The 55,557-nt window shown below is 50.7% G+C and carries 63 protein-coding genes (1 of these 63 only partly in view); 38 read left to right on the top strand and 25 right to left on the bottom strand.

Annotated features, from left to right (window positions below; genetic code table 11):
- The 4 genes from ghrA to ACJHWT_RS19000 all read left to right on the top strand — a co-directional run.
- Window positions 1–224, top strand: partial view of a glyoxylate/hydroxypyruvate reductase GhrA gene (gene ghrA / locus ACJHWT_RS19015; protein WP_000351281.1) — the final stretch only. Its footprint begins 715 nt before the window's first position; 224 of the gene's 939 nt are visible here — the last part of the coding sequence; the start codon falls outside the window, past its left edge; the stop codon is at window positions 222–224.
- A gap of 54 nt (window positions 225–278) precedes the next feature.
- A complete protein-coding gene (ycdX, locus tag ACJHWT_RS19010; RefSeq protein ID WP_000283664.1) occupies window positions 279–1,016 on the top strand; it encodes a zinc-binding phosphatase in 738 nt (245 codons plus the stop codon).
- A gap of 23 nt (window positions 1,017–1,039) precedes the next feature.
- Window positions 1,040–1,594, top strand: a complete 555-nt coding sequence (gene ycdY, locus ACJHWT_RS19005) for a molecular chaperone YcdY (protein ID WP_001001921.1) — start codon at window positions 1,040–1,042, stop codon at window positions 1,592–1,594.
- Window positions 1,595–1,695: 101 nt separating this feature from the next.
- Window positions 1,696–2,187 (top strand): DUF1097 domain-containing protein, encoded by a 492-nt coding sequence (locus ACJHWT_RS19000; protein ID WP_032252724.1) that lies wholly within the window; start codon window positions 1,696–1,698, stop codon window positions 2,185–2,187.
- A 63-nt stretch (window positions 2,188–2,250) separates the two neighbouring features.
- On the opposite strand, the gene csgG is transcribed toward ACJHWT_RS19000, so the two are convergent.
- Genes csgG through csgD form a run of 4 tightly spaced genes read right to left on the bottom strand, consistent with a single transcriptional unit; the run spans window position 2,251 to window position 4,596 of the window.
- Window positions 2,251–3,084, bottom strand: a complete 834-nt coding sequence (gene csgG, locus ACJHWT_RS18995) for a curli production assembly/transport protein CsgG (protein WP_001189321.1) — start codon at window positions 3,082–3,084, stop codon at window positions 2,251–2,253.
- A 26-nt stretch (window positions 3,085–3,110) separates the two neighbouring features.
- Entirely contained in the window at window positions 3,111–3,527 is a 417-nt protein-coding gene (gene csgF, locus ACJHWT_RS18990) for a curli production assembly/transport protein CsgF (RefSeq protein ID WP_001264088.1), read from the bottom strand.
- A 24-nt stretch (window positions 3,528–3,551) separates the two neighbouring features.
- The gene (csgE, locus tag ACJHWT_RS18985; RefSeq protein ID WP_000833288.1) at window positions 3,552–3,941 is read right to left on the bottom strand and encodes a curli production assembly/transport protein CsgE; all 390 of its coding nucleotides are present in this window, start codon (window positions 3,939–3,941) and stop codon (window positions 3,552–3,554) included.
- Between the two features lie 4 nt (window positions 3,942–3,945).
- A complete protein-coding gene (gene csgD / locus ACJHWT_RS18980) occupies window positions 3,946–4,596 on the bottom strand; it encodes a biofilm master transcriptional regulator CsgD (protein WP_000481500.1) in 651 nt (216 codons plus the stop codon).
- Between the two features lie 753 nt (window positions 4,597–5,349).
- On the opposite strand from csgD, the gene csgB reads away from it, so the two are divergent.
- The 6 genes from csgB (at window position 5,350) to clsC (ending at window position 9,178) form a co-directional block, all read left to right on the top strand.
- On the top strand, window positions 5,350–5,805 hold the full coding sequence (csgB, locus tag ACJHWT_RS18975) for a curli minor subunit CsgB (protein ID WP_000791650.1): 456 nt from the start codon (window positions 5,350–5,352) through the stop codon (window positions 5,803–5,805).
- 40 nt (window positions 5,806–5,845) lie between these two features.
- On the top strand, window positions 5,846–6,304 hold the full coding sequence (gene csgA / locus ACJHWT_RS18970; RefSeq protein WP_000771430.1) for a curli major subunit CsgA: 459 nt from the start codon (window positions 5,846–5,848) through the stop codon (window positions 6,302–6,304).
- 58 nt (window positions 6,305–6,362) lie between these two features.
- Window positions 6,363–6,695, top strand: a complete 333-nt coding sequence (csgC, locus tag ACJHWT_RS18965; RefSeq protein WP_000992818.1) for a curli assembly chaperone CsgC — start codon at window positions 6,363–6,365, stop codon at window positions 6,693–6,695.
- Window positions 6,696–6,815: 120 nt separating this feature from the next.
- Complete coding sequence (gene ymdA, locus ACJHWT_RS18960) at window positions 6,816–7,127, top strand: protein YmdA (RefSeq protein WP_000489573.1); 312 nt, start codon at window positions 6,816–6,818, stop codon at window positions 7,125–7,127.
- Window positions 7,128–7,221: 94 nt separating this feature from the next.
- Window positions 7,222–7,755 (top strand): O-acetyl-ADP-ribose deacetylase, encoded by a 534-nt coding sequence (gene ymdB / locus ACJHWT_RS18955; protein WP_000857405.1) that lies wholly within the window; start codon window positions 7,222–7,224, stop codon window positions 7,753–7,755.
- Window positions 7,697–9,178 carry a cardiolipin synthase ClsC gene (clsC, locus tag ACJHWT_RS18950; RefSeq protein WP_001548398.1) on the top strand — a complete coding sequence of 494 codons (1,482 nt, stop codon included), beginning with the start codon at window positions 7,697–7,699 and terminating at the stop codon, window positions 9,176–9,178. The genes ymdB and clsC overlap by 59 nt, the downstream gene beginning before the upstream one ends.
- A gap of 7 nt (window positions 9,179–9,185) precedes the next feature.
- Here the strand turns inward: clsC and mdoC are convergent, their stop codons facing one another.
- The gene (gene mdoC / locus ACJHWT_RS18945; protein WP_001070350.1) at window positions 9,186–10,343 is read right to left on the bottom strand and encodes a glucans biosynthesis protein MdoC; all 1,158 of its coding nucleotides are present in this window, start codon (window positions 10,341–10,343) and stop codon (window positions 9,186–9,188) included.
- Window positions 10,344–10,736: 393 nt separating this feature from the next.
- Here mdoC and mdoG point away from each other — a divergent pair, with 393 nt between their 5' ends.
- The 3 genes from mdoG (at window position 10,737) to ACJHWT_RS18930 (ending at window position 15,207) form a co-directional block, all read left to right on the top strand.
- Entirely contained in the window at window positions 10,737–12,272 is a 1,536-nt protein-coding gene (mdoG, locus tag ACJHWT_RS18940; protein WP_001300662.1) for a glucans biosynthesis protein MdoG, read from the top strand.
- Entirely contained in the window at window positions 12,265–14,808 is a 2,544-nt protein-coding gene (gene mdoH, locus ACJHWT_RS18935) for a glucans biosynthesis glucosyltransferase MdoH (protein ID WP_001317763.1), read from the top strand. Before mdoG ends, mdoH begins: the two co-directional genes overlap by 8 nt.
- Window positions 14,809–14,979: 171 nt before the next feature.
- Window positions 14,980–15,207 carry a YceK/YidQ family lipoprotein gene (locus tag ACJHWT_RS18930; protein ID WP_001237185.1) on the top strand — a complete coding sequence of 76 codons (228 nt, stop codon included), beginning with the start codon at window positions 14,980–14,982 and terminating at the stop codon, window positions 15,205–15,207.
- On the opposite strand, the gene ACJHWT_RS18925 is transcribed toward ACJHWT_RS18930, so the two are convergent.
- The 3 genes from ACJHWT_RS18925 to lpxL all read right to left on the bottom strand — a co-directional run bounded on the left by ACJHWT_RS18925 (window position 15,208) and on the right by lpxL (window position 17,983).
- The gene (locus ACJHWT_RS18925; protein ID WP_000180056.1) at window positions 15,208–15,582 is read right to left on the bottom strand and encodes a MysB family protein; all 375 of its coding nucleotides are present in this window, start codon (window positions 15,580–15,582) and stop codon (window positions 15,208–15,210) included. It lies immediately after the preceding gene.
- Between the two features lie 82 nt (window positions 15,583–15,664).
- Window positions 15,665–16,891 (bottom strand): multidrug efflux MFS transporter MdtG, encoded by a 1,227-nt coding sequence (mdtG, locus tag ACJHWT_RS18920; protein WP_000074172.1) that lies wholly within the window; start codon window positions 16,889–16,891, stop codon window positions 15,665–15,667.
- Window positions 16,892–17,062: 171 nt separating this feature from the next.
- Entirely contained in the window at window positions 17,063–17,983 is a 921-nt protein-coding gene (gene lpxL, locus ACJHWT_RS18915) for a kdo(2)-lipid IV(A) lauroyltransferase (protein ID WP_000183364.1), read from the bottom strand.
- A gap of 224 nt (window positions 17,984–18,207) precedes the next feature.
- Between lpxL and ACJHWT_RS18910 the strand changes: the two genes are divergently transcribed.
- Window positions 18,208–19,260, top strand: a complete 1,053-nt coding sequence (locus tag ACJHWT_RS18910) for a rhodanese-related sulfurtransferase (protein WP_001317764.1) — start codon at window positions 18,208–18,210, stop codon at window positions 19,258–19,260.
- Between the two features lie 41 nt (window positions 19,261–19,301).
- Here ACJHWT_RS18910 and ACJHWT_RS18905 read toward each other — a convergent pair whose 3' ends face one another.
- The 10 genes from ACJHWT_RS18905 to mdtH all read right to left on the bottom strand — a co-directional run bounded on the left by ACJHWT_RS18905 (window position 19,302) and on the right by mdtH (window position 26,730).
- The gene (locus ACJHWT_RS18905) at window positions 19,302–19,877 is read right to left on the bottom strand and encodes a YceI family protein (RefSeq protein ID WP_000749261.1); all 576 of its coding nucleotides are present in this window, start codon (window positions 19,875–19,877) and stop codon (window positions 19,302–19,304) included.
- 3 nt (window positions 19,878–19,880) lie between these two features.
- Window positions 19,881–20,447, bottom strand: coding sequence for a cytochrome b (locus ACJHWT_RS18900; RefSeq protein ID WP_000011123.1), 567 nt, complete (start codon window positions 20,445–20,447; stop codon window positions 19,881–19,883).
- 260 nt (window positions 20,448–20,707) lie between these two features.
- Complete coding sequence (locus ACJHWT_RS18895; protein ID WP_001253420.1) at window positions 20,708–20,821, bottom strand: YceO family protein; 114 nt, start codon at window positions 20,819–20,821, stop codon at window positions 20,708–20,710.
- Between the two features lie 47 nt (window positions 20,822–20,868).
- On the bottom strand, window positions 20,869–21,987 hold the full coding sequence (gene solA / locus ACJHWT_RS18890; protein ID WP_000872836.1) for an N-methyl-L-tryptophan oxidase: 1,119 nt from the start codon (window positions 21,985–21,987) through the stop codon (window positions 20,869–20,871).
- Between the two features lie 114 nt (window positions 21,988–22,101).
- Window positions 22,102–22,356, bottom strand: coding sequence for a biofilm formation regulator BssS (bssS, locus tag ACJHWT_RS18885; RefSeq protein WP_000414437.1), 255 nt, complete (start codon window positions 22,354–22,356; stop codon window positions 22,102–22,104).
- 289 nt (window positions 22,357–22,645) lie between these two features.
- Window positions 22,646–22,891 (bottom strand): DNA damage-inducible protein I, encoded by a 246-nt coding sequence (dinI, locus tag ACJHWT_RS18880; protein WP_001217754.1) that lies wholly within the window; start codon window positions 22,889–22,891, stop codon window positions 22,646–22,648.
- A 73-nt stretch (window positions 22,892–22,964) separates the two neighbouring features.
- The gene (gene pyrC, locus ACJHWT_RS18875; RefSeq protein WP_000126544.1) at window positions 22,965–24,011 is read right to left on the bottom strand and encodes a dihydroorotase; all 1,047 of its coding nucleotides are present in this window, start codon (window positions 24,009–24,011) and stop codon (window positions 22,965–22,967) included.
- Window positions 24,012–24,116: 105 nt separating this feature from the next.
- Window positions 24,117–24,677 carry a lipoprotein gene (locus tag ACJHWT_RS18870; RefSeq protein WP_001295443.1) on the bottom strand — a complete coding sequence of 187 codons (561 nt, stop codon included), beginning with the start codon at window positions 24,675–24,677 and terminating at the stop codon, window positions 24,117–24,119.
- Window positions 24,678–24,810: 133 nt separating this feature from the next.
- A complete protein-coding gene (grxB, locus tag ACJHWT_RS18865) occupies window positions 24,811–25,458 on the bottom strand; it encodes a glutaredoxin 2 (protein WP_000780912.1) in 648 nt (215 codons plus the stop codon).
- Window positions 25,459–25,521: 63 nt separating this feature from the next.
- Window positions 25,522–26,730: a multidrug efflux MFS transporter MdtH gene (mdtH, locus tag ACJHWT_RS18860; protein WP_000092208.1), complete on the bottom strand. Its 1,209-nt coding sequence runs from the start codon at window positions 26,728–26,730 to the stop codon at window positions 25,522–25,524.
- A gap of 235 nt (window positions 26,731–26,965) precedes the next feature.
- On the opposite strand from mdtH, the gene rimJ reads away from it, so the two are divergent.
- The 4 genes from rimJ (at window position 26,966) to murJ (ending at window position 30,778) form a co-directional block, all read left to right on the top strand.
- Complete coding sequence (rimJ, locus tag ACJHWT_RS18855) at window positions 26,966–27,550, top strand: ribosomal protein S5-alanine N-acetyltransferase (RefSeq protein WP_000468186.1); 585 nt, start codon at window positions 26,966–26,968, stop codon at window positions 27,548–27,550.
- Between the two features lie 10 nt (window positions 27,551–27,560).
- Window positions 27,561–28,208, top strand: a complete 648-nt coding sequence (locus ACJHWT_RS18850; RefSeq protein WP_000877109.1) for a YceH family protein — start codon at window positions 27,561–27,563, stop codon at window positions 28,206–28,208.
- A gap of 1 nt (window position 28,209) precedes the next feature.
- A complete protein-coding gene (locus ACJHWT_RS18845) occupies window positions 28,210–29,133 on the top strand; it encodes a Gfo/Idh/MocA family protein (RefSeq protein ID WP_000736126.1) in 924 nt (307 codons plus the stop codon).
- Window positions 29,134–29,242: 109 nt separating this feature from the next.
- Window positions 29,243–30,778 carry a murein biosynthesis integral membrane protein MurJ gene (murJ, locus tag ACJHWT_RS18840; protein ID WP_001050672.1) on the top strand — a complete coding sequence of 512 codons (1,536 nt, stop codon included), beginning with the start codon at window positions 29,243–29,245 and terminating at the stop codon, window positions 30,776–30,778.
- Between the two features lie 39 nt (window positions 30,779–30,817).
- Here murJ and flgN read toward each other — a convergent pair whose 3' ends face one another.
- The 3 genes from flgN to flgA all read right to left on the bottom strand — a co-directional run bounded on the left by flgN (window position 30,818) and on the right by flgA (window position 32,267).
- The gene (gene flgN / locus ACJHWT_RS18835) at window positions 30,818–31,234 is read right to left on the bottom strand and encodes a flagella biosynthesis chaperone FlgN (protein WP_000197346.1); all 417 of its coding nucleotides are present in this window, start codon (window positions 31,232–31,234) and stop codon (window positions 30,818–30,820) included.
- Window positions 31,235–31,238: 4 nt separating this feature from the next.
- Entirely contained in the window at window positions 31,239–31,532 is a 294-nt protein-coding gene (gene flgM / locus ACJHWT_RS18830; protein WP_000020884.1) for a flagellar biosynthesis anti-sigma factor FlgM, read from the bottom strand.
- A 75-nt stretch (window positions 31,533–31,607) separates the two neighbouring features.
- A complete protein-coding gene (flgA, locus tag ACJHWT_RS18825; protein WP_000879689.1) occupies window positions 31,608–32,267 on the bottom strand; it encodes a flagellar basal body P-ring formation chaperone FlgA in 660 nt (219 codons plus the stop codon).
- A gap of 155 nt (window positions 32,268–32,422) precedes the next feature.
- Here flgA and flgB point away from each other — a divergent pair, with 155 nt between their 5' ends.
- From flgB to flgL, 11 genes are all read left to right on the top strand, one after another.
- The gene (gene flgB, locus ACJHWT_RS18820) at window positions 32,423–32,839 is read left to right on the top strand and encodes a flagellar basal body rod protein FlgB (protein WP_000884702.1); all 417 of its coding nucleotides are present in this window, start codon (window positions 32,423–32,425) and stop codon (window positions 32,837–32,839) included.
- A gap of 3 nt (window positions 32,840–32,842) precedes the next feature.
- A complete protein-coding gene (gene flgC / locus ACJHWT_RS18815; protein ID WP_001196460.1) occupies window positions 32,843–33,247 on the top strand; it encodes a flagellar basal body rod protein FlgC in 405 nt (134 codons plus the stop codon).
- Between the two features lie 11 nt (window positions 33,248–33,258).
- Window positions 33,259–33,954 carry a flagellar hook assembly protein FlgD gene (flgD, locus tag ACJHWT_RS18810; protein ID WP_000020493.1) on the top strand — a complete coding sequence of 232 codons (696 nt, stop codon included), beginning with the start codon at window positions 33,259–33,261 and terminating at the stop codon, window positions 33,952–33,954.
- 24 nt (window positions 33,955–33,978) lie between these two features.
- Entirely contained in the window at window positions 33,979–35,184 is a 1,206-nt protein-coding gene (flgE, locus tag ACJHWT_RS18805) for a flagellar hook protein FlgE (protein ID WP_000885861.1), read from the top strand.
- Between the two features lie 19 nt (window positions 35,185–35,203).
- The gene (gene flgF, locus ACJHWT_RS18800; protein WP_000349318.1) at window positions 35,204–35,959 is read left to right on the top strand and encodes a flagellar basal-body rod protein FlgF; all 756 of its coding nucleotides are present in this window, start codon (window positions 35,204–35,206) and stop codon (window positions 35,957–35,959) included.
- 170 nt (window positions 35,960–36,129) lie between these two features.
- Window positions 36,130–36,912 carry a flagellar basal-body rod protein FlgG gene (gene flgG, locus ACJHWT_RS18795; RefSeq protein ID WP_000625837.1) on the top strand — a complete coding sequence of 261 codons (783 nt, stop codon included), beginning with the start codon at window positions 36,130–36,132 and terminating at the stop codon, window positions 36,910–36,912.
- A gap of 52 nt (window positions 36,913–36,964) precedes the next feature.
- Window positions 36,965–37,663 carry a flagellar basal body L-ring protein FlgH gene (gene flgH, locus ACJHWT_RS18790; RefSeq protein ID WP_001295442.1) on the top strand — a complete coding sequence of 233 codons (699 nt, stop codon included), beginning with the start codon at window positions 36,965–36,967 and terminating at the stop codon, window positions 37,661–37,663.
- Window positions 37,664–37,674: 11 nt separating this feature from the next.
- The gene (gene flgI, locus ACJHWT_RS18785; protein ID WP_000589326.1) at window positions 37,675–38,772 is read left to right on the top strand and encodes a flagellar basal body P-ring protein FlgI; all 1,098 of its coding nucleotides are present in this window, start codon (window positions 37,675–37,677) and stop codon (window positions 38,770–38,772) included.
- Window positions 38,772–39,713, top strand: a complete 942-nt coding sequence (gene flgJ, locus ACJHWT_RS18780) for a flagellar assembly peptidoglycan hydrolase FlgJ (protein WP_001317765.1) — start codon at window positions 38,772–38,774, stop codon at window positions 39,711–39,713. The genes flgI and flgJ overlap by 1 nt, the downstream gene beginning before the upstream one ends.
- Before the next feature lie 65 nt (window positions 39,714–39,778).
- Window positions 39,779–41,422, top strand: coding sequence for a flagellar hook-associated protein FlgK (gene flgK, locus ACJHWT_RS18775; protein WP_000096482.1), 1,644 nt, complete (start codon window positions 39,779–39,781; stop codon window positions 41,420–41,422).
- An 11-nt stretch (window positions 41,423–41,433) separates the two neighbouring features.
- The gene (flgL, locus tag ACJHWT_RS18770) at window positions 41,434–42,387 is read left to right on the top strand and encodes a flagellar hook-associated protein FlgL (RefSeq protein ID WP_001212762.1); all 954 of its coding nucleotides are present in this window, start codon (window positions 41,434–41,436) and stop codon (window positions 42,385–42,387) included.
- Between the two features lie 94 nt (window positions 42,388–42,481).
- On the opposite strand, the gene ACJHWT_RS18765 is transcribed toward flgL, so the two are convergent.
- From ACJHWT_RS18765 to rne, 3 genes are all read right to left on the bottom strand, one after another.
- Window positions 42,482–42,976, bottom strand: a complete 495-nt coding sequence (locus ACJHWT_RS18765; RefSeq protein WP_000613624.1) for a GNAT family N-acetyltransferase — start codon at window positions 42,974–42,976, stop codon at window positions 42,482–42,484.
- On the bottom strand, window positions 42,973–43,266 hold the full coding sequence (locus tag ACJHWT_RS18760; RefSeq protein ID WP_001110446.1) for a DUF1778 domain-containing protein: 294 nt from the start codon (window positions 43,264–43,266) through the stop codon (window positions 42,973–42,975). The genes ACJHWT_RS18765 and ACJHWT_RS18760 overlap by 4 nt, the downstream gene beginning before the upstream one ends.
- 133 nt (window positions 43,267–43,399) lie before the next feature.
- Complete coding sequence (gene rne, locus ACJHWT_RS18755) at window positions 43,400–46,585, bottom strand: ribonuclease E (RefSeq protein ID WP_000827395.1); 3,186 nt, start codon at window positions 46,583–46,585, stop codon at window positions 43,400–43,402.
- A 572-nt stretch (window positions 46,586–47,157) separates the two neighbouring features.
- On the opposite strand from rne, the gene rluC reads away from it, so the two are divergent.
- Entirely contained in the window at window positions 47,158–48,117 is a 960-nt protein-coding gene (gene rluC, locus ACJHWT_RS18750; RefSeq protein ID WP_000846329.1) for a 23S rRNA pseudouridine(955/2504/2580) synthase RluC, read from the top strand.
- A 111-nt stretch (window positions 48,118–48,228) separates the two neighbouring features.
- Here the strand turns inward: rluC and yceF are convergent, their stop codons facing one another.
- The gene (gene yceF / locus ACJHWT_RS18745; RefSeq protein ID WP_001125202.1) at window positions 48,229–48,813 is read right to left on the bottom strand and encodes a 7-methyl-GTP pyrophosphatase; all 585 of its coding nucleotides are present in this window, start codon (window positions 48,811–48,813) and stop codon (window positions 48,229–48,231) included.
- A 198-nt stretch (window positions 48,814–49,011) separates the two neighbouring features.
- Here yceF and yceD point away from each other — a divergent pair, with 198 nt between their 5' ends.
- From yceD to fabF, 8 genes are all read left to right on the top strand, one after another.
- Window positions 49,012–49,533 carry a 23S rRNA accumulation protein YceD gene (gene yceD / locus ACJHWT_RS18740; RefSeq protein ID WP_001174481.1) on the top strand — a complete coding sequence of 174 codons (522 nt, stop codon included), beginning with the start codon at window positions 49,012–49,014 and terminating at the stop codon, window positions 49,531–49,533.
- Between the two features lie 51 nt (window positions 49,534–49,584).
- Window positions 49,585–49,758 carry a 50S ribosomal protein L32 gene (gene rpmF / locus ACJHWT_RS18735; protein WP_000290727.1) on the top strand — a complete coding sequence of 58 codons (174 nt, stop codon included), beginning with the start codon at window positions 49,585–49,587 and terminating at the stop codon, window positions 49,756–49,758.
- An 80-nt stretch (window positions 49,759–49,838) separates the two neighbouring features.
- Entirely contained in the window at window positions 49,839–50,909 is a 1,071-nt protein-coding gene (gene plsX, locus ACJHWT_RS18730; RefSeq protein WP_000197578.1) for a phosphate acyltransferase PlsX, read from the top strand.
- Between the two features lie 67 nt (window positions 50,910–50,976).
- Window positions 50,977–51,930 carry a beta-ketoacyl-ACP synthase III gene (fabH, locus tag ACJHWT_RS18725; protein WP_000288132.1) on the top strand — a complete coding sequence of 318 codons (954 nt, stop codon included), beginning with the start codon at window positions 50,977–50,979 and terminating at the stop codon, window positions 51,928–51,930.
- A 15-nt stretch (window positions 51,931–51,945) separates the two neighbouring features.
- Window positions 51,946–52,875: an ACP S-malonyltransferase gene (gene fabD, locus ACJHWT_RS18720; RefSeq protein ID WP_000191372.1), complete on the top strand. Its 930-nt coding sequence runs from the start codon at window positions 51,946–51,948 to the stop codon at window positions 52,873–52,875.
- A gap of 12 nt (window positions 52,876–52,887) precedes the next feature.
- Window positions 52,888–53,622, top strand: coding sequence for a 3-oxoacyl-ACP reductase FabG (fabG, locus tag ACJHWT_RS18715; RefSeq protein WP_001008539.1), 735 nt, complete (start codon window positions 52,888–52,890; stop codon window positions 53,620–53,622).
- Between the two features lie 210 nt (window positions 53,623–53,832).
- Window positions 53,833–54,069, top strand: a complete 237-nt coding sequence (acpP, locus tag ACJHWT_RS18710; RefSeq protein WP_000103754.1) for an acyl carrier protein — start codon at window positions 53,833–53,835, stop codon at window positions 54,067–54,069.
- 87 nt (window positions 54,070–54,156) lie between these two features.
- Complete coding sequence (gene fabF / locus ACJHWT_RS18705) at window positions 54,157–55,398, top strand: beta-ketoacyl-ACP synthase II (RefSeq protein ID WP_000044679.1); 1,242 nt, start codon at window positions 54,157–54,159, stop codon at window positions 55,396–55,398.
- Window positions 55,399–55,557: the final 159 nt, after the last annotated feature.

The raw sequence follows: 55,557 nt of genomic DNA, 5'->3' as shown, positions 1-55,557 counted from the left end.
CGCTGGATAGCGGCAAAGTTAAAGGCGCAATGCTGGATGTTTTTAATCGTGAACCCTTACCGCCTGAAAGCCCGCTCTGGCAACATCCACGCGTGACGATAACACCACATGTCGCCGCGATTACCCGTCCCGCTGAAGCTGTGGAGTACATTTCTCGCACTATTGCCCAGCTCGAAAAAGGGGAGAGGGTCTGCGGGCAAGTCGACCGCGCACGCGGCTACTAATAAAGCATCAGGTTTCCTGCTATCCTTGGCGGGAATTGAATACAGGAGAGAGTTATGTATCCCGTCGACCTTCATATGCATACCGTTGCCAGCACGCATGCATATAGCACATTGAGTGATTACATTGCCCAGGCCAAACAAAAGGGCATTAAACTTTTTGCGATCACCGATCATGGCCCGGATATGGAAGATGCGCCGCATCACTGGCACTTCATTAACATGCGTATCTGGCCGCGAGTGGTTGATGGGGTAGGGATCCTGCGCGGCATCGAAGCTAACATTAAAAATGTTGATGGTGAAATTGACTGCAGCGGAAAAATGTTTGATTCGCTGGATCTGATTATTGCCGGTTTTCATGAGCCGGTGTTTGCGCCGCATGACAAAGCGACCAATACGCAAGCGATGATCGCCACTATCGCCAGCGGCAATGTGCATATAATAAGCCATCCCGGAAATCCGAAATATGAAATAGATGTTAAAGCCGTTGCTGAAGCAGCCGCGAAACATCAGGTGGCGCTGGAAATCAATAATTCCTCATTTTTACACTCACGTAAGGGCAGTGAAGACAACTGTCGGGCGGTAGCCGCAGCGGTACGTGACGCTGGAGGTTGGGTGGCATTAGGCTCGGATTCTCACACTGCGTTTACCATGGGGGAATTTGAAGAGTGTCTTAAAATCCTCGACGCGGTAGATTTTCCGCCAGAGCGCATTTTGAATGTTTCTCCGCGCCGCTTACTTAACTTCCTTGAATCTCGCGGTATGGCACCGATTGCGGAATTTGCAGACCTTTAATTACTAGTAATGGAAATATATTAATGAATGAGTTTTCTATCCTCTGTCGTGTGCTGGGTTCGCTCTATTACCGCCAACCGCAAGATCCTTTACTGGTGCCGTTGTTTACCCTGATTCGTGAGGGGAAACTGGCTGCGAACTGGCCACTGGAGCAGGATGAGTTACTGACGCGTTTACAGAAAAGCTGTGATATGACGCAAGTCTCTGCCGATTACAATGCGTTGTTTATCGGCGATGAATGTGCTGTGCCGCCATATCGTAGCGCATGGGTTGAGGGCGCGACGGAAGCGGAAGTGCGCGCTTTTCTTTCCGAACGGGGGATGCCATTAGCGGATACGCCAGCCGATCACATCGGCACATTGCTGCTCGCGGCTTCCTGGCTGGAAGATCAGTCAACGGAAGATGAGAGCGAAGCACTGGAAACACTGTTCAGTGAGTATCTGTTACCCTGGTGTGGTGCGTTCCTTGGCAAAGTGGAGGCCCATGCAACCACGCCTTTCTGGCGCACCATGGCACCGCTAACCCGCGATGCCATTAGTGCAATGTGGGACGAGCTGGAAGAAGATTCTGAAGAGTAAATGTGATCTACATCACTCATAACTGCAACAGATAATTTGTTGTTGCATAAAATGTGTGCTCGATCTCATTCATGGCCGCGTTTTCTGCTATCATGCGCGGCATGAACAAACTTCTCTCTATTGCAATCACAACAGGCATTCTCTCCGGTATCTGGGGATGGGTGGCTGTTTCCCTGGGCTTACTAAGCTGGGCGGGCTTCCTGGGCTGTACGGCCTACTTTGCCTGCCCGCAAGGTGGGCTGAAAGGGCTGGCGATCTCCGCTGCAACCCTGCTTAGTGGCGTGGTGTGGGCGATGGTCATTATTTACGGTAGTGCACTGGCACCACATCTGGAAATTCTCGGTTATGTCATAACCGGTATTGTCGCGTTTCTGATGTGTATTCAGGCCAAACAGCTGCTGCTTTCATTTGTTCCGGGAACGTTTATAGGCGCATGCGCGACGTTTGCCGGGCAGGGTGACTGGAAACTGGTGTTACCTTCGCTGGCGCTCGGGTTGATATTTGGTTACGCAATGAAAAACAGCGGCTTGTGGCTGGCGGCGCGTAGTACGAAGACCGCTCACCGTGAGCAGCAAATCAAAAATAAAGCGTGAGGGGCACTCACGCTTTCGCTTAAACAGTAAAATGCCGGATGATAATTCCGGCATTTTTATCTATCAGGATTCCGGTGGAACCGACATATGGCGGTATTTCACCAGAATGTCATTCTGCCGTTCTGCTTTATTTTGCAAATCCCAAAGACCGCGGTCGATACCATCATTAATCAGGAAAATGACGCCTGTTTCGATAGCCGACATCAGGCACAGCATAACGGGTTCGTTCGAGGTGTAACCTACTTCCCCTTCCAGCAAGCGCTGGTAGTCAATAAAGCGGAAGACCCCCGCCTGAACTTCATAGGAAAGTATCGTCTTACTGGTGTTCACCGAGGAGAGGATCTCGCCGGTACTCACATTGACGACGCGCAGGTTCACGGCAATCTGATCAAGCTGGTATTGCGTGTCTGCACCGATCCCAAAATATCTTGCCCCAACCCCGCCCGATTTAACGTTGCTTTCATAACCGATAATTGAACCTTCAACCATGATATTTGCCGCCGTTAAAGATTGCAGCGGGATTCGGTTATTAATGGCAACCGTGCCGTTTTCTTGTGCCGCACGAATAATCTTGCGCTCGTTAAGCAGGTTTTGTAAGCCTTGGCGCTCCAGCGGTATAAACCAGCGAGAATCTTTCAATGCCGTGACCAGCATTGCCGTGGCGCTTTGCGGAACAGCAGTGGAGAAGTTACTTGCCGGGTAGGGTTTAAATTGCCCGGTTTCGTCCTGAATGTTGTATACCGAAACAAAGATCTTACCCGTCGGCGCTGGCAGATGGGTCAAATCTTTGTAGCTCTGAGCACGAGGCATTAATGTCGGTCTGGCGGCTTCTTTAGGCGGGGCGGTTAAGCATCCGCTCAGTAACATGACGGCAACCAAAAGAAATAAGCGCTGCATGATTATTTTCCTTATGAAGCTGGGGCTTAAAAATCGGTTGAGTTATTTTGTAAACCCGAAACCTGGATGGTCGAGGTTTGTCCGGTTTTACGATCTGTCACGTTCAACTGCAATTGACCATCGCGGTTAGCAATATCAACAATATAATCGTTGGTCACCATGCGGCCCGGTTTACCGGTATTAATATTCGACAGTAGCCCACCCAAAATTTGTGACTGGATGGCCTGAGTAAAGTTATCTAACGCCGAGGGCGTTTCAATACCAAAGTCATCGTTATAGCTCGGATCTTTATAAGAGTTTTGGGCCTGAGCGCTATTTAACAAAAAAGCGCCATTATTTGGGTTACCACCAAAGTTTGGATTACGGAACTGGAAAGTCATGGTTCCAGCCCAACTTAATGGCGAAATAAGCATGAGTAGAACTACTGCATGTTTGACACGCATTGCAGCCTCCGAACAATTTATTATTTAAAATTCATCATGCGCCAAATCGCCCGTACTTAATAACGCTTGGTTTATCTGGCGACGATTTAGTGCTTCTTCAGTTTGAATCAGTGCAAAGACGACAGTTTTCTCGAAGTCTCTTTTCAACGGAAATAAAAAAGTCTGGAAAATAACGTCCTGATTCACCGTTATTGTGATCCAGCTTCCCCATCGTGCACTGGGCCTTTCATTAATCGTTAAGTTACCCGTATAGTCACTTTCCCATTTATCACTAAAGGCTCGGTAAAAATCATGGCCAATAGATGAAACAGTATGGTCAGTTAACAATCCCGGGACTTCTACCTCAACGGCGTGAAGATTCCCTGCGGCGAACAGAAATTCTGCCGCCACAATCCAGCGTAAATAACGTTTCATGGCTTTATCGCCTGAGGTTATCGTTTGCCCAGGAAACCGCTTGTGTCCGGTTTTTTACGGCTATCTTCTTGAAAAGATTATAAAGATGCGTTTTAACCGTATTTTCGCTGATGAACAACGAACGAGCGATCTCGTTATTAGACGCGCCGATACGCAGCTTATTCAGGATCTCTTTTTCCCGATGAGTAAGGAGGGCTGATTCCGTGCTGTTATAACGATAGTTACCTGAATGCGTAATCAGGTAACTGGCAAGCTTTTGCGTAAAGTAGCATTCGCCGCGCAGGACGCCTTGCAACCCATTGACAACACGTTCTTGATCCTCCATGGCATAAAAAACGCCGTTGATATGAGGCCAGTTTTCAATGTCGCGGTACGGGTAATCTTCAGGCGTATTTAGCAACAATATTTTGATATTGTTGTTTTTCCTGCTCAAAGTATCCTGCCAATAATGGATAAGCTTTTTATCCGCTTCCATCATATCCAGAAGAATAATAGAGCCTGAAGAGATATCGTCCAGAGAACGTTGAATATTATGTAATTTTCCTGTAATTGCCAGCGATTGCTTAAGGTGCTGCAAGAGAGCTGTCGCCTGCAAAGAAGGTTTAGTGATCAACAATAATGTATGACCATGAATACTATGGACTTCATTAAACATGATGAAACCCCGCTTTTTTTATTGATCGCACACCTGACAGCTGCCTCTAAAATAGAAGCACCAGAAGTACTGACAGATGTTGCACTGCTGTGTGTAGTAATAAATCAGCCCTAAATGGGTAAAATATAAAACTAATGGATTACATCTGATTTCAATCTAGCCATTACAAATCTTAAATCAAGTGTTAAACATGTAACTAAATGTAACTCGTTATATTAAAATGTTAATCTTAAGGTTTTATTAAGTTTAGAAATGATAGAAAAGTTGTACATTTGGTTTTTATTGCACAATTTTAAAAAATCATACAAATGGTGCTAACTTACTAATAATGCATATAAAAAATATTTCGGTGTAGTCCTTTCGTCATGTAAAACGTTCTTGTTTTTTCTCCACACCTCCGTGGACAATTTTTTACTGCAAAAAGACGAGGTTTGTCACGGCTTGTGCGCAAGACATATCGCAGCAATCAGCGACGGGCAAGAAGAATGATTGTCTGGTGATTTTTGATAGCGGAAAACGGAGATTTAAAAGAAAACAAAATATTTTTTGCGTAGATAACAGCGTATTTACGTGAGTTTTAATACTTTGGTATGAACAAAAAAAGAAAAATACAACGCGCGGGTGAGTTATTAAAAATATTTCCGCAGACATACTTTCCATCGTAACGCAGCGTTAACAAAATACAGGTTGCGTTAACAACCAAGTTGAAATGATTTAATTTCTTAAATGTACGACCAGGTCCAGGGTGACAACATGAAAAACAAATTGTTATTTATGATGTTAACAATACTGGGTGCGCCTGGGATTGCAGCCGCAGCAGGTTATGATTTAGCTAATTCAGAATATAACTTCGCGGTAAATGAATTGAGTAAGTCTTCATTTAATCAGGCAGCCATAATTGGTCAAGCTGGGACTAATAATAGTGCTCAGTTACGGCAGGGAGGCTCAAAACTTTTGGCGGTTGTTGCGCAAGAAGGTAGTAGCAACCGGGCAAAGATTGACCAGACAGGAGATTATAACCTTGCATATATTGATCAGGCGGGCAGTGCCAACGATGCCAGTATTTCGCAAGGTGCTTATGGTAATACTGCGATGATTATCCAGAAAGGTTCGGGTAATAAAGCAAATATTACACAGTATGGTACTCAAAAAACGGCAATTGTAGTGCAGAGACAGTCGCAAATGGCTATTCGCGTGACACAACGTTAATTTCCATTCGACTTTTAAATCAATCCGATGGGGGTTTTACATGAAACTTTTAAAAGTAGCAGCAATTGCAGCAATCGTATTCTCCGGTAGCGCTCTGGCAGGTGTTGTTCCTCAGTACGGCGGCGGTGGCGGCAACCACGGTGGTGGCGGTAATAATAGCGGCCCAAATTCAGAGCTGAACATTTACCAGTACGGTGGCGGTAACTCTGCACTTGCTCTGCAAGCTGATGCCCGTAACTCTGACTTGACTATTACCCAACATGGCGGTGGTAATGGTGCAGATGTTGGTCAGGGCTCAGATGACAGCTCAATCGATCTGACCCAACGTGGCTTCGGTAACAGCGCCACTCTTGATCAGTGGAACGGCAAAAATTCTGAAATGACTGTTAAACAGTTCGGTGGTGGCAACGGTGCTGCAGTTGATCAGACTGCATCTAACTCCTCCGTCAACGTGACTCAGGTTGGCTTTGGTAACAACGCGACCGCTCATCAGTACTAATACATCATCTGTATTAAAGAAACAGGGCGCAAGCCCTGTTTTTTTTCGGGAGAAGAATATGAATGCGTTATTACTCCTTGCGGCACTTTCCAGTCAGATAACCTTTAATACGACCCAGCAAGGGGATATGTACACCATTATTCCTGAAGTCACTCTTACTCAATCTTGTCTGTGCAGAGTACAAATTTTGTCCCTGCGCGAAGGCAGTTCAGGGCAAAGTCAGACGAAGCAAGAAAAGACCCTTTCATTGCCTGCTAATCAACCCATTGCTTTGACGAAGTTGAGTTTAAATATTTCCCCGGACGATCGGGTGAAAATAGTTGTTACTGTTTCTGATGGACAGTCACTTCATTTATCACAACAATGGCCGCCCTCTTCAGAAAAGTCTTAATCTATTGAAATATCGAGCATAAGATGAATCTGGAGAGAATGGTCTGCTGCGAATCAGCCAACCTGAAAGTATGGATAACACAACCCTCAAGGATGACTAATCATTGAGGAAATAGAATAAATGTTCAGACCTTTTTTAAACTCTCTTATGCTCGGCAGTTTGTTTTTTCCTTTTATTGCCATTGCAGAAAGCACCGCCCAAGGGGGCGTGATCCATTTTTATGGCCAAATTGTGGAACCGGCATGTGACGTCAGCACCCAGTCATCACCCGTAGAAATGAACTGCCCACAGAATGGTTCTGTTCCGGGCAAAACCTACTCCAGCAAAGCGTTAATGAGCGGCAATGTCAAAAACGCGCAAATAGCCTCAGTAAAAGTGCAGTATCTTGATAAACAGAAAAAGCTGGCTGTAATGAACATCGAATATAACTAAGTTTCTGAACAACTCACGTTGCTGAGCAGAAAAATGCGATTTAACCAAAAAGCCTGCTGTACACTTAAGAAACAAGAAGGTGTAAGGAGGCGTTATGAAAACGCGTATTCATGTTGTGCAGGGTGATATTACCAAACTGGCCGTTGATGTGATTGTGAATGCGGCTAATCCGTCATTAATGGGAGGCGGCGGCGTCGATGGGGCCATTCATCGCGCAGCGGGTCCGGCCCTGTTGGATGCCTGTTTAAAAGTCAGGCAGCAGCAGGGCGATTGCCCTACGGGGCATGCCGTTATTACGCTTGCAGGCGATCTTCCTGCTAAAGCCGTAGTGCACACCGTCGGGCCAGTCTGGCGTGGTGGTGAACAAAACGAAGACCAGCTTTTGCAGGATGCCTATCTCAATAGCCTACGACTGGTGGCGGCAAACAGCTATACGTCAGTGGCTTTTCCTGCAATCAGTACTGGGGTTTATGGTTACCCTCGTGCGGCAGCGGCTGAAATCGCAGTAAAAACCGTTTCAGAATTTATTACCCGTCACGCTTTACCCGAACAGGTATACTTTGTCTGTTATGATGAAGAAAACGCCCACCTCTACGAAAGACTCCTTACTCAACAAGGAGATGAATGATTTGCCCCGGCTGGCGAGCGCGGTGCTGCCACTGTGTTCGCAACATCCCGGTCAGTGTGGCCTTTTTCCTCTGGAGAAAAGTCTGGATGCGTTTGCCGCCCGGTACCGTCTGGCCGAAATGGCAGAGCATACGCTGGATGTTCAGTATTACATCTGGCAGGACGATATGTCGGGTCGGTTACTCTTTTCCGCCCTGTTAGCCGCAGCAAAGCGTGGCGTTCGCGTCCGTTTGTTGCTGGATGACAACAATACGCCCGGACTTGACGACATTTTACGCTTGCTTGACAGTCATCCCCGCATTGAAGTCCGGCTTTTTAATCCTTTCTCGTTTCGCTTGCTGCGTCCGCTTGGTTATATCACCGACTTTTCCCGTCTCAATCGCCGTATGCACAATAAAAGTTTCACTGTCGATGGCGTGGTTACCCTGGTAGGGGGGCGAAATATTGGTGATGCCTATTTTGGTGCAGGGGAAGAGCCACTTTTTTCGGATTTAGATGTCATGGCAATAGGACCAGTTGTAGAGGACGTTGCCGATGATTTCGCCCGCTACTGGTATTGCAAATCGGTTTCACCCCTACAGCAGGTGCTGGATGTCCCGGAAGGTGAAATGGCGGATCGCATCGAGTTACCAGCATCCTGGCACAACGATGCCATGACGCATCGTTATTTACGCAAAATGGAATCCAGCCCGTTTATAAATCATCTGGTTGATGGAACGTTGCCGCTTATCTGGGCGAAAACACGTTTATTAAGTGATGATCCGGCGAAAGGGGAAGGCAAGGCAAAACGGCATTCACTGTTACCGCAGCGCCTGTTCGATATCATGGGCTCACCCAGTGAACGCATCGATATTATCTCTTCCTATTTTGTACCGACACGCGCAGGTGTGGCGCAACTCTTACGGATGGTGAGAAAAGGGGTAAAGATTGCGATCCTAACCAATTCTCTTGCCGCTAACGATGTTGCTGTCGTCCATGCCGGATACGCGCGCTGGCGCAAAAAATTGCTCCGCTATGGCGTGGAATTATATGAACTCAAGCCGACGCGTGAACAAAGTAGTACGTTACACGATCGCGGTATAACCGGTAATTCCGGTGCCAGCTTGCATGCTAAAACCTTTAGCATCGATGGTAAAACGGTGTTTATCGGCTCTTTCAATTTCGATCCACGTTCGACATTGCTCAATACTGAAATGGGCTTCGTGATAGAGAGCGAAACGTTGGCACAGTTAATTGATAAACGCTTTATTCAGAGCCAGTATGATGCGGCCTGGCAGCTCCGTCTGGACAGGTGGGGACGGATCAACTGGGTTGATCGTCATGCAAAGAAAGAGATTATTCTCAAAAAAGAACCCGCCACCAGTTTCTGGAAGCGGGTTATGGTCAGACTGGCGTCGATATTGCCCGTGGAATGGTTATTATAAGCGTGGCTTAACGGGCTGGTGCTTTATCGTTCTCACGCTTAACAACCGGTTTACCAGAGAACAAAAACTTCAATAATGGGATGCGTAAATGAATTTCATACAGAATTATCGCAATCCCTACTACGAATATCAGGCCACAGAGAAAACCAAGCCAGTTGGAGGTGATGTGTGGTGTAATGTATGCGCCGAAAAACAGCGTTAACGGGTGGTGAACCAGATAGATAAACAGCGATGCGTTAACAAAATAAGTCACCCGCGCTGACTGGAAGTTAAGCAAACGGTGGCCAAAGGAGAAGACCACATTCACCATCCACAGACCGAGGACCATGGTGATCACCGACTCGGTTTCGTACATCCAGGCATCGCCACTGCCATAGCGCTGGTTGAGTAAATAAGCGACAAATGCCAATGCTGCTGCAAGGGTACAGCCACGAGACGGCGTGGTAAACAAGGCTTTAAGATGAGGGAAAATGAAAGCCAGTGCGCCGAGGATAAAGAACGGCAAATAAAATAGCGTTTGCATGACAATAAAATTGAACATGCCATTACTCAGAATGGGCGGATACACAATAAAAATCGTTCTTCTTATTACCGCATAACCGATGCCGAGGCACAAAAAAATCACCGATAGTTTTACCATCGAGAATTTTTTATTCGTTTTATCAGAATTTTCTAAATTATTTCTGATGCGCTTAAATATCCATACGCACAGCGTCGTCATGACTACTAACACCAATAAAAACCACAGGTGTGATATTAATTCCCAGGCCAACGTATTATATTTGTCATACAATGATAGCCCAGGCCAACTTTCCGCTTTCCCTTTGACGTATTGCAGCATAATAAATTGCGGTAATGTCAGTAGGGGGATGGCTGTTAACATCGGGATACCTACACGTTCGACACGTACTTTCCACCATTTTTTCAAGGGATAGCGTAAAAAAAGCATGTAGGAAAAGTACCCGGATATAACGAAAAATACCTGCATGCGGAACGAGTGGATGAAGTCATTAAAAAGGGTCAGCCACAATGACGGTTCGGCGCTATTCACATGCCATGTATGGCTCGAATAGATTAAAGAAATATGAAAAGGGATCCCTAACAACATCAGCCAGGCGCGGATGGAGTCGAGGAAATATTCACGTTGCGCGGGTACTGGATTCATATATGGTTAACTAATCTCGGATTTTTCGTCTTATCCCTGTCGGGTTATGCCTTTAGGCTTGTTGCCATAGCGACACCGACCTGACCGCGCCAGGCGCAGGCTTCAAGGTTTTTATGCATAGCATCATCGCTACCACTAACCAGAATGGAAGCGTCTGTAAGACGGTTGATAAATAAATTTGCTGGCAAACCCTACACGAAGTCGATGCTTCTGTCTTTAGGAGAAGCACGGAAAGTGAAAACGGTTGCAATCAGGTGCTTAATCCATGAGCCAGTGTGCTGAACGATACCGGGATTCTGTTGTCGGAATGGCAGGTTATCCATTAAAATAGATCGGATCGATATAAGCACACAAAGGGGGAAGTGCTTACTAATTATGAAACATAAACTACAAATGATGAAAATGCGTTGGTTGAGTGCTGCAGTAATGTTAACCCTGTATACATCTTCAAGCTGGGCTTTCAGTATTGATGATGTCGCAAAGCAAGCTCAATCCTTAGCCGGGAAAGGCTATGAGGCGCCCAAAAGCAACTTGCCCTCCGTTTTCCGCGATATGAAATACGCGGACTATCAGCAGATCCAGTTTAATCATGACAAAGCGTACTGGAACAATCTGAAGACCCCATTCAAACTCGAGTTCTACCATCAGGGTATGTACTTCGATACCCCGGTCAAAATAAATGAAGTGACTGCCACCGCAGTCAAACGAATCAAATACAGCCCGGATTATTTCACTTTCGGCGATGTTCAGCATGACAAAGACACGGTAAAAGACCTTGGTTTTGCCGGTTTCAAAGTGCTTTACCCGATCAACAGCAAAGATAAAAACGATGAAATCGTCAGCATGCTCGGGGCCAGCTATTTCCGCGTGATTGGTGCAGGTCAGGTTTATGGCCTTTCTGCACGCGGCCTGGCAATTGATACCGCCTTGCCATCGGGTGAAGAATTTCCACGCTTCAAAGAGTTCTGGATCGAGCGTCCAAAACCGACTGATAAACGTTTAACCATTTATGCATTGCTTGACTCGCCGCGCGCGACAGGTGCTTACAAATTCGTAGTTATGCCAGGACGTGACACGGTTGTGGATGTGCAGTCGAAAATCTATCTGCGCGATAAAGTCGGCAAACTGGGGGTTGCACCGTTAACCAGTATGTTCCTGTTTGGGCCGAACCAACCGTCGCCTGCAAATAACTATCGTCCGGAGTTGCACGACTCTAACGGTCTGTCTATCCATGCTGGTAATGGCGAATGGATCTGGCGTCCGTTGAATAACCCGAAACATTTAGCGGTCAGCAGCTTCTCGATGGAAAACCCGCAAGGCTTCGGTCTATTGCAGCGTGGTCGTGATTTCTCCCGCTTTGAAGATCTCGATGATCGTTACGATCTTCGTCCAAGCGCATGGGTGACTCCGAAAGGGGAGTGGGGCAAAGGCAGCGTTGAGCTGGTGGAAATTCCAACCAACGATGAAACCAACGATAACATCGTCGCTTACTGGACGCCGGATCAGCTGCCGGAGCCGGGTAAAGAGATGAACTTTAAATACACCATCACCTTCAGCCGTGATGAAGACAAACTGCATGCGCCAGATAACGCATGGGTGCAACAAACGCGTCGTTCAACGGGGGATGTGAAGCAGTCGAACCTGATTCGCCAGCCTGACGGTACTATCGCCTTTGTGGTCGATTTTACCGGCGCTGAGATGAAAAAACTGCCAGAGGATACCCCGGTCACAGCGCAAACCAGCATTGGTGATAATGGTGAGATAGTTGAAAGCACGGTGCGTTATAACCCGGTTACCAAAGGTTGGCGTCTGGTGATGCGTGTGAAAGTGAAAGATGCCAAGAAAACCACTGAAATGCGTGCTGCGCTGGTGAATGCCGATCAGACGTTGAGTGAAACCTGGAGCTACCAGTTACCTGCCAATGAATAAGACAACTGAGTACATTGACGCAATGCCCATCGCCGCAAGCGAGAAAGCGGCATTGCCGAAGACTGATATCCGCGCCGTTCATCAGGCGCTGGATGCCGAACACCGCACCTGGGCGCGGGAGGATGACTCCCCGCAAGGCTCGGTAAAGGCGCGTCTGGAACAAGCCTGGCCAGATTCACTTGCTGATGGACAGTTAATTAAAGACGACGAAGGGCGCGATCAGCTAAAGGCGATGCCAGAAGTAAAACGCTCCTCGATGTTTCCCGACCCGTGGCGTACCAACCCGGTAGGCCGTTTCTGGGATCGCCTGCGTGGACGCGATGTAACGCCGCGCTATCTGGCTCGTTTGACCAAAGAAGAGCAGGAAAGCGAGCAAAAGTGGCGTACCGTCGGTACCATCCGCCGTTACATTCTGTTGATCCTGACGCTCGCGCAAACTGTTGTCGCGACCTGGTATATGAAGACCATTCTTCCTTATCAGGGGTGGGCGCTGATTAATCCTATGGATATGGTTGGTCAGGATGTGTGGGTTTCCTTTATGCAGCTTCTGCCTTATATGCTGCAAACCGGTATCCTGATCCTCTTTGCGGTACTGTTCTGTTGGGTGTCCGCCGGATTCTGGACGGCGTTGATGGGCTTCCTGCAACTGCTTATTGGTCGCGATAAATACAGTATATCTGCGTCAACAGTTGGCGATGAACCATTAAACCCGGAGCATCGCACGGCGTTGATCATGCCTATCTGTAACGAAGACGTGAACCGTGTTTTTGCTGGCTTGCGTGCAACGTGGGAATCAGTAAAAGCCACCGGGAATGCCAAACATTTTGATGTCTACATTCTTAGTGACAGTTATAACCCGGATATCTGCGTCGCAGAGCAAAAAGCCTGGATGGAGCTTATCGCTGAAGTCGGTGGCGAAGGTCAGATTTTCTATCGCCGCCGCCGCCGTCGCGTGAAGCGTAAAAGCGGTAATATCGATGACTTCTGCCGTCGCTGGGGCAGCCAGTACAGCTACATGGTGGTGCTGGATGCTGACTCGGTAATGACCGGTGATTGTTTGTGCGGCCTGGTGCGCCTGATGGAAGCCAACCCGAACGCCGGGATCATTCAGTCGTCACCGAAAGCGTCCGGCATGGATACGCTGTATGCGCGCTGCCAGCAGTTCGCGACCCGCGTGTATGGGCCACTGTTTACAGCCGGTTTGCACTTCTGGCAACTTGGCGAGTCGCACTACTGGGGGCATAACGCGATTATCCGCGTGAAACCGTTTATCGAGCACTGTGCACTGGCTCCGCTGCCGGGCGAAGGTTCTTTTGCCGGTTCAATCCTGTCACATGACTTCGTGGAAGCGGCGTTGATGCGCCGTGCAGGTTGGGGGGTCTGGATTGCTTACGATCTCCCGGGTTCTTATGAAGAATTGCCGCCTAACTTGCTTGATGAGCTAAAACGTGACCGCCGCTGGTGCCACGGTAACCTGATGAACTTCCGTCTGTTCCTGGTGAAGGGTATGCACCCGGTTCACCGTGCGGTGTTCCTGACGGGCGTGATGTCTTATCTCTCCGCTCCGCTGTGGTTTATGTTCCTCGCGCTCTCTACTGCATTGCAGGTAGTACATGCGTTGACCGAACCGCAATACTTCCTGCAACCACGGCAGTTGTTCCCGGTATGGCCGCAGTGGCGTCCTGAGCTGGCGATTGCACTTTTTGCTTCGACCATGGTGCTGTTGTTCCTGCCGAAGCTATTGAGCATTTTGCTTATCTGGTGCAAAGGAACGAAAGAATACGGCGGCTTCTGGCGCGTTACATTATCGTTGCTGCTGGAAGTGCTGTTTTCCGTGTTGCTGGCTCCGGTACGCATGTTGTTCCATACAGTCTTCGTCGTCAGCGCGTTCCTTGGCTGGGAAGTGGTGTGGAATTCACCGCAGCGTGATGATGACTCCACTTCCTGGGGCGAAGCATTCAAACGCCACGGCTCACAGCTGCTGTTGGGTTTAGTGTGGGCTGTTGGGATGGCGTGGTTGGATCTGCGTTTTCTGTTCTGGCTGGCACCGATTGTCTTCTCGTTGATCCTGTCACCGTTTGTTTCGGTGATTTCCAGCCGTGCCACCGTTGGTCTGCGAACCAAACGCTGGAAACTGTTCCTGATCCCGGAAGAGTATTCACCGCCGCAGGTGCTGGTTGATACCGATCGGTTCCTTGAGATGAATCGTCAACGCTCCCTTGATGATGGTTTTATGCACGCGGTGTTTAACCCGTCATTTAACGCTCTGGCAACCGCAATGGCGACCGCGCGTCACCGCGCCAGCAAGGTGCTGGAAATCGCCCGTGACCGCCACGTTGAACAGGCGCTGAACGAGACGCCAGAGAAGCTGAATCGCGATCGTCGCCTGGTGCTGCTAAGCGATCCGGTGACGATGGCCCGTCTGCATTTCCGCGTCTGGAATTCCCCGGAGAGATATTCTTCATGGGTGAGTTATTACGAAGGGATAAAGCTCAATCCACTGGCATTGCGTAAACCGGATGCGGCTTCGCAATAAAAACGTAGTTGCCTGATGCGCTACGCTTATCAGGCCTACATCGTTCCTGCAATTTATTGATTTTGCAAGATTTTGTAGGTCGGGTAAAGCGTTCACGCCGCATCCGGCAAAAACAACGAGCCAATAAAAATACCGGCGTTATGCCGGTATTTTTTACGGAAGAGGTATCAAATGCGTTTAATTGTGATGAGCATAATGGTGACCTTGCTGAGTGGCTGTGGCAGCATCATTAGTCGCACTATACCGGGGCAGGGGCATGGCAACCAATATTATCCCGGTGTGCAATGGGACGTGCGTGACTCCGCCTGGCGTTACGTCACGATCCTTGATCTGCCATTCTCCCTGGTTTTCGATACTTTACTGCTGCCGATCGACATTCATCATGGCCCGTATGAGTGATTAACGTTCATCCCACTCATCAGCTGCTGCGCGTCCTTCCTCGGTATCCAGCGGTGGCTCAAGCTGAAATTCCCCCTCGTCCCATTCATGTAATGTATTCTCTTCCTGCCACTCCTGGCGTATCTCTATCTCATCATAGTCGCCATCAAAAACACTTTGCGCGGCTTCACCGCTAAGCATAGGTAAACATTCACCTTCTTCCCCTTCGTCGGCAAAAAACTCAACTTGCCACATGATGTCGCCGTCCTGCAAAACGTATTTTTGGGCATTGAACTGTTGCACATTCGCATCTTCGGCGTCGATGCCGGGGTTGTCTGCAAGAAATTCTTCGCGTGCAGCGTCAATGGCTTCTTCAAGCGTTGCGTACATGGTCATCACGATTCTCCCTTTGAGTTGATGAGGTTTCAGGGAAAAGGATAGCTGATTCTCCGCTTTTGCAAGTATGAAAGGCGAAAAATCAGTTCGATACCTGGGGTATTCGACGACGACGTAGACTGTTCCATGAATAGACTGCGTTGAATAACACGACGCCAGCGGTGACGAGAAATACCGCTCTGAAACCGTAGTTCGCTGAAATCGCTGCTCCCATCAATGGTCCGGTAACGTTGCCAATATCACGAAACGATTGGTTATAGCTGAAGATACGCCCGGCGATCTGGTTGCTCGAGTTGTAAACCAACAGTGTCTGTACGGCGGGGAGTAGTGCACCATCGGCGGCACCGAGCAAAAAACGTAAAATCCCAAGTTGCAATGGCGTCTGAACGTAAGACATTGGGATCAACAGCAGTACAGAAAAGATCAGCGCTGTAATCAGGATCTTTTCGGGTCCGATTCGATCGCCAAGTTTGCCGAGTCGTGGTGCGCTTAGCAGAGCCGCCACGCCTGGCACCGAGGCGATCATGCCACTGATAAAGGCGACGTTACTGACGTTACCCGCCAGTTCGCGGACATACAGCGTCAGAATGGGGGCAATTGAGCCTGTCGCCACCTGGATGATTAACGTGGTGACAAACAGGCTGAGTACCAGTTTCGGGTTTTTAAGTGATGTCACCACTTCCCGCATGTGCAGCATCTCTTTTTTGCTGACCGGCTGGAATTTTTCTCTGATGCAGAACAGGGTGACGAAAAAGCAGAGTATGAGCACACTGGCGGTAATAAAGAATACCGGACGTAAGCCGTAGCTATCGGCGAGCAGGCCGCCAGCCATTGGGCCGAGCAACGCACCACTAACGCCGCCTGTGGAGAGCGTACCCAGCGCCCAGCCGCTTTTATTACGCGGTACTTGTGTGGCGATAAGAGCATTAGCGTTGGGGACAAATCCGCCAAGTAACCCAAGAAGCGCCCGCAGGATCAAAAACTGCCAGATATTTTGTGCCAGTCCCATCAACACCATCACGATGCCCATGCCGAGGGCAGAGCGTAATAGCATGAGTTTTCGGCCTTTACGGTCGGCGAGTCCACCCCAAAACGGTGAGGCGATGGCCGAAAATAAAAATGTAATGCTGAAGACAATACCGGACCACATATTCAGGGCGGAGTGGCCGGTAACGCCAAGCTGCTCAACGTAGAGGGGTAAGAAGGGCATTACCAGGCTGAAGGCGGCACCGGTAAGAAAACAGCCTAGCCAGGCGACGATCAGGTTTCGTTTCCAGTTTATAGGGGTGTCATTTTCACAGGGTGACATAGCAATCCGCTGTTGGTGCGCCAGGCGCGGTGAACATAAGAAGAAAAGATAAGCACACTAATTATGCGCCCGACTTCCAGGGGGCGCAATCCAGAGAGCTTTTATCGCTAAATCAGGGGGATTTGCTGTGGTAATGCCGGATACCCTTCTGAAGCATCCGGCATGGGAGATTTAATAGCGTGAAGGAACGCCTTCCGGGCGTGTTTTAAAGCGACGGTGTAACCACATATACTGCTCTGGTGCCATCATGATGCATTTTTCGACCACTTTGTTCATCCACGCGGCGGTAGTTTCGGCATCATCCAGCGGCGGAGAACACTCTGGCGGCAGCATAATCAACTGATACCCTTTGCCATCTGGCTTACGGCGTGGAACGAAGGGCACCAGACATGCGCCGGACATCCGTGCCAGCATCCAGGTTCCGGTTGTGGTCGCAGCCTGCTCAACGGCAAACAACGGGACGAAAACGCTTGAGCGCGGGCCGTAATCATGATCCGGTGCGTACCAGACCACTTCGCCTTTTTTCAGGGCTTTAATCATGCCTTTTAAATCTTTGCGGTCGAGCATCGATTTATTTGAGCGCAAACGGCCCCAGGTTTGTAGCCAGTCAATCAGTGGATTATCGTTCGGGCGGTAAACGCCAATCCCCGGTTCCTGCATACCAAACTGCCGCGCACCAAGCTCCAGTGTCAGAAAATGGATGCCAACTAACAGGATGCCGCGTTTTTGCGCCTGCACGTCACGAATGTGTTCCATGCCGATCACTTCCGTCCAGCGGGCGATTCTGCGGTCCGGCCAGAACCACGCCATGCCAGTTTCCATCAGTCCCATGCCAACGGATTCGAAATTCTTCACCACCATTTTACGGCGTTCTTGTTCGCTCATTTCCGGGAAGCACAGTTCCAGGTTGCGATGCACAATTTTTGCGCGTCGTTTCATAAAACGTAACGCAAGTTTTCCTAATCCACAACCGAGGCGGTAGATAACCGGGTAGGGCAATTGCACGACTAACCAAAGTACGCCAATACCCAACCAGGTTAACCAATAACGCGGATGAAGCAGTGCGGTGGAGAACTTGGGTAGATTCGTCATATCAATCCTGTTTTTCAACCTATTCGGGCAATTGTATGTATTGTCGCATTTTTTCGCCCGCAACCAAAATTTGTGGCTGAAGACTGGGCGAAATTGCCGCGCTTGTAAATAACAAATAATTTTTAATGCGCAAATGTAGCGTAAAATGTGTGGATGTTAATTATCGATAATTGCTATATCATGCCGCGGATTTTTACTTTCCCATCTCGCAGGAACCGTACACCATGCCAGTGTTACACAACCGCATTTCCAACGACGCGTTAAAAGCCAAAATGTTGGCTGAGAGCGAACCGCGAACCACCATTTCGTTTTATAAGTACTTCCACATCGCCGATCCTAAGGCGACCCGTGACGCTTTATATCAGCTGTTTACCGCGCTGGATGTTTTTGGGCGAGTGTATCTGGCGCATGAGGGCATTAACGCGCAAATCAGCGTACCTGCGAGCAATGTTGAAACATTTCGCGCGCAGCTTTATGCCTTCGACCCGGCTTTAGAGGGCTTACGCCTGAATATCGCGTTGGATGATGACGGGAAATCCTTCTGGGTACTGCGCATGAAGGTCCGTGATCGTATCGTTGCCGACGGTATTAACGATCCTCACTTTGATGCCAGCAATGTGGGTGAGTATCTGCAAGCGGCGGAAGTGAACGCCATGCTTGACGATCCCGATGCATTGTTTATCGACATGCGTAACCACTATGAGTATGAAGTGGGGCACTTTGAAAACGCGCTGGAAATTCCGGCAGATACCTTCCGTGAGCAGCTGCCAAAAGCAGTCGAGATGATGCAGGCACATAAAGATAAAAAAATCGTTATGTACTGCACCGGCGGCATTCGTTGTGAAAAGGCCAGTGCCTGGATGAAACATAACGGATTCAATAAAGTCTGGCATATCGAGGGCGGAATTATTGAATACGCCCGCAAGGCGCGCGAGCAGGGTTTACCGGTACGTTTTATTGGCAAAAATTTTGTTTTTGACGAGCGGATGGGCGAACGTATCTCTGATGAGATTATCGCGCATTGCCACCAGTGCGGTGCGCCGTGCGACAGCCATACCAACTGTAAAAATGATGGCTGCCACCTGCTTTTTATTCAGTGTCCAGTATGTGCGGAAAAATACAAAGGTTGTTGTAGTGAGATTTGCTGCGAAGAAAGCGCGTTACCGTCTGAAGAACAGCGACGCCGTCGGGCAGGACGTGAAAATGGCAATAAGATCTTTAATAAGTCTCGTGGACGTCTGAATACAACACTGGGCATTCCTGATCCAACAGAATAAATATCATTGCCGGATGCGTGCCATCCGGCAACATTTCACGCTTACTTCTGCTGTACGCCTTCCACTGAAATAATCAGATCCACTTCCTGAGAAGCTGGACCTAAATCTGTTTTGATATTGAAGTCCTTGAGCTTAATTTTGCCTTCGGCCTCGAAGCCTGCACGTTTACCACCCCATGGGTCGTCGCCCTGACCAATTAATTTCGCTTCCAGCGTGACGGGTTTGGTTACGCCATTCAGCGTCAGATCGCCGGTAATATCCAGTTCGTCACCGTCTTTCTTCACGCTGGTGGAGGTGAATGTTGCCTGTGGATATTTTGCAGTATTGAGGAAATCTGCACTGCGAAGATGTTTATCGCGTTCGGCGTGATTAGTATCGACGCTGGTGGTGTTAATTGTCACATTCACTTTATCGGCAGCTGGATTTTTTTCATCAAAGGTAAAAGTACCGTCGAAATCTTTAAAGGTGCCGTATAACCAGCTATAGCCAAGGTGCTGTATGCGGAAGTTAACAAAGGCGTGCTGACCTTCTTTGTCAATTTTGTAATCGGCGGCAACCGCTGAACCGGCAGAGAACATCAGGGAAGCGAAGGTTAAACCAAGCAGGCTTTTTTTCATTTTTTATACTCCATAGTCAGATGACGACTTTCCCAGCATGCGCTTCAGAGTGTCGTCTTTATCGATGAAATGATGCTTCAGGGCCATAAATCCGTGCATAACGGACAGTACTACGACGCTCCACGCGAGCCAAAAATGCAGGGCACCGGCAAAGTCAGCCTGTGCGCCAGCGTCGGCGAGGGTCGCGGGGACGTCAAACCAGCCAAAAACGCTGATCGGTTTACCATCGGCAGTTGAGATCAGATAGCCGCTGATGCCGATGGCGAACAGCAATAAGTACAATGCGAGATGTCCAGCCTTTGCGCCAAGACGAGTCATGGGCGAATAACTCTGCAGCGGACCCGGCGGTGGAGATATGACGCGCCACAGAACGCGAATAACCAGCCCCATCATTAACAAAATACCGATGCTTTTATGCAGTTCGGGTGCCTGGTGATACCAGCCATCGTAATAACTGAGCGTGACCATCCACAGACCTAAAGCAAACATGCCGTAGACAATAATTGCGCTTAGCCAATGGAAGGCCGCAGATATAACACCATAGCGTTCAGGGGTATTTGTGAATGACATAAGTGCATCCAAAACGACTTTGCGAGAGAAAGAAAATGGCGTGTCGGAGAATGAATTGCAACACAAAAATAACAATTTGAATGATATTTATTTTTATTTCAATAATTTTGAATTAATAATGAAAGAATCTTCATAAGTTTAGTGGGTTCAGCATCAGAGATGTCTGGTGAGTGCTGTTGAAGCAGGAATAATCTCATTCAATTTTTCACGCTAAATGAAAGGGGGATTAAATATTTGTCAGTTTATGTCAGTGCGGAAAACTAAAAATAATACACATAGATCAGATCCATAATTGCCAACAATCCCCAGAGAAAAAGATAAAGCATCAGATGCTCGCGAATATTATTGATGAGATAGTGCAACAGCCGACGCATTAAATACTCCTGTAAAAACGGCCTCATTCTGGAGGCCGTAATGATGATTATTGGAAGCGGGAAAGCCTGAATGGCGTCAAATCAAAATCGCTTTTTTTGTCTTGCGCAAAATCGGCAGCTATTTCCCCTAAAACTGACGCAAATTTAAAACCGTGCCCACTCAGGCCGGTAATGAGCAGTGTATTATCGTGGCCGGGTAGGGTATCGATAATAAAATCTTCGTCAGGCGAATTATCATAGGTGCAGGCGGCGCCGTACAGGCAGCAACCGATACCCGGCAATACATTGCGCAAGAACGGGAAGGCTTCCGAACCATCGCTGACCACTTCCGCAAACGGAACACGTTCATCCGCTGAATGGATAACCTGGCCTCCGTTATGTTTGCCAATCTTCAACGCGTCGTTTTCTGCCGGAAAACCATAATATTGATCGCCATTGGGAAGTTCACCGGTAAACGCCGGGAATTTATTCTTCACGCTATAGCGCCCATCGGCCTGATACCAGGCAAATACTTTGCGTACGGGCTGGACAGGCAACTCCGGGAGCAGGTCTTTTACCCATGTTCCCGCGCAGACAATCGCTTTTTTCGCCTGATACTCACCGTCAGCCGTTTCAATAGTTACGCCATCATCGTCATGACGAATTGCGGTGACCGGGCAGTTGAACAGCTGCGCACAGCCCGCTTCCTTCGCCAGTTGGATCCAGGTTTTAATCGCCAGTTCGCTGCGTAAAAAGCCGGAATCAGTCTCAAATAAGCCGATGTAGTTGTCCGGGACGCGTATTTCTGGCCAGCGGGCCATAATCCCTTGCGCATCGAGCTTTTCAACGTTGAGTTGCCATTGTTCGGCGCTGTGGGCGACGTTGGCGAGAAATGTGGAATCAGCCGGGCCAAGGTTAATGACGCCAGAGCGTACAAAAATGGGATCTTCTTCGTTGTGGCGGGAGAGTTCATCCCACAGCGTTTGCGCGCGGAGAACCAGCGGGACATACTTTTCGCCTTCACCATAAGCATGGCGAATTAATCGCGTATCGCCGTGGTGGCTGCCGTGTTGATGCGGTGGCATATGGGCGTCGGTCATTAGCACGTTTAAACCGGCACGGGTTGCATAATACCCGGCGGCAGCGCCTACGGAACCGCTGCCAATAATGATGAGATCGTATTTCATTTTTTTCTCTCTGCTCTCATGGTTTAAGCAGAGTAATTAACTGAATGCAGATATACAACCCAGAAATGGTAAAGGCACCGGTGAGGTGCCTTTTGGGTGGATGGTCATGTCATGTTAATGACGCCGATACTCGTTTACCGGGAAATCACCGGATTCAATTTTGGCGATTCCTGCTTCTAATATCGAAATAAATTGTCTGGCAACATCAGTGGTTAACCAGAGCGTCTGACCAACTTCAGTCCCTTCCTGCTCGGACTTATTTGGGGTCTGGTAGTGCAAACGCAACATCAGCGCATCATAGCTATCAACGGTGCTGATGTCCCACCCTACGAGCGGATGAGTCTGAATGACTTCATTATTTTTTTCCATCATGGCCCCCTAATTCGTGTTACTAGACAACGTTATTCGAGGTTCAATGCGTTTTTATCTGAAGCAACTTCAGTATACCAATAAGTAAGGGTATTCACCGAATTTTTAAAGGGGGGAACAGATAAATTTTTGCTTTTAAGATTTATATGAACAATAAAACAGCATGTCATTCATATTTTTTTAGCATATTGTGCAATTATTTTGAGGAAGTGTAGAAATTTTGTACTCACAATTCGCAAGTAAAATAAAAAAGCCGGGGCGACCCGGCAAAAACAAAAATCACTGCATATTATTCGCTGACAAACCAGTCATCGGCGCTTTCCCACGTTTCCTGGAGAATTTCGCTAATGCGCTGTTTATCTTCTTTTGTCGCGCCAATAACCGATAAATTATTCGCTGCGGCATAACGTACCGATACGTGGCCTTCATTATCAGGAAACGCATACTGAATACGGCGGGAAAGTTCGCCAGCCAGGGCGTCAATAGCCCCAGCTGGCAATGGAGAAGTTTTCGCTATGGTGACTTCAATTCGCATAATAGCCCCCTGTTGAATATACTGGTTATTTATACAGTTAAAATAACCTAATGACAACAGGAAGCTACGATTTTTATTGTTTAACGGACCAGCGTACCGTTTCCCCGGCGAGGAATGGCACCAGCGTGTCATCAGTCAATGCGATGCTTTCAGCAACCTGTTGCTCTTTGCGGACCAGTTCGATGAATGTGTCGTTGACCGGCAAGCCATAGAACTGTGGGCCGTTTACAGAACAGAATGCTTCAAAGTGCTGCAGAGCATTCATCTCTTCAAAGACGGTAGCGTAACTGCCCAGCGCGGTTGGGGCGTTGAAGCAGCCCGCGCAGCCGCAGCTGCTCTCTTTGCGATGACGTGCATGCGGCGCAGAATCCGTACCGAGGAATACGCGATTAAAACCGCTGGCGACCAGTTCACGCAATGCCTGTTGGTGGATATTGCGTTTGAGGATGGGTAGACAATACAGGTGCGGACGCACGCCACCAACCAGCATATGGTTGCGGTTAAACATCAGATGCTGCGGAGTGATGGTGGCAGCCAGCCGTTCATTTCCGTCACGGACATAGTCGGCAGCGTCTTTGGTGGTGATGTGCTCAAAAACGACTTTCAGCGCAGTCAGACGCTGGCGTAGCGGTTCCATCACGCTTTCTATAAAGCGCGCTTCACGATCAAAAATGTCGATATCTGCATGTGTCACTTCACCATGCACCAGTAGCGGCATACCGATTTTTTCCATGCGCTCTAATACCGGCATGATTGCGTCAACTGACGTCACGCCGTGACTGGAGTTAGTGGTTGCGTTTGCCGGGTAAAGTTTTGCAGCGGTGAACACGCCTTCGTTAAATCCGCGCTCCAGCTCATTAGGATCCAGCGAATCTGTTAAATAACAGGTCATCAATGGGGTGAAATCATGCCCGGCAGGTACGGCGTCAAGAATGCGCTGGCGATACGCCACGGCAGCCTCAACGGTGGTCACGGGCGGAGCCAGATTGGGCATTACGATAGCCCGTCCATAAATTTCGCTGGTATACGGCACGACAGTTTTTAACATGTCGCCATCGCGGAGGTGAAGGTGCCAGTCGTCTGGGCGGCGGATCTTTAATACCTGGGATGGTGCAGTCATTAATCTCTATGCTCCGGCTGAAGGGATGTTTTTGCCGGACACAAAGGATAAGCGGAAACGTTTTCCTTTGCACGAAAAATAAAGGGCGCGAATGCGCCCTCGTGATTAATCAGTAAACGGAATGACAATTTCGCCTGGCTTCACTTCAATGCCTTTCGCCAGTTTCTTCGCCATTGCTTCGCCCTGGCTGCCATCTTCGCGCAGGACGTAAGCAGGTTGCTGGTTAAAGTAATTGCGTAATGCCTGGTTTAAATAGGGAAGCAACGTTTGCATCACCGTTTGCATTTTTTCCGGTTGTACCGTCGCATCGACCACTTCCATCTCTTTCAGGAAGATAGCGCCTTTTTCTTTATCAAACACGGGCAGCGCTTTCAGCTTCAGTTTCATGGTCGCTTTCTGGCTACCGAACAGGGAGTTCATGTCCAGATTGGCGTCTCCGGTTAGGGTAACCTTATTCGGCTCTTCGCGACCAATTTGGCTGGTCAGGTTTGTCAGAACAATATGGGCGTCAGCCACGCCGGGTAAACCGATATCTTTTGAGAAATTATTATGTTTCGCAAGCGACTGGTTAATTTCTTGTTCGGTGATGGTGTATTGGGTGAGTTGATTACAGCCAACGAGCAGGCCACTGACGATCAATGCAGCGGCAAATAAAAACTTGTTCATGGTAGTCCTCGACATGAAATCTGCGTCAATATCCTGACACAACGCAGCATGTGTCACCAGCGATAAACGCGCCAGCAGAAAAAACTGAAAACGGCGGCAACCCGCGAATACAGGCTGCCGCGGCGGGTCAGGATTAAATCGCCATTGATGATAACAAATTGATTTGTGTCTGTTTCGCCATATTATCGCGGTAATCAGCAACGCGGCTTGGCCAGTTAATTCCGGCTACCAGCGTCAGATTACGCAGCAGCGGAAATAGCTGAATATCATCTTCCGAAAGTTCGCCATTCACGGCGTTCGGTTTGACGATCAGTTTGTCCAGCGCACGTAAATCATCGCTGATATTCTTAATCAGACCGTCAGAGTGGGCCAGCAGGTCGGCAAAATTACCCGCGCTGGCCTCTTTCTTGTCGACGAAATATTTGCGCGCGGCAGGAGTAGAAAACTCATCAAATGCCGATTTGGCAAAACGCGGCAACAGCAGTTTGTTGGCGTAGCCATTGACCTTGCGCAGCCACTCTTCAATGGCAGGGGAACGTTTGCCGGTCAGTAACGGTTTGCCGTCGAGTTTATCGACATAGTGAACGATGTCCATGCTTTCTGGCATATAGCGGCTGTCATCTTTTTGCAGAATGGGAACCTGTTTTTGACCGACCATCCGGGTGGGTGTTTCTGCGTCGTCGTTGAGCAGAACATGTAATTCGACGGGGATATTTTTCAGGCCGAAAATCATGCGGGCTTTGAGGCAGTAAGGGCAGTGATCGTAAATGTATAGCTTCACGTGACTCCTCCATTTGGCTGTCAGTTCACTTTCAGTATGGAGGAGTCAGGGGGGAGTATCAAATCAGGCGTCGCGTTCAAGCAAACGACGCGCGGCGCGTTTCTGGCTAAACTGCCAACCCAGCGCAAGGAAAGTGAAGGTGCCAATAATGCCCAGCATCATCCACGGAAGCTCTGGCTGGTGCGCCGATTTGCCCAGGTCAAACAGCCAGCCGCCACCGATGTAACCAATAGCGCCGCCAATCGCCAGACCCAGACGGCTAAACCCCATATAGCTGCCGCGAGCTCTTGCGTCCGCCAGCGAAGCACTTAAGGTTTCACGCGCAGGCTCGGCAATGATTGACCCGATATAAAACAGACAAATCAGGGTGAAAAGTTGTTGCAGACCGCTGACCATGCCCACCGGCATCATGCTTAATGACATTATCAATAGCCCAGCCATCAACCGGTGTTCCAGACGAAAATGCTTTTCACTCCAGCGGGCGATAGGGTAGAGCAACGTTAACGACAGACACGCTTCAATGGCATACATCCATTTAACGGCAGAGGGCGCGCCCGCCACGTCGTTGACCATAATTGGCAGCATCAGCATCACTTGTACAGCCAGCATGTAGTAACCCGCCAGCGTCAGTACATAGGTGACAAAACGCTTGTCGCGCATCACGCGGGTCATGCCTTCGCGAACGGGCGTGCGTACGGTGGAGAGTTTCCATGCCGGTAACAACCACGCATTGAACGCTGCACACAGCACAAACAAAACTGCCCCTGTGGCGCAGACCAGGCGAAAGTCGTATTGCAACAGCCAGCTCCCCAACAATGCGCCAATGACCGCACCGGCACTGTCCTGCATCATCAACAGCGAGAAAAAACGACCACGCTGCTGTGGACGGATTAATTTCACCACCAGCGCCGAACGCGGAGGATCAAACAACGTGCCGCCGAGTCCCGAAAGCAGGCATGAAAACCACAATAGCCACGGTTCGTGGGCGATACCCATTGTGGCGAATCCGGCGGCACGCATCAGCATACCGGTAACAATCATCGGTTTGGCACCAAAGCGGTCGGCAATTGCTCCGCCGAAAATACCCAGACCTTGCTGAATAAACTGGCGTAGGCCGAGGGCAATACCGACCATGACGGCGGCCCAGCCCATTTGATCAACGAAGCGGATAGAGATCAGCGGGAAGACAACAAAGAACCCCAGCACGACCAGCATATTATCGATGAGCAGGAAATATTTACCCAGGTTCCTCGCCTGCGATACGCGGGACATTTCCCCTCCCGGGAAATAAAAGATGAGCACTTTCTATTCTGCATTGCCGCTAAGACTTTTCCCATCACTTCGGGGACAATATTTTTTTATCAAAACGTCGCTTTGATAGAGAGTTTTTATCAAATATGTGAATAATGCAGAAAATGACATTCTGGACTTTTCACAGGGTCTGGTTGCGCAGGTATAGTAATACTTACAGCGTATTAAAGACGTTACGGGAAGGAGTAGGTATAGAATGTTTGGCTATCGCAGTAACGTGCCAAAAGTGCGCTTAACCACAGACCGACTGGTCGTGCGTCTGGTGCATGATCGTGATGCCTGGCGTCTTGCGGATTATTACGCAGAGAATCGCCATTTCCTCAAGCCCTGGGAGCCAGTGCGCGACGAAAGCCACTGTTATCCATCAGGCTGGCAGGCCAGGCTGGGGATGATTAACGAATTTCATAAACAAGGTTCAGCTTTCTACTTTGGCTTATTCGACCCGGACGAAAAAGAGATTATTGGCGTTGCCAATTTTTCCAATGTTGTTCGTGGCTCTTTTCATGCCTGCTATCTCGGTTATTCGATTGGGCAAAAATGGCAGGGCAAAGGACTCATGTTTGAAGCCCTGACCGCAGCCATTCGTTATATGCAGCGCACCCAACATATTCATCGCATTATGGCTAATTATATGCCGCACAATAAACGCAGCGGTGATTTACTGGCGCGACTGGGTTTTGAAAAAGAAGGCTATGCGAAAGACTATCTGTTGATTGATGGACAATGGCGCGATCACGTACTGACGGCATTAACTACCCCAGACTGGACGCCCGGCCGCTAAGGAGAATCTCATGAAATATCAACTTACTGCCCTTGAAGCTCGCGTGATTGGTTGCTTGCTGGAAAAGCAGGTGACCACGCCGGAGCAATACCCGCTCTCAGTCAATGGTGTAGTCACGGCCTGTAATCAGAAAACGAACCGTGAACCGGTCATGAATCTGAGTGAATCCGAAGTGCAGGAACAGCTGGATAATCTGGTCAAACGTCATTATCTACGCACAGTGAGCGGTTTTGGTAATCGGGTCACCAAATATGAGCAACGTTTTTGTAATTCAGAATTTGGCGATCTGAAACTGAGCGCCGCAGAAGTGGCGTTAATCACCACGTTGTTATTGCGTGGTGCCCAGACGCCGGGTGAACTGCGCAGCCGCGCCGCGCGAATGTATGAATTCAGCGATATGGCGGAAGTGGAGTCGACGCTGGAACAACTGGCAAATCGCGAAGATGGTCCTTTTGTGGTGCGTCTGGCCCGCGAACCGGGTAAACGTGAAAGCCGCTACATGCATCTTTTCAGTGGTGAGGTTGAAGATCAGCCGGCGGTGATGGATATGTCGAACGCGGTTGACGGTGATTTACAGGCTCGCGTCGAAGCCCTGGAAATCGAAGTGGCAGAACTGAAACAGCGTCTTGATTCGTTGCTTGCCCATCTGGGAGATTAAAGTGAAAAAATTACGTATCGGCGTAGTGGGATTAGGCGGCATTGCGCAAAAAGCGTGGTTACCGGTGCTGGCGGCAGCGTCTGACTGGATGTTACAAGGAGCCTGGTCGCCTACGCGCGCGAAAGCCCTGCCAATTTGTGAAAGCTGGCGCATTCCTTATGCCGATTCGTTATCCAGCCTTGCCGCCAGTTGCGATGCGGTTTTTGTGCATTCCAGCACCGCCAGCCACTTTGACGTGGTCAGTACGTTACTCAATGCGGGGGTACATGTCTGTGTCGATAAACCGCTGGCAGAAAATCTGCGCGATGCTGAACGGTTGGTGGAACTGGCGGCGCGGAAAAAACTGACGTTGATGGTCGGTTTTAACCGTCGTTTCGCACCACTCTACGGAGAGTTAAAAACGCAACTCGCCACCGCAGCCTCGCTAAGAATGGATAAACATCGTAGCAATAGCGTCGGGCCACACGATCTTTATTTCACGTTGCTGGATGATTATCTGCATGTGGTGGATACCGCGCTGTGGTTGTCGGGCGGCAAAGCCTCTCTGGATGGCGGTACGCTACTGACTAACGACGCTGGCGAAATGCTGTTTGCCGAGCACCATTTTTCGGCCGGTCCTTTGCAGATCACCACCTGTATGCATCGCCGTGCCGGAAGCCAGCGTGAAACCGTGCAGGCCGTGACTGACGGTGCGCTCATCGACATTACGGATATGCGCGAATGGCGTGAGGAGCGCGGGCAGGGCGTAGTGCATAAACCGATTCCTGGTTGGCAGAGTACGCTTGAGCAACGTGGATTTGTCGGCTGTGCGCGGCACTTCATTGAATGCGTGCAAAATCAGACAGTTCCGCAAACCGCCGGCGAACAGGCAGTGCGGGCGCAACGTATCGTTGACAAGATCTGGCGCGATGCGATGAGTGAATAAACCCTGTAACATCTGGCGGTAGCAATTCACCATAATCCAGGTAGACTATTCGCCTCTTTCAGCGCCTGCTTTGCAGGCGTTTTGCCCGTGGGTCTGGATTAGAACACCGATGAATTTATTAAAATCGCTGGCCGCCGTCAGCTCGATGACCATGTTTTCGCGTGTGCTTGGCTTCGCACGTGACGCAATTGTCGCCAGAATCTTTGGCGCAGGGATGGCAACCGACGCCTTTTTCGTCGCTTTTAAACTTCCTAACTTGTTGCGCCGTATCTTTGCCGAAGGGGCATTTTCCCAGGCATTTGTACCGATTCTGGCAGAATATAAAAGCAAGCAGGGTGAAGACGCCACGCGGGTCTTTGTCTCTTATGTTTCTGGCCTGCTGACACTCGCGCTGGCGGTTGTGACGGTCGCTGGCATGCTCGCTGCACCGTGGGTGATCATGGTGACCGCGCCAGGCTTCGCTGACACTGCCGACAAATTTGCCCTGACCAGCCAGCTACTAAAGATAACCTTTCCCTATATCTTGCTGATCTCCCTGGCGTCGCTGGTGGGAGCGATTCTGAATACGTGGAACCGCTTCTCGATTCCGGCGTTTGCTCCAACACTGCTTAATATCAGCATGATTGGTTTCGCGCTGTTTGCCGCACCGTACTTTAACCCACCGGTGCTGGCGCTGGCGTGGGCTGTTACGGTCGGCGGCATCCTGCAGCTGGTGTATCAGCTACCGCACCTGAAGAAGATCGGCATGCTGGTCCTGCCGCGCATTAACTTCCACGATGCCGGAGCAATGCGCGTGGTGAAACAGATGGGACCGGCGATCCTTGGCGTCTCTGTGAGCCAGATCTCCTTAATCATCAACACCATTTTTGCCTCGTTTCTTGCTTCCGGTTCGGTGTCTTGGATGTATTACGCCGACCGCTTAATGGAGTTTCCGTCCGGTGTACTGGGCGTGGCGCTTGGCACCATTTTGCTGCCGTCGCTGTCGAAAAGTTTTGCCAGTGGCAATCATGATGAATACAACCGTTTGATGGACTGGGGGCTGCGTCTTTGTTTCCTGTTGGCGCTGCCGAGTGCGGTTGCGTTGGGCATTCTTTCAGGTCCGTTAACCGTTTCGCTGTTCCAGTACGGTAAATTTACCGCCTTTGATGCGCTGATGACCCAGCGGGCGTTAATTGCCTACTCGGTGGGTTTGATTGGCCTGATTGTAGTGAAAGTGTTGGCTCCTGGCTTTTATTCCCGCCAGGACATTAAAACGCCAGTGAAAATTGCCATCGTTACGCTGATTTTAACGCAATTGATGAACCTGGCGTTTATCGGTCCGTTGAAACATGCCGGGCTGTCACTTTCTATTGGTCTGGCGGCGTGTCTGAATGCTTCGCTGCTTTACTGGCAGTTGCGTAAGCAGAAAATCTTTACCCCGCAACCCGGCTGGATGGCGTTTCTGTTGCGTCTGGTGGTGGCGGTACTGGTGATGTCTGGCGTGCTTTTAGGTATGTTACATATCATGCCGGAGTGGTCATTGGGTACCATGCCCTGGCGTTTACTGCGTTTAATGGCGGTCGTGCTGGCGGGGATTGCCGCGTACTTTGCAGCACTGGCGGTACTGGGCTTCAAAGTTAAAGAGTTTGCCCGCCGGACGGTGTAAAAAGGCATTCCGGCCTGCAGTGCAGGCCGGAGATAATCTTCAGATCGAAATCTTTTTACTGCCGCGATGGGTTGTTGAGGTCTGACCGTTCGCTCCATATAGCGTCGGTTCCTGATGCGGTTTCAACATTTCCAGCGCCTGTTGATTGCGCTCAATCTGTCCTTCCAGTAACCAGCCGTTATGTTGATTCATTTGGCGTAGTTGCTGCGTTTTCACAGTAATTTCCTGCCAGCGTTGACTAATATCAACGCTATTTGCTGCATTGGGTTCTTTCCTGCGTAACTGTTCGAGGTAATCCAGCGTCGCCAGCAGAGAGCTTTTTTGTTCTGTAATCCATTGCAACTGGCTGCCGTTGATCTGCCCCATAGAGAGATGTTGCTGCTCTTGATCCATTACCGTTTTGAGATCGTTAAGCACAGCGGACATCTGGTCGAGGATCTCTGCAAGACGCGTCATACGATCAGTTACTCTGCAAGTCTTGCTGCGCTTCGTTGATCAGCGCATCGGCAATTTTGCCGGTGTCCATTTTTAGTTCACCGTTACGAATCGCTAGTTTTAACGCTTCGACACGTTCAAGATTGATATCACTGCTGCCGGGTTGCATCAGTTTTGCTTGCGCGTCGCTTAACGTCACACTGGTGCTGGTGGAGGCGGTTGTTTTTGCCGCCCGGGTGTTCGTTACCGGCGCGTCAGTGGTTTCGCGCGGTTGAACGGTGCTTACGGGCTTCAGAGGCGAAGTGCGATCAATACTCATGGTTTATTCCTCATTGAGGGCGCTTTTATCATGTGTTGCTTATTTATCGGCAAGGGACGGGTAATCTTTAACAGCTTACAGGTTTATAAGAATATTCCCATCTGCATCAACAACGCCGCTGACCACTTGTCCCGATACCATGCGCACCCGCGCATTCTGTGCGACGGCAGCATTGTTCAGCGCCTGACCTTCTGCGTTGGCGCTAAACCCATCACCGCTGGCGATCACGTTGACGCGTTGTCCCGCTTTTACCCGCCATGCCTGGCGAAACTGGGTTAACTGGATAGGTTGATCGGGTGATAGATCGCGCAGGCTAACGGCATCAACAAGTTGATTGATATCCAGCACCGTACGCGGTGGCAAGGTGTCCAGCCGTCCGCGTTTCAGTTTGACATTGCCAGCTTCCAGCTTTCCTCCCCGCACAATGGGCATTGCGGCAACCACATAATTTCCTGTGGCCTGCACATTAACCTGTAAATATCGTTTGTCGTTACCGCAGCGTGCCAACACATTCACATTGCCCCACAGGCGGGAATTATTGCTCATCGAAAGCAATGGCTGCTCGCACGGCGGTAGTAGATTGGGCGCTGTACGAATAGAAACACGAACCTCATCACTTACCCCCGCGAGCTGGGCGCTAAAAAAGGTGTGCAATTGCGATGTGAGATTGCTCGCCGCACTTAACGGACTGAACAGTATCGCGATGATCGCCACGCTACGTTTTATTGCCAGCATTTTCGCCCCCCAGCCATTTCTACAACGTGAATTGTACCTGTCCGCAATGACCATCAACGGCATAAATAGCGACCCATTTTGCGTTTATTCCGCCGATAACGCGCGCGTAAAGGCATTTAAGCTGATGGCCGAATTTTGATACCTGCGGAGGAGATATGCTCGATAAGCTCGACGCCGCCTTACGTTTTCAACAAGAGGCGCTCAATCTGCGCGCCCAGCGTCAGGAAGTGCTGGCAGCAAACATCGCCAATGCCGATACCCCTGGTTATCAGGCGCGCGATATCGATTTTGCCAGTGAACTTAAAAAAGTCATGCAACGTGGACGGGATGCAACAAGCGTGGTTGCACTGACGATGACCTCAACGCAACACATTCCGGCGCAGGCGCTGACGCCTCCTACCGCAGAACTGCAATACCGTATTCCGGACCAGCCCTCGCTGGATGGTAATACTGTCGATATGGATCGCGAACGCACCCAGTTTGCCGATAACAGCCTGCAATACCAGATGAGCCTTAGCGCGTTGAGCGGGCAAATCAAAGGCATGATGAACGTTTTACAGAGCGGAAATTAACGGATGGCACTGCTGAATATTTTTGATATCGCCGGGTCGGCGTTAACTGCTCAGTCCCAGCGCCTGAACGTGGCGGCCAGTAATCTGGCGAATGCTGATAGCGTGACCGGTCCCGATGGACAGCCATATCGGGCAAAACAGGTGGTATTTCAGGTTAACGCTGCGCCAGGTGCTGCGACAGGCGGCGTAAAGGTTGCCGATGTTATAGAAAGTCAGGCCCCGGACAAACTGGTTTATGAACCGGGTAATCCGCTGGCGGATGCAAAGGGCTACGTGAAAATGCCAAACGTTGATGTCGTCGGAGAGATGGTTAACACCATGTCGGCGTCACGCAGCTATCAGGCCAATGTTGAAGTGCTCAACACGGTGAAAAGCATGATGCTGAAAACCCTTACGCTCGGTCAATAAAGGAGAAAACTATGTCCATTGCGGTAACCACCACCGATCCGACAAATACCGGCGTCAGCACCACCAGCAGTAGTTCGCTCACGGGCAGCAACGCCGCAGATTTACAAAGCAGTTTTCTGACTTTGTTGGTGGCGCAGCTGAAAAACCAGGACCCGACCAATCCAATGGAAAACAACGAGCTGACGTCGCAATTGGCTCAAATCAGCACGGTCAGCGGGATTGAAAAACTCAATACCACGCTCGGATCTATTTCCGGACAGATTGATAACAGCCAGTCGTTACAGGCCAGTAACCTGATCGGTCACGGCGTGATGATCCCCGGCACCACTGTTCTTGCGGGAACCGGCAGTGAAGAAGGGGCTGTGACCACGACCACGCCGTTTGGTGTTGAGCTGCAACAGGCGGCAGACAAAGTGACGGCCACCATCACCGATAAAAACGGTGCGGTTGTCCGTACCATTGATATTGGTGAACTGACCGCCGGAGTCCACAGTTTCACCTGGGACGGTACGTTGACTGACGGCACCACTGCGCCGAACGGTTCTTACAACGTAGCGATTAGCGCCAGTAACGGTGGTACACAACTGGTTGCCCAGCCGCTGCAGTTTGCTCTGGTGCAGGGTGTGATCCGCGGCAACAACGGTAATACGCTGGATCTCGGCACTTACGGCACCACCACCCTCGACGAAGTACGGCAGATAATTTAAGCCTTCACATTTCAGGAGTCAGTCATGGCCTTTTCTCAAGCGGTTAGCGGATTAAACGCTGCCGCCACCAACCTCGATGTTATTGGCAACAATATCGCCAACTCTGCCACCTACGGCTTTAAATCAGGCACGGCCTCTTTTGCCGATATGTTTGCCGGTTCGAAAGTGGGACTGGGGGTAAAAGTTGCTGGTATCACTCAGGACTTTACCGATGGCACGACCACCAACACCGGGCGAGGTCTGGACGTTGCTATCAGCCAGAACGGTTTTTTCCGTCTGGTAGACAGCAACGGTTCGGTGTTCTACAGCCGTAACGGACAATTTAAGCTGGATGAAAACCGTAACCTGGTGAATATGCAAGGTTTACAGCTGACGGGTTACCCGGCAACCGGTACGCCGCCGACTATTCAGCAAGGGGCGAATCCGACCAATATTTCGATTCCGAATACCCTGATGGCAGCGAAAACTACCACCACGGCGTCGATGCAGATCAACCTGAATTCCAGTGATCCGCTTCCCTCTGTTAACGCATTTGATGCCAGCAATGCGGATAGCTATAACAAAAAAGGTTCGGTGACTGTTTTCGATAGTCAGGGTAATGCTCATGACATGAGCGTCTACTTTGTGAAGACCGGGGATAATAACTGGCAGGTCTACACCCAGGATAGCAGTGATCCAACAGGTACAGCTGAGCCTGCAATGACGCTGGTGTTTAATGCCAATGGCGTTCTGACCTCAGATCCAACAGCGAATATTTCCACTGGCGCAATTAACGGTGCAGAACCCGCCACGTTTAGCCTGAGCTTCCTCAACTCCATGCAGCAAAATACCGGCGCTAACAACATTGTGGCAACCACCCAGAACGGCTACAAACCGGGCGATCTGGTGAGTTATCAAATCAATGATGACGGTACGGTTGTCGGCAACTATTCCAACGAACAAACCCAACTGCTGGGGCAGATTGTACTGGCGAACTTTGCCAACAACGAAGGTCTGGCATCCGAAGGCGACAACGTCTGGTCTGCGACGCAATCTTCTGGCGTGGCGCTGTTGGGGACAGCCGGGACGGGCAACTTTGGCACCCTGACCAACGGTGCGCTGGAAGCGTCCAACGTCGATCTCAGTAAAGAACTGGTCAATATGATCGTTGCTCAGCGTAACTATCAGTCTAACGCCCAGACCATCAAAACCCAGGACCAGATCCTCAACACGCTGGTTAACTTACGCTAATCGCTGACGGGATAGCTCAATGGATCACGCAATTTATACCGCGATGGGAGCAGCCAGCCAGACGTTGAATCAACAGGCGGTAACTGCCAGTAATCTGGCCAATGCCTCAACGCCCGGTTTTCGCGCGCAGTTAAACGCCTTGCGCGCAGTGCCGGTGGAAGGGCTTTCACTGCCTACGCGCACGCTGGTAACGGCGTCAACGCCGGGTGCAGACATGACGCCCGGCAAGATGGATTACACCTCGCGCCCGCTGGACGTTGCGTTGCAGCAGGATGGCTGGCTGGCCGTGCAGACCGCTGACGGTAGCGAAGGGTATACGCGTAATGGCAGCATTCAGGTTGATCCCACCGGGCAACTGACAATTCAGGGACATCCGGTGATAGGCGAGGCTGGGCCAATTGCTGTGCCGGAAGGGGCGGAAATCACTATTGCTGCCGATGGCACAATCTCGGCGCTGAATCCGGGCGATCCGGCAAATACGGTTGCGCCAGTGGGGCGTCTGAAACTGGTGAAAGCCACGGGCAGCGAAGTCCAGCGCGGTGACGACGGCATTTTTCGTTTAAGCGCAGAAACCCAGACCACGCGTGGGCCGGTACTGCAGGCAGATCCAACCTTGCGTGTGATGTCGGGTGTTCTGGAAGGCAGTAACGTCAATGCCGTTGCGGCAATGAGCGACATGATTGCCAGCGCGCGGCGTTTTGAAATGCAGATGAAGGTGATCAGCAGCGTCGATGATAACGCAGGCCGAGCCAACCAACTGCTGTCGATGAGTTAATTGAAAGGATACATGACAAGTATAAGTTGCCCGATGCGCAAGTTTATCGGGTCTATGGGGCAATCGCAATTTATTGATTTCGCGAGCTCTTGTAGGCCGGATAAGGCGTTTACGCCGCATCCGGCAAGAAGACAGATGCACTTTGTCACTAATCCACTACAGGACATTTTATGATAAGTTCATTATGGATCGCCAAAACGGGCCTGGATGCCCAGCAAACCAATATGGACGTCATTGCCAACAACCTGGCAAACGTCAGTACCAACGGTTTTAAGCGTCAGCGCGCGGTGTTTGAAGATCTGCTGTATCAAACCATTCGCCAGCCGGGGGCACAGTCTTCCGAACAAACCACCTTACCCTCCGGGTTACAAATCGGCACGGGGGTGCGTCCGGTTGCTACTGAGCGCTTACACAGTCAGGGCAATCTGTCGCAGACCAACAACAGCAAAGATGTCGCGATTAAAGGGCAGGGCTTTTTCCAGGTGATGTTGCCAGATGGCTCATCAGCCTATACCCGTGACGGCTCTTTCCAGGTGGATCAGAACGGGCAGCTGGTGACGGCAGGTGGTTTTCAGGTGCAGCCAGCGATCACCATTCCGGCGAATGCGCTAAGTATCACCATCGGTCGTGATGGCGTGGTCAGCGTAACACAACAAGGCCAGGCAGCTCCGGTTCAGGTTGGGCAGCTCAATCTCACCACCTTTATGAATGATACCGGACTGGAGAGTATTGGCGAAAACCTCTACACCGAAACGCAATCCTCCGGTGCACCGAACGAAAGCACGCCGGGCCTGAACGGCGCGGGACTGCTGTATCAAGGGTATGTTGAAACGTCTAACGTCAACGTGGCGGAAGAACTGGTCAATATGATTCAGGTGCAACGCGCTTACGAAATCAACAGTAAAGCGGTATCCACCACCGATCAGATGCTGCAAAAACTGACGCAACTCTAAGGCATAACCGGTGGCAGATTCACCGGTTTACTGATTTTTGAAGATGATAGCCATGCAAAAAAACGCTGCGCATACTTATGCCATTTCCAGCTTGTTGGTGCTTTCACTAACCGGCTGCGCCTGGATACCCTCCACGCCGCTGGTACAGGGGGCGACCAGTGCACAACCGGTTCCCGGTCCGACGCCCGTCGCCAACGGTTCTATTTTCCAGTCTGCTCAGCCGATTAACTATGGCTATCAACCGCTGTTTGAAGATCGTCGACCACGCAATATTGGCGATACGCTGACCATCGTGTTGCAGGAGAACGTCAGCGCCAGCAAAAGCTCCTCTGCGAATGCCAGCCGTGACGGTAAAACTAATTTTGGCTTTGATACTGTGCCGCGCTATTTGCAGGGGCTGTTTGGTAACGCTCGTGCCGATGTCGAAGCCTCCGGTGGTAACACGTTCAACGGAAAAGGCGGGGCCAATGCCAGTAATACCTTTAGCGGCACGTTGACGGTGACGGTTGACCAGGTACTGGTCAACGGCAATCTGCATGTGGTGGGTGAAAAACAGATCGCCATTAATCAGGGTACCGAATTTATTCGCTTCTCTGGCGTGGTTAATCCACGCACTATCAGCGGCAGCAATACCGTACCGTCTACTCAGGTGGCGGATGCGCGTATTGAATACGTAGGCAATGGCTACATTAACGAAGCGCAAAATATGGGTTGGTTGCAGCGTTTCTTCCTCAACCTGTCGCCAATGTAAGTGAGGCTGTGGTGATTAAATTTCTCTCTGCATTAATTCTTTTACTGGTTACCACGGCGGCTCAGGCTGAGCGTATTCGCGATCTCACCAGTGTTCAGGGGGTAAGGCAAAACTCACTGATTGGCTATGGCCTGGTGGTGGGGCTTGATGGTACAGGTGACCAGACAACTCAGACGCCGTTTACCACACAAACGCTTAATAACATGCTTTCACAGCTGGGAATTACCGTTCCGACGGGCACTAATATGCAGCTAAAAAACGTCGCTGCGGTTATGGTGACAGCGTCACTTCCACCGTTTGGACGTCAGGGGCAAACCATTGACGTGGTGGTTTCTTCCATGGGAAATGCCAAAAGTCTGCGTGGTGGTACGTTATTGATGACACCGCTTAAGGGCGTAGACAGTCAGGTGTATGCGCTGGCGCAGGGCAATATTCTGGTTGGCGGCGCAGGGGCCTCCGCTGGCGGTAGCAGTGTTCAGGTGAACCAACTGAACGGTGGACGGATCACCAATGGTGCGGTTATTGAACGTGAATTGCCCAGCCAGTTTGGCGTCGGGAATACACTTAATTTGCAACTTAACGACGAAGATTTCAGTATGGCGCAGCAAATCGCTGACACCATCAACCGCGTGCGTGGATATGGCAGCGCCACCGCGTTAGATGCGCGGACAATTCAGGTGCGCGTACCGAGTGGCAACAGTTCCCAGGTCCGTTTCCTTGCCGATATCCAGAATATGCAGGTTAATGTCACCCCGCAGGACGCTAAAGTAGTGATTAACTCGCGCACTGGTTCGGTGGTGATGAATCGCGAAGTGACCCTCGACAGCTGCGCGGTAGCGCAGGGGAATCTCTCAGTAACAGTTAATCGCCAGGCCAATGTCAGCCAGCCAGATACACCGTTTGGTGGTGGGCAGACTGTGGTTACTCCACAAACGCAGATCGATTTACGCCAGAGCGGCGGTTCGCTGCAAAGCGTACGTTCCAGCGCCAGCCTCAATAACGTGGTGCGTGCGCTCAATGCGCTGGGCGCTACGCCGATGGATCTGATGTCCATACTGCAATCAATGCAAAGTGCGGGATGTCTACGGGCAAAACTGGAAATCATCTGATGATCAGCGACAGCAAACTACTGGCAAGTGCGGCCTGGGATGCACAATCGCTCAACGAACTTAAGGCGAAAGCGGGCGAAGATCCGGCGGCAAATATCCGTCCGGTGGCCCGCCAGGTGGAAGGGATGTTCGTGCAGATGATGTTGAAAAGCATGCGCGACGCTTTACCAAAAGATGGCCTGTTCAGCAGCGAGCACACTCGCCTGTATACCAGTATGTATGACCAGCAGATTGCCCAACAGATGACGGCGGGCAAAGGTCTGGGGCTGGCAGAGATGATGGTTAAACAGATGACGCCAGAACAACCATTGCCAGAGGAGTCCACGCCAGCAGCACCGATGAAATTCCCGCTCGAAACCGTGGTGCGTTATCAAAATCAGACGCTTTCGCAGCTGGTGCAAAAGGCCGTACCACGTAACTACGATGATTCGCTGCCGGGTGACAGTAAAGCATTCCTCGCGCAACTCTCGCTGCCAGCCCAACTGGCAAGCCAGCAAAGTGGTGTGCCACATCATTTGATCCTCGCTCAGGCGGCGCTGGAATCTGGCTGGGGACAACGGCAAATCCGCCGTGAAAACGGCGAGCCGAGCTATAACCTGTTTGGTGTCAAAGCCTCTGGCAACTGGAAAGGGCCAGTCACTGAAATCACCACGACTGAATATGAAAATGGCGAAGCGAAGAAAGTAAAAGCGAAGTTTCGGGTCTACAGCTCGTATCTGGAAGCATTGTCGGATTACGTTGGGCTGTTAACGCGTAACCCGCGCTACGCCGCCGTGACGACCGCCGCGAGTGCGGAGCAGGGGGCGCAGGCCCTACAGGACGCGGGCTATGCCACCGATCCTCACTATGCCCGCAAACTCACCAGCATGATTCAGCAGATGAAATCGATAAGCGACAAGGTGAGCAAAACCTACAGCATGAACATTGATAATCTGTTCTGAATAACTCAAGTCCGGCGGGGCGCTGCCGATAATACTCTGTAATTGAAGGCTTATAAGGAACCTCCATGTCCAGCTTGATCAATAACGCCATGAGCGGACTGAACGCGGCCCAGGCGGCGTTAAATACGGCAAGTAATAATATCTCCAGCTATAACGTTGCCGGATATACCCGCCAAACCACTATTATGGCGCAGGCCAATAGCACGTTGGGCGCTGGCGGCTGGGTTGGCAATGGCGTCTACGTTTCTGGTGTGCAGCGTGAGTATGATGCGTTTATTACCAACCAGTTACGTGCTGCGCAGACGCAAAGTAGCGGCCTGACCGCCCGCTATGAGCAGATGTCGAAAATCGACAATATGCTCTCCACCAGTACCTCTTCGCTGGCAACACAGATGCAGGATTTCTTCACCAGCCTGCAAACGCTGGTGAGTAACGCGGAAGATCCGGCAGCGCGCCAGGCGCTGATTGGGAAATCAGAAGGGTTGGTGAATCAGTTTAAAACCACCGATCAATATCTGCGCGACCAGGACAAACAGGTCAATATCGCGATAGGTGCCAGCGTTGATCAGATCAACAATTACGCTAAACAAATCGCCAGCCTGAACGATCAAATCTCCCGCCTGACAGGCGTGGGGGCAGGGGCGTCACCTAACAATCTGCTGGATCAACGCGATCAACTGGTGAGCGAATTAAACCAGATTGTTGGTGTAGAAGTCAGCGTTCAGGATGGTGGCACTTATAACATCACGATGGCCAATGGTTACTCACTGGTTCAGGGAAGTACGGCTCGGCAACTGGCGGCAGTTCCTTCCAGCGCTGACCCTTCTCGTACGACTGTCGCTTATGTTGATGGGACGGCAGGCAATATTGAGATCCCGGAGAAATTACTGAATACCGGGTCGCTGGGCGGCATTCTGACATTCCGTTCTCAGGATCTGGACCAGACGCGTAATACGCTTGGACAACTGGCGCTGGCATTTGCCGAGGCTTTCAACACCCAACACAAAGCCGGATTTGATGCTAACGGCGATGCCGGTGAAGATTTCTTTGCTATCGGTAAGCCCGCGGTTCTGCAAAACACGAAAAACAAAGGTGACGTTGCGATCGGTGCAACGGTAACTGATGCCTCCGCGGTACTGGCGACAGATTACAAAATCTCGTTCGATAATAATCAGTGGCAGGTCACCCGCCTTGCCAGTAATACCACTTTTACGGTGACGCCGGATGCCAGCGGTAAAGTGGCATTTGATGATCTGGAGTTGACGTTTACAGGAACGCCTGCCGTTAACGACAGCTTCACGCTGAAACCGGTAAGTGACGCCATCGTCAACATGGATGTATTAATCACCGACGAAGCGAAAATCGCCATGGCGAGCGCAGAAGATACAGGTGATAGCGACAACCGCAACGGTCAGGCCCTGCTCGATCTGCAAAGCAACAGTAAAACGGTGGGCGGTGCGAAATCCTTTAACGACGCTTATGCCTCGTTAGTGAGTGATATCGGTAATAAAACCGCGACGTTGAAAACCAGTAGCACCACGCAAGGTAATGTGGTGACGCAGCTTTCCAATCAGCAGCAGTCGATTTCCGGTGTCAATCTCGATGAGGAGTACGGAAATCTGCAACGTTTTCAGCAGTATTACCTGGCGAATGCGCAGGTTCTGCAGACGGCAAACGCGATTTTTGATGCGCTGATTAACATTCGCTAAGGGGAGATAAGATGCGTTTCAGTACCCAGATGATGTACCAGCAAAACATGCGTGGTATCACCAATTCTCAGGCAGAATGGATGAAGTACGGCGAACAGATGTCGACGGGTAAGCGAGTCGTTAACCCTTCAGATGATCCCATTGCTGCATCACAAGCTGTTGTTCTCTCCCAGGCACAGGCGCAAAACAGCCAGTACACGCTGGCGCGTACTTTCGCCACTCAAAAAGTGTCACTGGAAGAGAGTGTACTTAGCCAGGTCACCACCGCTATCCAGAATGCTCAGGAAAAAATTGTCTACGCCAGCAATGGCACCTTGAGTGACGATGACCGGGCCTCGCTGGCTACGGATATTCAGGGGCTTCGTGACCAGTTGCTGAATCTGGCGAACACCACTGACGGTAACGGGCGCTACATTTTTGCCGGTTATAAAACAGAATCCGCACCGTTTAGCGAGGCGGATGGAAAATACGAAGGCGGAGCAGAAAGTATTAAACAACAGGTCGATGCTTCGCGTTCGATGGTGATAGGGCACACGGGTGACAAAATTTTCGACAGTATTACCAGCAACGCGGTAGCGGAACCAGACGGTAGCGCTTCTGAAACCAATCTTTTTGCCATGCTGGATAGCGCCATCGCAGCCCTGAAAACGCCGGTCGCGGATAGCGAAGCGGATAAAGAAACCGCCGCTGCGGCACTGGATAAAACCAACCGCGGACTGAAAAACTCGCTGAACAATGTGCTGACTGTTCGCGCGGAATTAGGCACGCAGCTGAACGAACTGGAGTCGCTGGATTCATTAGGTAGCGATCGCGCTTTAGGGCAAACGCAGCAGATGAGCGATCTGGTTGATGTGGACTGGAATGCAACTATTTCATCTTACATCATGCAGCAAACGGCATTGCAGGCGTCGTATAAAGCATTTACCGATATGCAGGGATTGTCGCTCTTCCAGCTCAACAAATAATTTCGCTTTAAAACATATCATGAAACTGGGTATGTTTTGTCTGCCTGCTCTGGGATCGCCGGGGCGGGCATTTTTTTGCATGAGACATAACGAACTATTTAAGACATTCCTGCAAATCAGCCAATGTTGCCATCAGTATCATAGAATCGACAGGCGATGGTTCAAACCCCACTCGCAGATAAAACTCACGGGCCTGGTCTGATAACGCATGGACCAACATTCCGCGAATACCAATGACTTCAGCCGCCTGTAGTACTCGTAGACCGGCATCTCTGACCATCGCACGATCGATGCCCTGACCCTGTAATGATTTATCTATTGCCAGACGACCAAGTACTACAACAGGGATCGGTTCTGGCATATTTCGGCGAAATCGTCCTGTCGCGACATACGTTTCAACGGCGCTGGAAGCAAGCGAATAATATGCCAAAACGTTGCTATACGTATCACAGCTAACAAATGTACGTGATGCGCCGGCAAGCTGATTTTTTAGGGCTCTCTGCTTTAGCCAGTTATCCATCGTTTCTACTCCCGAGCAAAAAGAGGTGAATTGATGCCTTGCCATGAGTGGCTCGGGGGCCTGAATCATTTTTTTTGCTCCCACGGCGCGGGTGTTTGCATGGTTTTGCGTAATGCAGCATTGGGCGCGGGGGGCTGATCCAGACGATTCAAAAATAGCTGATAATCATCAGAATCGATCCTGAAAATTCTCTGCTCAATGAGCGCCTCTTCAGCTGCGGCTCTGGCGGCCTCAAGGACAAATTCGGTGCGATTTTTTCCTCGGGCTTTAGCGGCCCGGTCAATAAGATCGCGTTCTGCGGGTTTTATGCGCAAGTTTAAAGATTCGCGCCTGGCTGGAATGTTATTGGCTGCTGGCATAAATATATCCTTCGGCTTTGCGTGGATGATAATTATACAGTACATGTAACGCTAATGTCATTACAGCAAAGATGCTACCCCTGAAATAAAAAAGCCCTGGCAGTTACCAGGGCTTGATTACTTGAGCTAATTATTACTCAACAGGTTGCGGACGCGCAGGAGCGGCAGAGGCATGATGCGTTGCCGTATGACCACCTGCGGCACCTTTGCCTTCGAAGGCAAAAGTAGGGCGCTGCCAGTCACTGTGACGCGGTGCCTCCGGAACATATTCCGGTGCCGGAGCGCGCGTCATTGGCGCGGTAGCGTGGTTATGCTCAACGGTGATCTCTGGTTCAACCGCGGCTACCGTTTCAACTTCTGCTGCGACTTCAGCGACGACTGGCGCGGCAGGTTGAGCAACAACTTCAGGTTCAGCAACCACAACCTCAGCAGTTTCGGCAACTTCTTCAATATCAGCCGTCTCTTCCTGCGGTTCAACCACCGGTTCTGCGTGTTCTGCAACTTCCTGGGCTACGGCAACATCAGACTCGGTAATCACCTGCGGCTGTTCAGTTACCGCGGCGGCAATTACTTCAGGATGCGTCGTTTCAGCCACTTCCGGTTGCGGTTCGGCAACCTGAACGGGGGCTTCTACAACTTCAGCCACTTCTTCAACAACTGGCGCGCTAACAACCGGTTCGACAGCGGCGGCGACAGGGACCTCAGTCACCATCGGCTGCACTTGTACTTCTTCCTGTTCGCGCTGCTCTTCGACCTGTACATCTTGCGGACGTACAATTGGATAGCGGATCCAGACTTTGCCAGAGGCCAGTTCCGGAGACGCGCACGCTACGGTCAACGGCATTGGCGATTGGGTTGGATAACGCTCGTCACGATAGCGACGACGACGCTGACCACTCACGCGCAGGTGACGAGGCGAGCGGCGAGAACGACGCGGCATGCCACCGTTGTCACGGTTATCAGCATTGTTCTCTTCTTGCTGTTCTGGTGCAGTTTGCGCTACGACTGGCAGCGGGACTTTCACCAGTTCTGTGCGTGGAGCTGGCGCTTCCTGAACAATTGGTTCGGCAGCGACAGTTTCTTCAACCACCGGTGCGACTACCGCTTCTTCGGCTACGCTTTGCTCGTAACGCACTTTCTGATTGAGCTGACGCTGTTTACGACGCGGCTGAACCGGACGTACACGTTCCTCCTGTTCGGTTTCCTGAACAGATTGCTCTTCAACATTCAGCGCCTTCGCTTCTTGTTGCGCCTGACGTTTATCATCGTTACGGCGGCGGCTACGTTCACGACGCGGCGCTTGCTGCTCGTCGGTGGTACGTGCTTTTTCCGTTACCTCAGCCTGCTGACGGCTCTCACGCGTCTCGGCAGTCTGCTGCTGTGCCTGGCGACGATTACGACGGTTTTCTTCGCGATTATCGTTGCCTTCAGTACGTTCACTACGGGTGTCGCGGCGCTCATTACGGTCACGGCGGTTGTTCTGACGAGGCTTGCGACGATCCTGTTGACGTTCCGGTTTCGCTTCTGCTTTCGGTGCTGGTTGCTCGGCCGGTTTGGTTTCTTCACCACCGCTGAACAGCGCTTTCAGTGCGCCGAAGAAGCGGCTCAACAACCCTGGTTGTGCAGGAGATGCTGGTGTTGCCGTTGCAGCTTTAGGTGCTGGGGCTACAACAGGCGCGGCAGGTTCAGCTGGGGTTGGAGCTGGCGGCACATCCGGCATGGCAAAGGTTGCCAGCGCAGGTTGTTCAGGACGCTTACGTTCAGCGAACTCTTCTTCAGACGGCAGCGCCATCGCTTCTTCATGCAGCTTCGGCAGCATGTAGCTTAAGGTTGGAGTTTCTTCCCCTTTACGCACGCGCAGCACATGGTAGTGCGGGGTTTCCATCTGATCGTTTGGCACAATCACACAGCGCACGCCGTCCTGACGAGTTTCAATCGCATTCACTGCAGAACGTTTTTCATTCAGCAGGTAAGACGCGATTGGCACAGGAACAATGGCGTGAACTTCCTGAGTGTTCTCTTTCAGCGCTTCTTCTTCGATCAGACGCAGAATAGAGAGCGACAACGATTCGTTGTCACGCACGGTACCGGTACCGGAGCAGCGCGGGCAGACGTGATGGCTGGATTCACCCAGTGATGGGCTCAGACGCTGACGGGACATTTCCAGCAGGCCAAAGCGAGAAATATGGCTGATTTGAATACGCGCCCGGTCCTGACGCACCGCTTCACGCAGACGGTTTTCTACCGCACGCTGGTGGCGTACTGGCGTCATGTCGATGAAGTCGATAACAATCAGGCCGCCGAGGTCACGCAGGCGCAGCTGACGAGCAATCTCATCGGCAGCTTCGAGGTTGGTGTTAAACGCGGTTTCTTCGATATCGCCGCCGCGGGTCGCGCGTGCGGAGTTGATGTCGATGGCGGTTAACGCTTCGGTGCTGTCGATAACAATGGAACCACCGGATGGCAGACGAACTTCACGCTGGAAGGCGGACTCAATCTGCGACTCAATCTGGTAGTGGCTGAACAGCGGGATCTCGCCGGTGTACAGCTTGATTTTGCTGCTGAAATCCGGGCGACCTAATGCAGCGATATGCTGGCGTGCCAGTTCGAGCACTTTCGGGTTATCGATAAGGATTTCGCCGATATCCTGACGTAAGTAATCGCGGAATGCGCGAACGATGACGTTGCTCTCCTGATGAATCAGGAACGGAGCCGGGCGGCTTTCAGCGGCTTTTTTGATGGCTTCCCAGTGTTTCAGACGGAAGCTTAAATCCCATTGCAGCGCCTCAGCAGATTTGCCGACGCCAGCGGTGCGCACGATAAGCCCCATGCCTTCCGGCAGTTCAAGGCTTGCCAGTGCTTCTTTTAATTCGGTACGGTCGTCGCCTTCGATACGACGAGAAATGCCACCCGCGCGCGGGTTGTTCGGCATCAGAACCAGATAGCTACCCGCCAGACTGATAAAGGTGGTTAATGCCGCGCCTTTGTTGCCGCGCTCTTCTTTATCGATCTGAACAATGACTTCCTGACCTTCACGCAACACATCTTTAATGTTGGGACGACCATGAGCACTGTAGTTAGCAGGGAAATATTCGCGGGCAATTTCTTTTAGTGGGAGGAAACCGTGACGTTCAGCGCCGTAATCAACAAAAGCAGCTTCCAGACTCGGTTCAATGCGGGTGATTTTACCTTTGTAGATGTTTGCCTTTTTCTGCTCGTGCCCTGGACTTTCGATATCCAGGTCATACAGACGCTGCCCATCTACAAGGGCAACGCGCAACTCTTCCTGCTGAGTTGCGTTGATTAACATTCTTTTCATCGTAACTTACTCATTATTCTTACATTGACGACTAAGCTGCGGGCAAAGTAACGCCTTTCCGGGTGTGAACCGATGGCCTCGTGACTAGTCGCGTCGCCAACCTCACGGTTATCGTCAGCTCAAAGAGGCGCAGAGTGTCGGTTGCCCGTTTTTCATGCGGAAAAACAGCGCAATTATCAAAGAAACAGACTGGGTATTACTCTCCAGAAATATTTCCATCTACCGGTAAGGACTGCAACCCGCAGCCCGCTAACTGCCTGAAAGATCAATACGTCTTACGCCATTGCTGCGTGGATGATCGGTCGGGCAAAATGGGTTATTCCGTAAAATTTCTTGTTTTAACAAGGATGGACACGGAAACGGCCTCATTATTCCACTGCAAGCCTTGTTATAGCAAGATGACTTTTACCATTTATCACCCGCTTACTCACAGTTTTTTCACTTCTTGCTGGTGATTGGTTTAATAACCATCAATAAAGTGATCACGTAGTGAAGTAATAAGGTGCAAAACTAAATATAAGCATAGAAAAATGAGTGGCGCGAATCCTGTTGGCTAATTAGAATCGCCCACCATGAAAACAGAGACTCCATCCGTAAAAATTGTTGCTATCACCGCTGACGAAGCGGGGCAACGTATCGATAACTTTTTGCGTACTCAATTGAAAGGCGTACCAAAAAGTATGATTTACCGTATTTTGCGTAAAGGCGAAGTGCGGGTGAACAAAAAACGTATTAAGCCTGAATATAAACTCGAAGCGGGTGATGAGGTGCGTATTCCACCGGTTCGCATTGCTGAGCGGGAAGAAGAGGCGGTTTCGCCACATCTGCAAAAGGTGGCGGCGCTGGCGGACGTCATCTTATATGAAGATGACCATATCCTGGTGCTGAATAAACCTTCCGGTACGGCGGTACATGGCGGCAGTGGTTTAAGCTTCGGCGTTATCGAAGGTTTGCGGGCGTTGCGCCCGGAAGCGCGGTTCCTTGAACTGGTTCATCGTCTCGACCGGGACACTTCAGGTGTGTTGCTGGTAGCGAAAAAACGCTCGGCGTTGCGTTCTCTGCATGAGCAACTACGTGAAAAAGGGATGCAAAAAGATTACCTGGCGCTGGTGCGCGGTCAGTGGCAGTCGCATGTGAAGAGCGTTCAAGCACCGTTACTGAAAAATATTCTGCAAAGCGGCGAACGTATCGTGCGTGTGAGTCAGGAAGGCAAACCGTCGGAAACACGCTTTAAAGTGGAAGAACGCTATGCATTTGCCACCCTGGTGCGTTGTAGCCCGGTAACAGGGCGTACTCATCAGATCCGTGTGCATACACAATATGCGGGTCATCCGATTGCCTTTGACGATCGCTACGGTGACCGTGAATTTGACAGACAGCTCACTGAAGCAGGCACGGGATTAAATCGCCTGTTCCTGCACGCTGCAGCGTTGAAGTTTACTCATCCGGGGACCGGTGAGGTGATGCGTATCGAAGCGCCGATGGATGAAGGTTTGAAGCGTTGTTTGCAAAAACTGCGTAACGCGCGCTAATACGAGCATATAAGCATGATAATGGGCGGTTGGCCTGATAAGGCGTTTACGCCGCATCAGGCCGCCAGCACCGATTGCCGGATGCGAAGTAACCGCATCCGGCGCAAAAAACTATCCCATCAGCGGGTTTTTCCCTTCCCGACGTAACATCTGACACAGCGCGATTAGCGGTAAACCAACCAGCGTGTTAGGATCACGCCCCTCTAAACGCTCAAACAGAGTAATGCCAAATCCTTCACTCTTAAAGCTACCCGCGCAGTGCAGGGGATGCTCTTTACGCACGTAATTATCAATCTCCGCCTCGCTCAGGTGACGGAAATGGACGTCAAAAGGCTCCACTTCTGTTTGTAGATGCCCATTCGCCGAATTAAACAACGCCAGTCCAGTATAGAAGGTGACGATATTGCCGCTGGCTTTGCGTAATTGCAGACGGGCATTTTCTTCCGTTAACGGTTTACCGGTGATTTCGCCATCAAGAACACATACCTGGTCTGAACCAATAATTAAATGATCCGGATAACGTGACGCCAGAGATTGCGCCTTTTCTTGTGCCAGTCGAAGCACCAACTGTCGCGGTGATTCGTCGCTGCGTGGAGTTTCGTCGACCTCGGGTGCTGCACATTCAAAAGAGATTTGCAGTTTTTCCAGAAGAGCGCGACGCCAGGGCGAGGTGGAGGCTAAAATAAGTTTAGGCATATTTTTTTCCATCAGATATAGCGTATTGATGATAGCCATTTTAAACTATGCGCTTCGTTTTGCAGGTTGATGTTCGTTATCAGCACTGAACGAAAATAAAGCAGTAACCCGCAATGTGTGCGAATTATTGGCAAAAGGCAACCACAGGCTGCCTTTTTCTTTGACTCTATGACGTTACAAAGTTAATATGCGCGCCCTATGCAAAAGGTAAAATTACCCCTGACTCTCGATCCGGTTCGTACGGCTCAAAAACGCCTTGATTACCAGGGTATCTATACCCCTGATCAGGTTGAGCGCGTCGCCGAATCCGTAGTCAGTGTGGACAGTGATGTGGAATGCTCCATGTCGTTCGCTATCGATAACCAACGTCTCGCAGTGTTAAACGGCGATGCGAAGGTGACGGTAACGCTCGAGTGTCAGCGTTGCGGGAAGCCGTTTACTCATCAGGTCTACACAACGTATTGTTTTAGTCCTGTGCGTTCAGACGAACAGGCTGAAGCACTGCCGGAAGCGTATGAACCGATTGAGGTTAACGAATTCGGTGAAATCGATCTGCTTGCAATGGTTGAAGATGAAATCATCCTCGCCTTGCCGGTAGTTCCGGTGCATGATTCTGAACACTGTGAAGTGTCCGAAGCGGACATGGTCTTTGGTGAACTGCCTGAAGAAGCGCAAAAGCCAAACCCATTTGCCGTATTAGCCAGCTTAAAGCGTAAGTAATTGGTGCTCCCCGTTGGATCGGGGATAAACCGTAATTGAGGAGTAAGGTCCATGGCCGTACAACAGAATAAACCAACCCGTTCCAAACGTGGCATGCGTCGTTCCCATGACGCGCTGACCGCAGTCACCAGCCTGTCTGTAGACAAAACTTCTGGTGAAAAACACCTGCGTCACCACATCACTGCCGACGGTTACTACCGCGGCCGCAAGGTCATCGCTAAGTAATCACGCGTCTGCGTGATGAAGCTTAGTGAGGATTTTCCCCAGGCAACTGGGGAAAGACCAAACCGGGCGGCGACGATACCTTGACACGTCTAACCCTGGCGTTAGATGTCATGGGAGGGGATTTTGGCCCTTCCGTGACAGTGCCTGCAGCATTGCAGGCACTGAATTCTAATTCGCAACTCACTCTTCTTTTAGTCGGCAATCCCGACGCCATCACGCCATTACTTGCTAAAGCTGACTTTGAACAACGTTCGCGTCTGCAGATTATTCCTGCGCAGTCAGTTATCGCCAGTGATGCCCGGCCTTCGCAAGCTATCCGCGCCAGTCGTGGGAGTTCAATGCGCGTGGCCCTGGAGCTGGTGAAAGAAGGTCGAGCGCAAGCCTGTGTCAGTGCCGGTAATACCGGGGCGCTGATGGGGCTGGCAAAATTATTACTCAAGCCCCTGGAGGGGATTGAGCGTCCGGCGCTGGTGACGGTATTACCGCATCAGCAAAAGGGCAAAACGGTGGTCCTCGATTTAGGGGCCAACGTCGATTGTGACAGCACCATGTTGGTGCAATTTGCCATTATGGGCTCAGTCCTGGCTGAAGAGGTGGTGGAAATTCCCAATCCTCGCGTGGCGTTGCTCAATATTGGTGAAGAAGAAGTAAAGGGTCTCGACAGTATTCGGGATGCCTCAGCGGTGCTTAAAACAATCCCTTCTATCAATTATATCGGCTATCTTGAAGCCAATGAGTTGTTAACTGGCAAGACAGATGTGCTGGTTTGTGACGGCTTTACAGGAAATGTCACATTAAAGACGATGGAAGGTGTTGTCAGGATGTTCCTTTCTCTGCTGAAATCTCAGGGTGAAGGGAAAAAACGGTCGTGGTGGCTACTGTTATTAAAGCGTTGGCTACAAAAGAGCCTGACGAGGCGATTCAGTCACCTCAACCCCGACCAGTATAACGGCGCCTGTCTGTTAGGATTGCGCGGCACGGTGATAAAAAGTCATGGTGCAGCCAATCAGCGAGCTTTTGCGGTCGCGATTGAACAGGCAGTGCAGGCGGTGCAGCGACAAGTTCCTCAGCGAATTGCCGCTCGCCTGGAATCTGTATACCCAGCTGGTTTTGAGCTGCTGGACGGTGGCAAAAGCGGAACTCTGCGGTAGCAGGACGCTGCCAGCGAACTCGCAGTTTGCAAGTGACGGTATATAACCGAAAAGTGACTGAGCGTACATGTATACGAAGATTATTGGTACTGGCAGCTATCTGCCCGAACAAGTGCGGACAAACGCCGATTTGGAAAAAATGGTGGACACCTCTGACGAGTGGATTGTCACTCGTACCGGTATCCGCGAACGCCACATTGCCGCGCCAAACGAAACCGTTTCAACCATGGGCTTTGAAGCGGCGACACGCGCAATTGAGATGGCGGGCATTGAGAAAGACCAGATTGGCCTGATCGTTGTGGCAACGACTTCAGCTACGCACGCTTTCCCGAGCGCAGCTTGTCAGATTCAAAGCATGCTGGGCATTAAAGGTTGCCCGGCATTTGACGTTGCAGCAGCCTGCGCAGGTTTCACCTATGCATTAAGCGTAGCCGATCAATACGTGAAATCTGGGGCGGTGAAGTATGCTCTGGTCGTCGGTTCCGATGTACTGGCGCGCACCTGCGATCCAACCGATCGTGGGACTATTATTATTTTTGGCGATGGCGCGGGCGCTGCGGTGCTGGCTGCCTCTGAAGAGCCGGGAATCATCTCCACCCATCTGCATGCCGACGGTAGCTATGGTGAGTTGCTGACGCTGCCTAATGCTGACCGTGTGAATCCAGAGAATTCAATTCATCTGACGATGGCGGGCAACGAAGTCTTCAAGGTTGCGGTAACAGAACTGGCGCACATCGTAGATGAGACGCTGGCGGCGAATAATCTTGACCGTTCTCAACTGGACTGGCTGGTTCCGCATCAGGCTAACCTGCGTATTATCAGTGCAACAGCGAAAAAACTCGGCATGTCGATGGACAATGTCGTGGTGACGCTGGATCGCCACGGTAATACCTCTGCGGCCTCTGTCCCGTGCGCTCTGGATGAAGCTGTACGCGACGGGCGCATTAAGCCGGGGCAGTTGGTTCTGCTTGAAGCCTTTGGCGGTGGATTCACCTGGGGCTCCGCGCTGGTTCGTTTCTAGGATAAGGATTAAAACATGACGCAATTTGCATTTGTGTTCCCTGGACAGGGTTCTCAAACCGTTGGAATGCTGGCTGATATGGCGGCGAGCTATCCAATTGTCGAAGAAACGTTTGCTGAAGCTTCTGCGGCGCTGGGCTACGACCTGTGGGCGCTGACACAGCAGGGGCCAGCTGAAGAACTGAATAAAACCTGGCAAACCCAGCCTGCGCTGTTGACTGCATCTGTTGCGCTGTACCGCGTATGGCAGCAGCAGGGCGGTAAAGCACCGGCAATGATGGCCGGTCACAGCCTGGGGGAATACTCCGCGCTGGTTTGCGCTGGTGTGATTGATTTCGCTGATGCGGTGCGTCTGGTTGAGATGCGCGGCAAGTTCATGCAAGAAGCCGTACCGGAAGGAACGGGTGCTATGGCGGCAATCATCGGTCTGGATGATGCGTCTATTGCGAAAGCGTGTGAAGAAGCTGCAGAAGGTCAGGTCGTTTCTCCGGTAAACTTTAACTCTCCGGGACAGGTGGTTATTGCCGGTCATAAAGAAGCAGTTGAGCGTGCTGGCGCTGCCTGTAAAGCTGCGGGCGCAAAACGCGCTCTGCCGTTACCAGTGAGCGTACCGTCTCACTGTGCGCTGATGAAACCAGCAGCCGACAAACTGGCAGTAGAATTAGCGAAAATCACCTTTAACGCACCAACAGTTCCTGTTGTGAATAACGTTGATGTGAAATGCGAAACCAATGGTGATGCCATCCGTGACGCACTGGTACGTCAGTTGTATAACCCGGTTCAGTGGACGAAGTCTGTTGAATACATGGCAGCGCAAGGCGTAGAACATCTCTATGAAGTCGGCCCGGGCAAAGTGCTTACTGGCCTGACGAAACGCATTGTCGACACCCTGACCGCCTCGGCGCTGAACGAACCTTCAGCGATGGCAGCGGCGCTCGAGCTTTAAAAGAGGAAAATCATGAATTTTGAAGGAAAAATCGCACTGGTAACCGGTGCAAGCCGCGGAATTGGCCGCGCAATTGCTGAAACGCTCGCAGCCCGTGGCGCGAAAGTTATCGGCACTGCGACCAGTGAAAATGGCGCTCAGGCGATCACTGATTATTTAGGTGCCAACGGCAAAGGTCTGATGTTGAATGTGACCGACCCGGCATCTATCGAATCTGTTCTGGAAAAAATTCGCGCAGAATTTGGTGAAGTGGATATCCTGGTCAATAATGCCGGTATCACTCGTGATAACCTGTTAATGCGAATGAAAGATGAAGAGTGGAACGATATTATCGAAACCAACCTTTCATCTGTTTTCCGTCTGTCAAAAGCGGTAATGCGCGCTATGATGAAAAAGCGTCATGGTCGTATTATCACTATCGGTTCTGTGGTTGGTACCATGGGAAATGGCGGTCAGGCCAACTACGCTGCGGCGAAAGCGGGCTTGATCGGCTTCAGTAAATCACTGGCGCGCGAAGTTGCGTCACGCGGTATTACTGTAAACGTTGTTGCTCCGGGCTTTATTGAAACGGACATGACACGTGCGCTGAGCGATGACCAGCGTGCGGGTATCCTGGCGCAGGTTCCTGCGGGTCGCCTCGGCGGCGCACAGGAAATCGCCAACGCGGTTGCATTCCTGGCATCCGACGAAGCAGCTTACATCACGGGTGAAACTTTGCATGTGAACGGCGGGATGTACATGGTCTGACCGCGATTTGCACAAAATGCTCATGTTGCGCGCAGTCTGCGTGGTTATGAGTAATAATTAGTGCAAAATGATTTGCGTTATTGGGGGGTAAGGCCTCAAAATAACGTAAAATCGTGGTAAGACCTGCCGGGATTTAGTTGCAAATTTTTCAACATTTTATACACTACGAAAACCATCGCGAAAGCGAGTTTTGATAGGAAATTTAAGAGTATGAGCACTATCGAAGAACGCGTTAAGAAAATTATCGGCGAACAGCTGGGCGTTAAGCAGGAAGAAGTTACCAACAATGCTTCTTTCGTTGAAGACCTGGGCGCGGATTCTCTTGACACCGTTGAGCTGGTAATGGCTCTGGAAGAAGAGTTTGATACTGAGATTCCGGACGAAGAAGCTGAGAAAATCACCACCGTTCAGGCTGCCATTGATTACATCAACGGCCACCAGGCGTAAGTGAACATCTCCAGGCGGTCGTTCGACCGCCTGAGTTTTATCTTTTTGTCCCACTAGAATCATTTTTTCCCTCCCTGGAGGACAAACGTGTCTAAGCGTCGTGTAGTTGTGACCGGACTGGGCATGTTGTCTCCTGTCGGCAATACCGTAGAGTCTACCTGGAAAGCTCTGCTTGCCGGTCAGAGTGGCATCAGCCTAATCGACCATTTCGATACTAGCGCCTATGCAACGAAATTTGCTGGCTTAGTAAAGGATTTTAACTGTGAGGACATTATCTCGCGCAAAGAACAGCGCAAGATGGATGCCTTCATTCAATATGGAATTGTCGCTGGCGTTCAGGCCATGCAGGATTCTGGCCTTGAAATAACGGAAGAGAACGCAACCCGCATTGGTGCCGCAATTGGCTCCGGGATTGGCGGCCTCGGACTGATCGAAGAAAACCACACATCTCTGATGAACGGTGGTCCACGTAAGATCAGCCCATTCTTCGTTCCGTCAACGATTGTGAACATGGTGGCAGGTCATCTGACTATCATGTATGGCCTGCGTGGCCCAAGCATCTCTATCGCGACCGCCTGTACTTCCGGCGTGCACAACATTGGCCATGCTGCGCGTATTATCGCGTATGGCGATGCTGACGTGATGGTTGCAGGTGGCGCAGAGAAAGCCAGTACGCCGCTGGGCGTTGGTGGTTTTGGCGCGGCACGTGCATTATCTACCCGCAATGATAACCCGCAAGCGGCGAGCCGCCCGTGGGATAAAGAGCGTGATGGTTTCGTACTGGGCGATGGTGCCGGTATGCTGGTACTTGAAGAGTACGAACACGCGAAAAAACGCGGTGCGAAAATTTACGCTGAACTCGTCGGCTTTGGTATGAGCAGCGATGCTTATCATATGACGTCACCGCCAGAAAATGGCGCAGGCGCAGCTCTGGCAATGGCAAATGCTCTGCGTGATGCAGGCATTGAAGCGAGTCAGATTGGCTACGTTAACGCTCACGGTACTTCTACGCCGGCTGGCGATAAAGCTGAAGCGCAGGCGGTGAAAACCATCTTCGGTGAAGCTGCAAGCCGTGTGTTGGTAAGCTCCACGAAATCTATGACCGGTCACCTGTTAGGTGCGGCGGGTGCAGTAGAATCTATCTACTCCATCCTGGCGCTGCGCGATCAGGCTGTTCCGCCAACCATCAACCTGGATAACCCGGATGAAGGTTGCGATCTGGATTTCGTACCGCACGAAGCACGTCAGGTCAGCGGAATGGAATACACGCTGTGTAACTCCTTCGGCTTCGGTGGCACTAATGGTTCTTTGATCTTTAAAAAGATCTAAGTTGTCATTTCCCACCCTTATAAAAGGTCCGCTTGCGGGCCTTTTTTCTTGTGCACAGAAAACCCCCAGCTAGGCTGGGGGTTCCGGAAAGCTTTCAGCTTTGAGCCAGTTATTAAAACCCCTTTTGATTTGTTAAAACACCTTGCGGTCTGGCAACTG

Origin of the sequence: Escherichia sp. WS338 (genome assembly GCF_046486405.1) — a bacterium.
GTDB classification, from domain to species: domain Bacteria; phylum Pseudomonadota; class Gammaproteobacteria; order Enterobacterales; family Enterobacteriaceae; genus Escherichia; species Escherichia coli.
The sequence above is the reverse complement of the archived record's forward strand: the minus strand, read 5'-3'. Positions and strand labels throughout refer to the sequence as shown.

Bases quoted from the DNA above. Each gene is read 5' to 3' on its own strand.
- ycdX (WP_000283664.1), top strand. From the start codon at position 279: ATGTATCCCGTCGACCTTCATATGCATACCGTTGCCAGCACGCATGCA.
- ycdY (WP_001001921.1), top strand. From the start codon at position 1,040: ATGAATGAGTTTTCTATCCTCTGTCGTGTGCTGGGTTCGCTCTATTAC.
- ACJHWT_RS19000 (WP_032252724.1), top strand. From the start codon at position 1,696: ATGAACAAACTTCTCTCTATTGCAATCACAACAGGCATTCTCTCCGGT.
- csgG (WP_001189321.1), bottom strand. From the start codon at position 3,084: ATGCAGCGCTTATTTCTTTTGGTTGCCGTCATGTTACTGAGCGGATGC.
- csgF (WP_001264088.1), bottom strand. From the start codon at position 3,527: ATGCGTGTCAAACATGCAGTAGTTCTACTCATGCTTATTTCGCCATTA.
- csgE (WP_000833288.1), bottom strand. From the start codon at position 3,941: ATGAAACGTTATTTACGCTGGATTGTGGCGGCAGAATTTCTGTTCGCC.
- csgD (WP_000481500.1), bottom strand. From the start codon at position 4,596: ATGTTTAATGAAGTCCATAGTATTCATGGTCATACATTATTGTTGATC.
- csgB (WP_000791650.1), top strand. From the start codon at position 5,350: ATGAAAAACAAATTGTTATTTATGATGTTAACAATACTGGGTGCGCCT.
- csgA (WP_000771430.1), top strand. From the start codon at position 5,846: ATGAAACTTTTAAAAGTAGCAGCAATTGCAGCAATCGTATTCTCCGGT.
- csgC (WP_000992818.1), top strand. From the start codon at position 6,363: ATGAATGCGTTATTACTCCTTGCGGCACTTTCCAGTCAGATAACCTTT.
- ymdA (WP_000489573.1), top strand. From the start codon at position 6,816: ATGTTCAGACCTTTTTTAAACTCTCTTATGCTCGGCAGTTTGTTTTTT.
- ymdB (WP_000857405.1), top strand. From the start codon at position 7,222: ATGAAAACGCGTATTCATGTTGTGCAGGGTGATATTACCAAACTGGCC.
- clsC (WP_001548398.1), top strand. From the start codon at position 7,697: ATGATGAAGAAAACGCCCACCTCTACGAAAGACTCCTTACTCAACAAG.
- mdoC (WP_001070350.1), bottom strand. From the start codon at position 10,343: ATGAATCCAGTACCCGCGCAACGTGAATATTTCCTCGACTCCATCCGC.
- mdoG (WP_001300662.1), top strand. From the start codon at position 10,737: ATGATGAAAATGCGTTGGTTGAGTGCTGCAGTAATGTTAACCCTGTAT.
- mdoH (WP_001317763.1), top strand. From the start codon at position 12,265: ATGAATAAGACAACTGAGTACATTGACGCAATGCCCATCGCCGCAAGC.
- ACJHWT_RS18930 (WP_001237185.1), top strand. From the start codon at position 14,980: ATGCGTTTAATTGTGATGAGCATAATGGTGACCTTGCTGAGTGGCTGT.
- ACJHWT_RS18925 (WP_000180056.1), bottom strand. From the start codon at position 15,582: ATGACCATGTACGCAACGCTTGAAGAAGCCATTGACGCTGCACGCGAA.
- mdtG (WP_000074172.1), bottom strand. From the start codon at position 16,891: ATGTCACCCTGTGAAAATGACACCCCTATAAACTGGAAACGAAACCTG.
- lpxL (WP_000183364.1), bottom strand. From the start codon at position 17,983: ATGACGAATCTACCCAAGTTCTCCACCGCACTGCTTCATCCGCGTTAT.
- ACJHWT_RS18910 (WP_001317764.1), top strand. From the start codon at position 18,208: ATGCCAGTGTTACACAACCGCATTTCCAACGACGCGTTAAAAGCCAAA.
- ACJHWT_RS18905 (WP_000749261.1), bottom strand. From the start codon at position 19,877: ATGAAAAAAAGCCTGCTTGGTTTAACCTTCGCTTCCCTGATGTTCTCT.
- ACJHWT_RS18900 (WP_000011123.1), bottom strand. From the start codon at position 20,447: ATGTCATTCACAAATACCCCTGAACGCTATGGTGTTATATCTGCGGCC.
- ACJHWT_RS18895 (WP_001253420.1), bottom strand. From the start codon at position 20,821: ATGCGTCGGCTGTTGCACTATCTCATCAATAATATTCGCGAGCATCTG.
- solA (WP_000872836.1), bottom strand. From the start codon at position 21,987: ATGAAATACGATCTCATCATTATTGGCAGCGGTTCCGTAGGCGCTGCC.
- bssS (WP_000414437.1), bottom strand. From the start codon at position 22,356: ATGGAAAAAAATAATGAAGTCATTCAGACTCATCCGCTCGTAGGGTGG.
- dinI (WP_001217754.1), bottom strand. From the start codon at position 22,891: ATGCGAATTGAAGTCACCATAGCGAAAACTTCTCCATTGCCAGCTGGG.
- pyrC (WP_000126544.1), bottom strand. From the start codon at position 24,011: ATGACTGCACCATCCCAGGTATTAAAGATCCGCCGCCCAGACGACTGG.
- ACJHWT_RS18870 (WP_001295443.1), bottom strand. From the start codon at position 24,677: ATGAACAAGTTTTTATTTGCCGCTGCATTGATCGTCAGTGGCCTGCTC.
- mdtH (WP_000092208.1), bottom strand. From the start codon at position 26,730: ATGTCCCGCGTATCGCAGGCGAGGAACCTGGGTAAATATTTCCTGCTC.
- rimJ (WP_000468186.1), top strand. From the start codon at position 26,966: ATGTTTGGCTATCGCAGTAACGTGCCAAAAGTGCGCTTAACCACAGAC.
- ACJHWT_RS18850 (WP_000877109.1), top strand. From the start codon at position 27,561: ATGAAATATCAACTTACTGCCCTTGAAGCTCGCGTGATTGGTTGCTTG.
- murJ (WP_001050672.1), top strand. From the start codon at position 29,243: ATGAATTTATTAAAATCGCTGGCCGCCGTCAGCTCGATGACCATGTTT.
- flgN (WP_000197346.1), bottom strand. From the start codon at position 31,234: ATGACGCGTCTTGCAGAGATCCTCGACCAGATGTCCGCTGTGCTTAAC.
- flgM (WP_000020884.1), bottom strand. From the start codon at position 31,532: ATGAGTATTGATCGCACTTCGCCTCTGAAGCCCGTAAGCACCGTTCAA.
- flgA (WP_000879689.1), bottom strand. From the start codon at position 32,267: ATGCTGGCAATAAAACGTAGCGTGGCGATCATCGCGATACTGTTCAGT.
- flgB (WP_000884702.1), top strand. From the start codon at position 32,423: ATGCTCGATAAGCTCGACGCCGCCTTACGTTTTCAACAAGAGGCGCTC.
- flgC (WP_001196460.1), top strand. From the start codon at position 32,843: ATGGCACTGCTGAATATTTTTGATATCGCCGGGTCGGCGTTAACTGCT.
- flgD (WP_000020493.1), top strand. From the start codon at position 33,259: ATGTCCATTGCGGTAACCACCACCGATCCGACAAATACCGGCGTCAGC.
- flgE (WP_000885861.1), top strand. From the start codon at position 33,979: ATGGCCTTTTCTCAAGCGGTTAGCGGATTAAACGCTGCCGCCACCAAC.
- flgF (WP_000349318.1), top strand. From the start codon at position 35,204: ATGGATCACGCAATTTATACCGCGATGGGAGCAGCCAGCCAGACGTTG.
- flgG (WP_000625837.1), top strand. From the start codon at position 36,130: ATGATAAGTTCATTATGGATCGCCAAAACGGGCCTGGATGCCCAGCAA.
- flgH (WP_001295442.1), top strand. From the start codon at position 36,965: ATGCAAAAAAACGCTGCGCATACTTATGCCATTTCCAGCTTGTTGGTG.
- flgJ (WP_001317765.1), top strand. From the start codon at position 38,772: ATGATCAGCGACAGCAAACTACTGGCAAGTGCGGCCTGGGATGCACAA.
- flgK (WP_000096482.1), top strand. From the start codon at position 39,779: ATGTCCAGCTTGATCAATAACGCCATGAGCGGACTGAACGCGGCCCAG.
- flgL (WP_001212762.1), top strand. From the start codon at position 41,434: ATGCGTTTCAGTACCCAGATGATGTACCAGCAAAACATGCGTGGTATC.
- ACJHWT_RS18765 (WP_000613624.1), bottom strand. From the start codon at position 42,976: ATGATTCAGGCCCCCGAGCCACTCATGGCAAGGCATCAATTCACCTCT.
- ACJHWT_RS18760 (WP_001110446.1), bottom strand. From the start codon at position 43,266: ATGCCAGCAGCCAATAACATTCCAGCCAGGCGCGAATCTTTAAACTTG.
- rne (WP_000827395.1), bottom strand. From the start codon at position 46,585: ATGAAAAGAATGTTAATCAACGCAACTCAGCAGGAAGAGTTGCGCGTT.
- rluC (WP_000846329.1), top strand. From the start codon at position 47,158: ATGAAAACAGAGACTCCATCCGTAAAAATTGTTGCTATCACCGCTGAC.
- yceF (WP_001125202.1), bottom strand. From the start codon at position 48,813: ATGCCTAAACTTATTTTAGCCTCCACCTCGCCCTGGCGTCGCGCTCTT.
- yceD (WP_001174481.1), top strand. From the start codon at position 49,012: ATGCAAAAGGTAAAATTACCCCTGACTCTCGATCCGGTTCGTACGGCT.
- rpmF (WP_000290727.1), top strand. From the start codon at position 49,585: ATGGCCGTACAACAGAATAAACCAACCCGTTCCAAACGTGGCATGCGT.
- fabH (WP_000288132.1), top strand. From the start codon at position 50,977: ATGTATACGAAGATTATTGGTACTGGCAGCTATCTGCCCGAACAAGTG.
- fabD (WP_000191372.1), top strand. From the start codon at position 51,946: ATGACGCAATTTGCATTTGTGTTCCCTGGACAGGGTTCTCAAACCGTT.
- fabG (WP_001008539.1), top strand. From the start codon at position 52,888: ATGAATTTTGAAGGAAAAATCGCACTGGTAACCGGTGCAAGCCGCGGA.
- acpP (WP_000103754.1), top strand. From the start codon at position 53,833: ATGAGCACTATCGAAGAACGCGTTAAGAAAATTATCGGCGAACAGCTG.